This window comes from bacterium, assembly GCA_021372615.1.
Classification (GTDB): domain Bacteria; phylum Armatimonadota; class Zipacnadia; order Zipacnadales; family UBA11051; genus JAJFUB01.
This window is the reverse complement of sequence record JAJFUB010000125.1, coordinates 1-56,928: the sequence shown is the minus strand read 5'-3', so window position 1 is coordinate 56,928 and position 56,928 is coordinate 1. Positions and strand designations below refer to the sequence as shown.

The 56,928-nt window shown below is 68.7% G+C and carries 53 protein-coding genes and 1 tRNA gene; 47 read left to right on the top strand and 7 right to left on the bottom strand.

Annotated features, from left to right (window positions below; genetic code table 11):
• Positions 1-53 precede the first annotated feature (53 nt).
• The 40 genes from LLH23_18875 (at position 54) to murB (ending at position 38,844) form a co-directional block, all read left to right on the top strand.
• Positions 54-818, top strand: coding sequence for a hypothetical protein (locus tag LLH23_18875; GenBank protein ID MCE5240528.1), 765 nt, complete (start codon positions 54-56; stop codon positions 816-818).
• Between the two features lie 69 nt (positions 819-887).
• Positions 888-1,886 (top strand): AmmeMemoRadiSam system radical SAM enzyme, encoded by a 999-nt coding sequence (gene amrS / locus LLH23_18870; protein MCE5240527.1) that lies wholly within the window; start codon positions 888-890, stop codon positions 1,884-1,886.
• Positions 1,873-3,561 carry a hypothetical protein gene (locus LLH23_18865; protein ID MCE5240526.1) on the top strand — a complete coding sequence of 563 codons (1,689 nt, stop codon included), beginning with the start codon at positions 1,873-1,875 and terminating at the stop codon, positions 3,559-3,561. Before amrS ends, LLH23_18865 begins: the two co-directional genes overlap by 14 nt.
• Positions 3,558-4,154, top strand: coding sequence for a Maf family protein (locus LLH23_18860; GenBank protein ID MCE5240525.1), 597 nt, complete (start codon positions 3,558-3,560; stop codon positions 4,152-4,154). The genes LLH23_18865 and LLH23_18860 overlap by 4 nt, the downstream gene beginning before the upstream one ends.
• Before the next feature lie 68 nt (positions 4,155-4,222).
• Entirely contained in the window at positions 4,223-5,239 is a 1,017-nt protein-coding gene (locus LLH23_18855; protein MCE5240524.1) for a rod shape-determining protein, read from the top strand.
• A gap of 78 nt (positions 5,240-5,317) precedes the next feature.
• The gene (gene mreC / locus LLH23_18850; GenBank protein MCE5240523.1) at positions 5,318-6,175 is read left to right on the top strand and encodes a rod shape-determining protein MreC; all 858 of its coding nucleotides are present in this window, start codon (positions 5,318-5,320) and stop codon (positions 6,173-6,175) included.
• Positions 6,165-6,692 (top strand): hypothetical protein, encoded by a 528-nt coding sequence (locus tag LLH23_18845; GenBank protein MCE5240522.1) that lies wholly within the window; start codon positions 6,165-6,167, stop codon positions 6,690-6,692. Before mreC ends, LLH23_18845 begins: the two co-directional genes overlap by 11 nt.
• Positions 6,693-6,714: 22 nt before the next feature.
• Entirely contained in the window at positions 6,715-7,494 is a 780-nt protein-coding gene (gene kdsB, locus LLH23_18840) for a 3-deoxy-manno-octulosonate cytidylyltransferase (protein ID MCE5240521.1), read from the top strand.
• A 9-nt stretch (positions 7,495-7,503) separates the two neighbouring features.
• Entirely contained in the window at positions 7,504-7,851 is a 348-nt protein-coding gene (locus tag LLH23_18835) for a nucleotidyltransferase domain-containing protein (protein MCE5240520.1), read from the top strand.
• 86 nt (positions 7,852-7,937) lie between these two features.
• Positions 7,938-8,921 (top strand): toll/interleukin-1 receptor domain-containing protein, encoded by a 984-nt coding sequence (locus tag LLH23_18830; protein ID MCE5240519.1) that lies wholly within the window; start codon positions 7,938-7,940, stop codon positions 8,919-8,921.
• A 60-nt stretch (positions 8,922-8,981) separates the two neighbouring features.
• On the top strand, positions 8,982-9,812 hold the full coding sequence (gene kdsA / locus LLH23_18825) for a 3-deoxy-8-phosphooctulonate synthase (GenBank protein ID MCE5240518.1): 831 nt from the start codon (positions 8,982-8,984) through the stop codon (positions 9,810-9,812).
• Between the two features lie 11 nt (positions 9,813-9,823).
• Positions 9,824-10,807 (top strand): KpsF/GutQ family sugar-phosphate isomerase, encoded by a 984-nt coding sequence (locus LLH23_18820; GenBank protein ID MCE5240517.1) that lies wholly within the window; start codon positions 9,824-9,826, stop codon positions 10,805-10,807.
• A gap of 5 nt (positions 10,808-10,812) precedes the next feature.
• Positions 10,813-11,526, top strand: coding sequence for a metallophosphoesterase (locus LLH23_18815; protein ID MCE5240516.1), 714 nt, complete (start codon positions 10,813-10,815; stop codon positions 11,524-11,526).
• Complete coding sequence (locus tag LLH23_18810) at positions 11,523-12,350, top strand: type III pantothenate kinase (GenBank protein MCE5240515.1); 828 nt, start codon at positions 11,523-11,525, stop codon at positions 12,348-12,350. The genes LLH23_18815 and LLH23_18810 overlap by 4 nt, the downstream gene beginning before the upstream one ends.
• 38 nt (positions 12,351-12,388) lie before the next feature.
• The gene (gene dusB / locus LLH23_18805; protein MCE5240514.1) at positions 12,389-13,357 is read left to right on the top strand and encodes a tRNA dihydrouridine synthase DusB; all 969 of its coding nucleotides are present in this window, start codon (positions 12,389-12,391) and stop codon (positions 13,355-13,357) included.
• Positions 13,358-13,414: 57 nt separating this feature from the next.
• Complete coding sequence (locus tag LLH23_18800) at positions 13,415-14,491, top strand: shikimate dehydrogenase (GenBank protein MCE5240513.1); 1,077 nt, start codon at positions 13,415-13,417, stop codon at positions 14,489-14,491.
• Positions 14,492-14,503: 12 nt separating this feature from the next.
• On the top strand, positions 14,504-16,009 hold the full coding sequence (gene lysS / locus LLH23_18795; protein ID MCE5240512.1) for a lysine--tRNA ligase: 1,506 nt from the start codon (positions 14,504-14,506) through the stop codon (positions 16,007-16,009).
• Positions 16,010-16,891 carry a decaprenyl-phosphate phosphoribosyltransferase gene (locus LLH23_18790; GenBank protein MCE5240511.1) on the top strand — a complete coding sequence of 294 codons (882 nt, stop codon included), beginning with the start codon at positions 16,010-16,012 and terminating at the stop codon, positions 16,889-16,891.
• A gap of 42 nt (positions 16,892-16,933) precedes the next feature.
• Positions 16,934-17,947, top strand: a complete 1,014-nt coding sequence (locus LLH23_18785) for an NDP-sugar synthase (protein ID MCE5240510.1) — start codon at positions 16,934-16,936, stop codon at positions 17,945-17,947.
• Positions 17,947-19,083, top strand: coding sequence for an aminotransferase class V-fold PLP-dependent enzyme (locus LLH23_18780; GenBank protein MCE5240509.1), 1,137 nt, complete (start codon positions 17,947-17,949; stop codon positions 19,081-19,083). Before LLH23_18785 ends, LLH23_18780 begins: the two co-directional genes overlap by 1 nt.
• 20 nt (positions 19,084-19,103) lie before the next feature.
• Positions 19,104-20,705, top strand: coding sequence for a phosphoglycerate dehydrogenase (serA, locus tag LLH23_18775; GenBank protein ID MCE5240508.1), 1,602 nt, complete (start codon positions 19,104-19,106; stop codon positions 20,703-20,705).
• Positions 20,702-21,469 carry a 5'/3'-nucleotidase SurE gene (gene surE, locus LLH23_18770; GenBank protein ID MCE5240507.1) on the top strand — a complete coding sequence of 256 codons (768 nt, stop codon included), beginning with the start codon at positions 20,702-20,704 and terminating at the stop codon, positions 21,467-21,469. Before serA ends, surE begins: the two co-directional genes overlap by 4 nt.
• Positions 21,470-21,490: 21 nt before the next feature.
• Positions 21,491-22,396 (top strand): radical SAM protein, encoded by a 906-nt coding sequence (locus LLH23_18765; GenBank protein MCE5240506.1) that lies wholly within the window; start codon positions 21,491-21,493, stop codon positions 22,394-22,396.
• A 50-nt stretch (positions 22,397-22,446) separates the two neighbouring features.
• Positions 22,447-22,896, top strand: coding sequence for a hypothetical protein (locus tag LLH23_18760; GenBank protein ID MCE5240505.1), 450 nt, complete (start codon positions 22,447-22,449; stop codon positions 22,894-22,896).
• A 27-nt stretch (positions 22,897-22,923) separates the two neighbouring features.
• Positions 22,924-23,235, top strand: a complete 312-nt coding sequence (locus tag LLH23_18755; protein MCE5240504.1) for a nucleotidyltransferase family protein — start codon at positions 22,924-22,926, stop codon at positions 23,233-23,235.
• Positions 23,232-23,567, top strand: a complete 336-nt coding sequence (locus tag LLH23_18750; protein MCE5240503.1) for a DUF86 domain-containing protein — start codon at positions 23,232-23,234, stop codon at positions 23,565-23,567. Before LLH23_18755 ends, LLH23_18750 begins: the two co-directional genes overlap by 4 nt.
• 228 nt (positions 23,568-23,795) lie before the next feature.
• On the top strand, positions 23,796-25,448 hold the full coding sequence (locus LLH23_18745; protein ID MCE5240502.1) for a CTP synthase: 1,653 nt from the start codon (positions 23,796-23,798) through the stop codon (positions 25,446-25,448).
• A gap of 73 nt (positions 25,449-25,521) precedes the next feature.
• The gene (locus tag LLH23_18740; protein ID MCE5240501.1) at positions 25,522-25,767 is read left to right on the top strand and encodes a ribbon-helix-helix domain-containing protein; all 246 of its coding nucleotides are present in this window, start codon (positions 25,522-25,524) and stop codon (positions 25,765-25,767) included.
• Complete coding sequence (locus tag LLH23_18735; GenBank protein MCE5240500.1) at positions 25,764-26,024, top strand: type II toxin-antitoxin system RelE/ParE family toxin; 261 nt, start codon at positions 25,764-25,766, stop codon at positions 26,022-26,024. The genes LLH23_18740 and LLH23_18735 overlap by 4 nt, the downstream gene beginning before the upstream one ends.
• A gap of 77 nt (positions 26,025-26,101) precedes the next feature.
• Positions 26,102-28,480 carry a UvrD-helicase domain-containing protein gene (locus LLH23_18730; GenBank protein ID MCE5240499.1) on the top strand — a complete coding sequence of 793 codons (2,379 nt, stop codon included), beginning with the start codon at positions 26,102-26,104 and terminating at the stop codon, positions 28,478-28,480.
• A 115-nt stretch (positions 28,481-28,595) separates the two neighbouring features.
• Complete coding sequence (locus LLH23_18725) at positions 28,596-29,945, top strand: insulinase family protein (GenBank protein MCE5240498.1); 1,350 nt, start codon at positions 28,596-28,598, stop codon at positions 29,943-29,945.
• Positions 29,942-31,282: an insulinase family protein gene (locus LLH23_18720; protein ID MCE5240497.1), complete on the top strand. Its 1,341-nt coding sequence runs from the start codon at positions 29,942-29,944 to the stop codon at positions 31,280-31,282. Before LLH23_18725 ends, LLH23_18720 begins: the two co-directional genes overlap by 4 nt.
• Before the next feature lie 21 nt (positions 31,283-31,303).
• Positions 31,304-31,759 (top strand): dTDP-4-dehydrorhamnose 3,5-epimerase family protein, encoded by a 456-nt coding sequence (locus LLH23_18715; protein ID MCE5240496.1) that lies wholly within the window; start codon positions 31,304-31,306, stop codon positions 31,757-31,759.
• 299 nt (positions 31,760-32,058) lie between these two features.
• Entirely contained in the window at positions 32,059-33,210 is a 1,152-nt protein-coding gene (locus tag LLH23_18710; protein ID MCE5240495.1) for a 1-deoxy-D-xylulose-5-phosphate reductoisomerase, read from the top strand.
• A gap of 43 nt (positions 33,211-33,253) precedes the next feature.
• Entirely contained in the window at positions 33,254-34,657 is a 1,404-nt protein-coding gene (gene rseP / locus LLH23_18705; GenBank protein ID MCE5240494.1) for an RIP metalloprotease RseP, read from the top strand.
• A 237-nt stretch (positions 34,658-34,894) separates the two neighbouring features.
• Positions 34,895-35,746, top strand: coding sequence for a class II fructose-bisphosphate aldolase (locus tag LLH23_18700; GenBank protein MCE5240493.1), 852 nt, complete (start codon positions 34,895-34,897; stop codon positions 35,744-35,746).
• 153 nt (positions 35,747-35,899) lie between these two features.
• A tRNA-Thr gene (locus LLH23_18695) sits at positions 35,900-35,974 on the top strand.
• 112 nt (positions 35,975-36,086) lie between these two features.
• Entirely contained in the window at positions 36,087-36,878 is a 792-nt protein-coding gene (locus LLH23_18690; protein MCE5240492.1) for an NTP transferase domain-containing protein, read from the top strand.
• Positions 36,879-36,915: 37 nt separating this feature from the next.
• Positions 36,916-37,935 carry a PRC-barrel domain-containing protein gene (locus LLH23_18685; GenBank protein ID MCE5240491.1) on the top strand — a complete coding sequence of 340 codons (1,020 nt, stop codon included), beginning with the start codon at positions 36,916-36,918 and terminating at the stop codon, positions 37,933-37,935.
• Positions 37,936-38,844 carry a UDP-N-acetylmuramate dehydrogenase gene (gene murB, locus LLH23_18680; protein MCE5240490.1) on the top strand — a complete coding sequence of 303 codons (909 nt, stop codon included), beginning with the start codon at positions 37,936-37,938 and terminating at the stop codon, positions 38,842-38,844.
• On the opposite strand, the gene LLH23_18675 is transcribed toward murB, so the two are convergent.
• From LLH23_18675 to LLH23_18650, 6 genes are all read right to left on the bottom strand, one after another.
• Positions 38,841-40,268: a metallophosphoesterase gene (locus LLH23_18675; protein MCE5240489.1), complete on the bottom strand. Its 1,428-nt coding sequence runs from the start codon at positions 40,266-40,268 to the stop codon at positions 38,841-38,843. The two genes, murB and LLH23_18675, sit on opposite strands and share 4 nt — an antisense overlap.
• Entirely contained in the window at positions 40,246-41,691 is a 1,446-nt protein-coding gene (locus LLH23_18670; protein ID MCE5240488.1) for a metallophosphoesterase, read from the bottom strand. Before LLH23_18670 ends, LLH23_18675 begins: the two co-directional genes overlap by 23 nt.
• Positions 41,691-42,992, bottom strand: a complete 1,302-nt coding sequence (locus LLH23_18665; protein MCE5240487.1) for a hypothetical protein — start codon at positions 42,990-42,992, stop codon at positions 41,691-41,693. Before LLH23_18665 ends, LLH23_18670 begins: the two co-directional genes overlap by 1 nt.
• 270 nt (positions 42,993-43,262) lie before the next feature.
• Positions 43,263-44,132, bottom strand: a complete 870-nt coding sequence (locus LLH23_18660; GenBank protein MCE5240486.1) for a hypothetical protein — start codon at positions 44,130-44,132, stop codon at positions 43,263-43,265.
• The gene (locus LLH23_18655) at positions 44,129-45,049 is read right to left on the bottom strand and encodes a hypothetical protein (protein ID MCE5240485.1); all 921 of its coding nucleotides are present in this window, start codon (positions 45,047-45,049) and stop codon (positions 44,129-44,131) included. The genes LLH23_18660 and LLH23_18655 overlap by 4 nt, the downstream gene beginning before the upstream one ends.
• 95 nt (positions 45,050-45,144) lie before the next feature.
• Positions 45,145-45,894, bottom strand: a complete 750-nt coding sequence (locus LLH23_18650) for a hypothetical protein (protein MCE5240484.1) — start codon at positions 45,892-45,894, stop codon at positions 45,145-45,147.
• Positions 45,895-46,071: 177 nt separating this feature from the next.
• On the opposite strand from LLH23_18650, the gene LLH23_18645 reads away from it, so the two are divergent.
• From LLH23_18645 to LLH23_18615, 7 genes are all read left to right on the top strand, one after another.
• Positions 46,072-46,740, top strand: coding sequence for a transposase (locus LLH23_18645; protein MCE5240483.1), 669 nt, complete (start codon positions 46,072-46,074; stop codon positions 46,738-46,740).
• 43 nt (positions 46,741-46,783) lie between these two features.
• Positions 46,784-48,814 carry a hypothetical protein gene (locus LLH23_18640; GenBank protein ID MCE5240482.1) on the top strand — a complete coding sequence of 677 codons (2,031 nt, stop codon included), beginning with the start codon at positions 46,784-46,786 and terminating at the stop codon, positions 48,812-48,814.
• A 160-nt stretch (positions 48,815-48,974) separates the two neighbouring features.
• A complete protein-coding gene (locus tag LLH23_18635; protein ID MCE5240481.1) occupies positions 48,975-50,603 on the top strand; it encodes an NAD(P)/FAD-dependent oxidoreductase in 1,629 nt (542 codons plus the stop codon).
• Positions 50,604-50,764: 161 nt separating this feature from the next.
• Entirely contained in the window at positions 50,765-52,009 is a 1,245-nt protein-coding gene (locus LLH23_18630; GenBank protein MCE5240480.1) for a hypothetical protein, read from the top strand.
• 72 nt (positions 52,010-52,081) lie between these two features.
• Positions 52,082-54,457 (top strand): hypothetical protein, encoded by a 2,376-nt coding sequence (locus tag LLH23_18625; GenBank protein MCE5240479.1) that lies wholly within the window; start codon positions 52,082-52,084, stop codon positions 54,455-54,457.
• A 196-nt stretch (positions 54,458-54,653) separates the two neighbouring features.
• Complete coding sequence (locus LLH23_18620) at positions 54,654-54,947, top strand: type II toxin-antitoxin system RelE/ParE family toxin (protein MCE5240478.1); 294 nt, start codon at positions 54,654-54,656, stop codon at positions 54,945-54,947.
• Between the two features lie 21 nt (positions 54,948-54,968).
• On the top strand, positions 54,969-55,277 hold the full coding sequence (locus tag LLH23_18615) for a HigA family addiction module antitoxin (GenBank protein ID MCE5240477.1): 309 nt from the start codon (positions 54,969-54,971) through the stop codon (positions 55,275-55,277).
• 132 nt (positions 55,278-55,409) lie between these two features.
• Here LLH23_18615 and LLH23_18610 read toward each other — a convergent pair whose 3' ends face one another.
• On the bottom strand, positions 55,410-56,837 hold the full coding sequence (locus LLH23_18610) for a trimethylamine methyltransferase family protein (GenBank protein ID MCE5240476.1): 1,428 nt from the start codon (positions 56,835-56,837) through the stop codon (positions 55,410-55,412).
• Between the last annotated feature and the right edge of the window lie 91 nt (positions 56,838-56,928).

The following is a 56,928-nucleotide window of genomic DNA, read 5'->3' as shown; positions in this document are numbered from 1 at the left end:
TATACTCAGCCAACATCTCACCACGGCTTCCGGTTCCGTCTGGGAGGAAGAAGATGGCCGGTCTGCACACCCTCAGTTTGGTGCTCACAGTGTCGGAAGGCAAGCGCCTGATCGCCAAGGCGGTGGCGGCGCTCCCGGCCGTGCAGCAGGCCATGCAGGACGGCATCGTGGTCGTGACCAAGGGTACCACGAACGCCTACGTAGCCGAGGAGCTGCTGGGCGAGAAGATCGCGAAGGGCGCCTACGTGCTCGGCCGTACGCTCCCGGCCAAGGCCGACACCAGCGGCGTGTTCGCCGGGAGCATTCCGGAAGTCATCTTCGCCAATGGCCGGCGTAGCGACGTGACGCTCAAGGACGTCGTCTTGCAGATGAAGCGGGGCGATGTCGTCATCAAGGGCGCCAACGCGCTGAACTACGAGTCCGGCATGGTCGGGCTGCTGATCGGGCACCCGGAGGGCGGGACGCTGGGGACGATCATCGGGTCGGCCTACGGCAAGGGGCTGCACCTGGTCTGCCCCGTGGGGCTGGAGAAGGAGATCGCCGAGGACATCCAGGAGCTGGCTGACCTCATCAACACCGATCCGGAGTGCAGCCGCGAGGGCATGCCGGCACTGTGGCCCGTGCAGGCCGAGATTGTGACGGAGATCGAGGCGCTGGAGCTGCTGGTGGGCGTGGAGGCGCACCAGATCGGCGCCGGCGGCGTCTGTGGGGCCGAGGGCGGCATCTGGCTGGCGGTCTGGGGCGATGAGGACCAGATTGCGGCCACGCGGGCCCTGGTGGAGAGCATCCAGGGCGAGCCGGCGTTCGGGGCCGGCTAGGGAGCCAGGCGGCGAGGGCGGGGACAGACCCCTGCGGGGTCAGCCCCCTTCTGGGCAGAGGTGGTGGGCGTGCCGGAACGGGAAGCGTTGTTCTATGACATGGTGGGAGAGCGGGCCGATTGCCGGCTCTGCCCCTGGCATTGCCACATCGCGCCGGGCAAGTCCGGCCGCTGCACGGTGCGCCACAACGTCGGGGGACGCCTGGTGACGCGCAACTACGCCGAAGTCACCTCGATGGCGCTGGACCCGATTGAGAAGAAGCCGCTGTACCACTTCCGTCCCGGTTCGCTGATTCTGTCGGTGGGCACCTTCGGCTGCAACCTCAAGTGCGGGTTCTGCCAGAACTGGCAGATCTCCCAGGAGCGGCCGCCGACGCAGCAACTGCCGCCCCACGAGGCGTTGGCGCTGGCCCGCCGGTATGCCGATGAGGGCAACATCGGCCTGGCCTATACATACAATGAGCCGTTCATCTGGTACGAGTACGTTCGCGAGACGGCGCCGCTGATCCGGGACGCCGGGATGTGCAATGTGCTGGTGACCAACGGCCTCGTCGAGCAGGAGCCGCTGGAGGAGCTGCTGCCGTTCGTTGACGCCATGAATGTGGACATCAAGTCCATGAGCGAGCGGTTCTACCTGGAGCACTGCCAGGGGCAAGCCCTGCCGGCCCGGCAGACCGTCGAGCGGGCCTTTGGCCGGACGCATGTGGAGATCACCAATCTGATCATCCCGGGCGAGAACGACTCCGAGGCGGAGTTGCGGGCCCTGGTGGACTGGGCGGCCTCGGTGTCGCCGGAGCTGCCCATTCACTTCTCGGCGTACCATCCCGACTACCACTTTCAGGCGCCGGCGACGCCGGCCGCGACGCTGCAACGGGCGTACGACCTGGCGCGCGAGCAGCTCAAGTTCGTGTACGTGGGGAACTTGTGGCTGGCGGGTACGACTGATACAGTGTGCCCCCAGTGCGGCCGGACGCTGATTGTGCGCCGGGGCATGACAGGCACCGTCACGGGCCTGGATGAACGAGGCAGGTGCGCCGCCTGTGGATCGGGCGCCAATGTTCGACTCTAGCCGGCCCCGCTACGACACGTTCAGTGGGCGCATGGGCGCCGGCGTACGCCGGGCGAGCCATGTTGTCTCCGTGTTGGGGCGCTTCGGCTTGAGCTACCTGGTGCATCAGCTTGACCCGCGCCATCCCCGCCGGCCCAAGCCGGTGGACGAGGCCGTGGCCAAGCTGGACCTGCCGGTGCGGTTGCGCCTGGCGCTCGAAGAGCTGGGCCCGACGGCGATCAAGCTCGGGCAGGTGTTGTCCACGCGGGCGGATCTCGTGCCCGAGGCGTACGTGCGCGAGTTGTCGCGGTTGCAGGACCACGTGCCGCCCTCGCCCTTTGACGAGGTGCAGCAGGTCATCACCGAGGAGCTCGGAGCGCCCGTCGAGGAAGTGTTCCGGGAGTTTGATCCGGAGGCCCGGGCGTCGGCCTCCATCGCCCAGGTGCATTTCGCCCGTCTGGCGGATGGCTCGCCCGTGGCCGTCAAGGTGCAGCGCAAGGGTGTCAGCAGCTCGGTGGAGACGGACCTGGACATCCTGCTGCTGGCGGCGCGACAGGCTGAGCGCTCCATTCCCTGGGCCGCGGAGAACCGCGTTCTGCAGCTTACCCAGGACTTTGCGCACAACCTGCGTCAGGAGCTGAACTTCCTGATCGAGGCGCGTAACACCGACCGCCTCCGCGGCAGCCTCGAGAAGGACGAGGGGGTGCGGGTTCCCGTTGTGCACTGGGACCTGAGCACCCGACGGGTGCTGGTGGTGGAGTGGGTGGAGGGGGCCAAGGCGAACCGGCCGGACGAGCTGGAGGCCACGGGCGTGGACCGGCCGGCCGCGGCGCGCAACTTCGCCGCGCTGATGGCCCGGCAGATCCTGCGCGACGGCTATTTCCACAACGACCCGCACCCGGGCAATGTCCTGTTCACCGGCGGCGACCAGGTCGTGTTCCTGGACTGCGGCAACGCCGTGGCCCTGGATCGGACCACGCGCGACACGCTGCTGGCGCTGCTCATGGCGGCCCTGACCGACGAGCCCCAGGAGGTCACCGACCACCTGCTGGCCCTCGGGATCGCCAGTGACCGCACCGACCTGCAGCAGTTGACCGCCGATGTCGGCCGGATGATCGCGCAGTATTCGGGCTTTGCCAGCAGCGCCCAGGTGGGCCTGGGCCAACTGCTGGAGGAGCTGCTGTCGCTGGTGCTGCGGCACGGTGTGCGCACCCAGCCGGCCCTGGCTGCCATCGCCAAGTCACTGGTCGTCACCGAGGGCGTCTGCCTGGAGCTGGACCCGAACTTCGACTCCCAGGCCCTGATGCGCTCCGAAGCTCAGGCGCTCATGTGGCAGCGGCTGAACCCCCAGCGCCTCGGCGGCGATCTCGTCCGCGTGATCCGCAGTTCGTACCGCTACGCCATGCTCCTGCCGCGCCAGGTGAACCAGGTGCTGCAGAAGCTGGAAGGCGGTGCGGTGCGGCTGCGCATCTACCATGAGAACATTGACCGGCCGCTGCACCGCCTGGACCTGATGGTCAACCGCATCGCGTTCGCCATCGTGGTGGCCGCGATCATCGCCTCTTCGACAAACCTGGTCACCAGCGAGCGCCTGAGCGGCTCGCTGAGCTTCTGGCTGACCTATGCGTACTTGCTGGTGGGCATTGTGCTGGGGGCGTGGCTGCTGTTCTCGATCCTGCGGTCGGGGCGGTTATGACGACCGCGGCCCCGGAGGCGCCGCTGGTGCTGGCCTCGGCCTCACCGCGGCGGCAGGAAATGCTCTGCCTGGCGGGAATTGACTTCGAGGTCGCCGTGAGCGACGCCGAGGCCGACGTGAACGCGCAGGGCCGGCCGGAGACCGTGGCCCGGGCCGGCGCGCGGGCCAAGGCGCTGGACGCGGCGGCGCGCCTGCCGGGCCGACTGGTAGTGGGCGCCGACACGGTGGTGGCGGTCGGCAGGCACGTGCTGGGCAAGCCCGCCGATGCCGAGGAGGCGCGGCGGATGCTGGCGCGGCTGTCGGGGCGGCGGCACCAGGTGCACACGGCGTTTGTGCTGGCCCGCGACGGAGAGGTCGTGGCGGAGGGCTGTGACACGACCGCCGTCACTTTCCATGGGCTGGAGGCCGCGACCATCGCGGCCTATGTGGACTCCGGGGACCCGCTGGACAAGGCGGGGGCCTACGGTGTGCAGTCCGGCGGCGGAGCGCTGGTGGCCGAAGTGATCGGCTCGTATCTCAATGTGGTGGGGTTGCCCCTGGGACGACTACTCCGGGCCCTGGCCGAGTGCGGCCGGCCCCTCTGGTTGACATGAAAGCAAGACAACTCATCGGTGTCAGTCCCGACCGGCGTACGTTCCTCGAACGCGGCGTGCACCGTGTCATGCAGTGGTTCGCCCACTTCGCGCCCGACCTGGGCATCGACCTGGGCACCGCCAATACCCTCGTCCACGTGAACGGACGGGGCATTCTGCTGCGCGAGCCCTCGGTGGTGGCCGTGGACACGGTCACCAACCAGGTGCTGGCGGTGGGCGAGGATGCCAAGCGGATGGTGGGCCGGACGCCGGCGCGCATCGCTGCCGTGCGGCCGCTGCGCAACGGCGTCATCGCCGACTTCGACGTGACCGAGGCCATGCTGCGGCATTTCATCCGCAAGATCCAGCCCCAGCGCTGGTTCGCGCACCCGCGCATGGTGGTGGGGGTGCCCTCGGGCATCACGGAGGTCGAGCGGCGCGCGGTCGAGGACGCGGCGCGGCAGGCCGGGGCGTTCGAGTGCGAGATCATTGACGAGCCGATGGCCGCGGCCATCGGCGCCGGCTTGCCGGTGGCCGACCCGGTCGGCAACATGATCGTGGACATCGGCGGCGGCACCACCGAGATCGCCGTCATCTCCCTGGGCGGCATCTGCACCCAGCGGTCCATGCGCATCGCCGGCGAGGAGATTGACGAAGCCATCGCCCTGTACATCCGCCGCGAGTTCAACCTCTATGTGGGCGAGGCGACGGCCGAGTGGATCAAGATCCGCATCGGCTCGGCGTTCCCGCGCCAGGAGGAGGAGCAGGTCGAGGTGCGGGGTAAGGACCTGCTGAGCGGCCTGCCGCGCAGCGTGGTCATCAGCTCGGGGGAGATCCGTGAGGCCATCCACGCGACGGTCAACGCCATCGTGGAGATGGTCAAGGAGACGCTGGACGCTACCGCGCCGGAGCTGGCGGCTGACGTGATGAACCGCGGCATTGTCCTGGCCGGCGGCGGCGCCCTGCTCCAGGGCCTCGACCAGCTCATCAGCGCCGAGACCGACATCCCCGTCTACGTCGCCGAGGACCCCCTGACCTGCGTGGCCCTGGGCGCGGCGCACTACCTTGAGGAACTGCGGGATGTGAGCACCCGCGTGTCGCGCTAGGCGGCAGCGGCCCCGGGCCGGAACCGACCGGCCAGGGGTGGCGGCGCACACCCGATCAGGACCTCCGGCAACCTGCTCATGCTACGAAGACCACGCTCGGCCCCCGCGACACGCCAGCTGATCCTGTTCATCGCGCTGGCGCTCGTCCTGACCGTATGGCAGCATCGGGCCCGCAGCCACGCCGGCGGCGGCTCGTCGGCCAGCGCGCCCGAACGCCTCGTGGTAGCCCTCTCCTGGCCGCTGCAGCGGGGCCTCGCCTTCCTGGGGGCCAGGCTGCAGAGCTTCGGCTCGGGCCTGGGTCAGTACCGCCGACTGGCCGAGGAGAACCGCCGCCTGCGGGCCGAGAACGAGGAGCTGGCCGCCCAGAAGCTCCGGCTGGTAGATGCGGACATCGAGAACCGCCACCTGCGCAAGCTCCTGGGCCTCGCCGAGCAAAGCACTCCCAGCCCGTTCGTGGCCCGCGTCGTGACCGTCAACTACGGCTTGAGCCGCAAGCGCCTGACGATCCGCTCCGAGGATCGCCGGCCCATCGAGGTCGGCAACATCGTCCGCACTGAACTGGGGCTGGTGGGGCGCGTGACCGAGGTGGAGGGCGACCGCGCGTATGTCTTCCCGCTGATTGACGCCGAGCACGCGGTGGCGGCGGTCATCCAGCGCCCGCCGCGCGACCAGGGCATGGTGCACGTCGCTGCCCGGCCCGAGTACGTGCCCGACCTGCTCGTGATGGACAAGCTAATGGGCCGCGCCAACCTGCGCGAAGGGGACGTCGTGCTCACCTCCGGCATGGGCGAGGTCTACCCGCCGGGGATCCCCATCGGCACGATCGTGCGGCTGCGGCGTTCGTCGGCCGGCAGCATGGACGTGACGGCCATCATCCGCCCGTTCGTGGACTTCGATCACCTCTCGTACGTGCTGGTGGAACGCCATGGCGGTTAGCTATGTCCCGGTGGGGTCGCGCCGCTCGGCAGTGCTGGGCCACCTGCTGTCGTTCGTGCTGCTGCTCGTGCTGGCGGCCGCGCAGGTGACCTGGCCGACGTGGCTGCGACTGTACGGCCAGCCGCCCGACCTGGTCCTGGCGGCCGTCATCAGCCTGGGCCTGACCAGCAGTGGCCCCGGTGGCCTGACGGCGGGGTTCTTCGGCGCCCTGCTGTGGGCTTCCGTCGCCGACTTGCCGATGGGCAGCCTGTTCATCTCGCACATGGGCCTGGGGTTCCTGGCCGGGACGATGCGGGGGCGCATGTTCTCGGATCGCCTGCTGCTGGCCACGATCCTCGTCGCCGCCGGTGTGCTGGTGGCCGCCGTGGTCAACCTCGTCCTGGCGCCGCCGCCCAGCCCGCAGTCGTGGTTCGCCGCCGCCCTCGCCCGCGCGGTGTTCAGCGGCCTGCTCACGATCCCGATCTACCCCCTCGCGCGGCTGCTGTCGCAGTACCATCCACTGCCCGAAGAGCCCTGACGCGTTCGGAAAGGAAGACGACATGGCCGCACCCCGCATCGTCGGCATGATCCCGGCCCGCCTGGCCTCCACTCGTCTGCCCGGGAAGGTCCTGCTGGACATCGGCGGCAAGCCGATGGTCCAGCACGTGGTCGAGCGGGCCCGCCAGTCCCGACACCTGTCCGAGGTGCTCGTCGCCACGGACAGCGAACAGGTGCGGGCCGCCGTCGAGAGCTATGGCGGCCGCGCGGTGATGACCTCCGCCGACCACGCCTCCGGGACCGACCGGCTGGCCGAGGTCGCCCGGCAGACGGAGTGTGACCTGATCGTCAACCTGCAGGGCGACGAGCCCCTGCTGCGGCCGGACATCATTGACGCCGCCATCGAGCCGTTCCTGAGCGAGGCGGGCCTGCGGCTCGGCACGATCGCCACGCCGATCACTGCCCTGGAGGAACACCTCGAACCCTCGGCGGTCAAAGTAGTGGTAGACCAGCGGGGCTTCGCGCTATACTTCTCGCGGTGCCCGATTCCGTACTTCCGCCTCGACCCGGGCGTCACACTGGACGAGGCGGCGCCGCGCGTGCATCCCAAGTCGGGCCTGCACCCGCTCAAGCACATCGGGCTGTACGTGTACACCAAAGAGACGCTGCTGTGGATGGCGGCGCTGCCGCGGACGCCGCTGGAGATCACCGAGAGCCTCGAGCAGCTCCGGGCGCTGGAGAACGGCTGCCCGATCCGCGTGGTGCCGGTGGACTATTCGCCCATCGGCGTGGACACGCCGGAGGACCTGGAGCGGGTGCGGGGGATGATGGCCGGGGAGTAGGTGAGGCCGATGATTGACCTGATCCGAGACAACCTGGACCGGATACGCGAGCTGTGCGAGCAGCACCACGTGCAGCGCCTGGAGGTGTTCGGCTCGGCCGCTGACGGGCGCTTCCGGGAAGGCGAGAGCGATGTGGATTTCGTCGTGGAGTTCGAGAATGTCGCCCCGCTCGTGCGAGGCGAAGCCTATCTCGGCCTCCTGTTCGCGCTGGAGGGGCTGCTGGGTCTCAAAGTGGATCTGGTCAGCGCCAGGCCCCCCGGCGAGGGGAACCCGTACTTCTGGCGAAGCGTCGAGCGACATCGGGAGGTCATCTATGACCGAGCAGGTGAGAGACTACCTGTTGCCACTTGGCAGTAGCTTCACGATGCTGGGCTAGACGGGTGATGGCGTAAGGGGGTCACGCGGCAGTGCCTGAGGAAGAGAGGCAGTTCAGAGCACCGGCCATGGTCGGCAAGCTGCTCGGAGTCGTCGCGGCAGATGCTGACCGCAGGGGCGACGTCCAGGTACGCGATGTGCTCCTCAACTCGGAAGCCGAGGTGATGGCGGACACCGATTTCTACGAGGAGAACTGGGAGCAACACCACGGTCACTCTATCCGGCTCCTCGTCCCGCCAGGGATCTACATGGCTGTGGGCCTGGAGCAACTGGACAGTCTCGAGCAGACGATTCGCGAGAGGGTCAACCACGTTCTGCGCATCAGGGGCGAGTACATCGCCGCAGTCGAGTTGGAGATCACGGAATCGCCTCTTGCCGCCGGCGTACTCGCTCCCCGACCTCGCGATCAAGATGCGGATCTCTGGGGAGAAGAGCCGGAGTTTGTCAGGATGTTTGTCAGCCACAAGGCTGATGACAGAGCCGCCGTGACTGACCTAAAGGACTCCTGCGTGCGTCTGGGCATATACTGCTTCGTCGCGCATCGTGACATTGCGCCTACCGCGGAATGGCAAGGCGAGATTCTTCGAGCACTGCTTAGCATGGACATGCTTGCGGCATGGCTCACGCTGTCATTCCATGATAGCGATTGGACGGACCAGGAGGTGGGGGCTGCGATCGGCCGCAGAGTTCCGGTCGTCCCGCTGAAGGTGGGGCAGGACCCGTACGGTCTGATCGGCAAGTACCAAGCCTTGCCCGCGGGCAACAGGAGTGCCGCCGAGCTGTCCGCGGACATTGTGTCCTTGTCTCTCGGCAGGCTGACTCCTGTGTGCACGAAGATGCAAACGGCGCTCGTGCGGCGGTTTGAGAGTGCGGACGACTACTACCACGCCAACGAGTTGATCAAGATACTGGATACCATCCAGGCTGTGTCGCCCGACCTTGTTCAGCGTCTGGAGACGGCCCCAGCCGGGAATGCTGGAGTGGCTCGCGCGTTCGATGTGCAGAGGCGGCTACCCAGGCTTGTTGCCCGTCTTCGTGGCAAGCAGCCGTAGAAGATAGACGGAAGCGCAGCCGTGCCTAGAACGATAACCTTGGAGGCGTCTGGGTTCGCCATGACACCAGTTTCAGTCGGCCCCATCACCTTCGGCACTGGTGACCTGGTCCTCATCGCCGGGCCCTGCCTGATCGAGGACCTGGAGGCCACCTACGACATGGCCTGCCGGGTGCGCGACCTCGCGGCCGCGGCCGGGCTGCCGTATGTGTTCAAGGCCTCCTACGACAAGGCCAACCGGACCTCCGTGACCTCGGCCCGCGGGCCGGGCTGGCAGGCGGGGCTGGACCTGCTGGCGCAGGTCAAGGCGCGCGCCGGCGTGCTGCTGCTGTCCGATGTCCATGAGACCGGACAGGTCGCGGCGGCCGCGCAGGTGCTGGACATCATCCAGATCCCGGCCTTCCTGTCGCGCCAGACCGACCTGCTGGTCGCGTGCGGCGAGACCGGGCTGCCGGTCAACATCAAGAAGGGCCAGTTCCTGGCCCCCGACGACATGAGGCACTCGATCGGCAAGGTGCAGTCTACCGGCAACCGACGGGTCATGCTCACCGAGCGCGGGACGACCTTCGGCTACCACAACCTGGTGGTGGACATGCGCGGGCTGGCGATCATGCGCGGGCTGGGCGTGCCGGTGGTCTTCGATGCCACGCACAGCGTGCAGCTCCCCGGCGGAGCGGGCGGGGCCTCGGGCGGCCAGCGTGAGTTCGCCGCAGGCCTGGCGCGGGCGGCGGCGGCCATGGGCATTGACGGGCTGTTCCTGGAAGTGCACCCCGAGCCGGACCGGGCGCCGTGCGACGGCCCCAACATGATCCCCTTCGCCGACCTGCCGGCGCTGCTGGCGGCGGTGAAGGCGGTGCATGAGGTCGTGCAGGGGCTAGACACGACGAGTTAGTGAGCTACAGCATGTCAGACGACACCATTCTCAATCAGGCCGTGGAGACTCTGTCGGTCGAGCAAGCCGCCATCGCGGCCGCTGCCGCCCGTCTGGGCGACGATTTCCTCACCGCCTCCAAGCTACTCTTGGAGTGCGAGGGCCGCGCCATTGTCTGCGGCATCGGCAAGTCGGGCGCCGTGGGGCGCAAGATCGCCAGCACGCTGGCCTCGACCGGCACCCCCGCCTTCTTCGTGCACCCGGCGGAGGCCATGCACGGCGACCTGGGCATGATCTGCGACGGCGATGTCGTCATCATGCTCTCCAACTCCGGCGAGACCGAGGAGATCCTCGACATCCTGCCGGCCGTCAAGCGCCGCAAGGTGAAGCTCATCGCCATCTGCGGGGATGAGGAGTCGACGCTCGCCCACAGCGCCGATGCGGTGCTCGACGCCCGCTGCGAGCGCGAGGCCTGCCCGCTGGGTCTGGCCCCGACGGCTTCGGCCATCGTGGCGCTGGCGCTGGGCGATGCCCTGGCGATGTCGGTCATGGCCGCCCGGGGCTTCACGGCCGAGGACTACGCCTCGACCCACCCGGGCGGGCTACTGGGCCGCCGCCTGCTGCTGCGCCTGTCCAACGTGATGCGCACCGGCGAGGACAACCCGACCGTATCGCCCGAGGCGACCGTCATGGAGGCGCTGCTGACGATGAGCACCGCCCCGGTGCGCGGGGTCGTGACCATCGTGAACGGGGATGGGATGCTGCGCGGGCTCTTCACCGACGGCGATTTCCGCCAGCTCATGCGCAAGGCCGACAACCCGGGCCAGGTCATGGGCCGCCCGATCCGCGAGGTCATGACCACCCGGCCGACGGTGGCCCATCCGGACATGCTGGCCGCCGAGGCCCTGCGCCTGATGGAGGAACGCGAGTTTGATAACCTGCCGGTGGTGGACGAAGACGGGCGCGCCATCGGCATGGTGGACATCCAGGACCTCATGAAGCTAAGGGTCATCTAGCCGCCATGTCCCTGTGCCTGATCCACACGGCGGACCTGCATGGCCGCCTGCGAGCCGGTCAGGCGCAGCGGCTGCGCGACCTCAAGCGCGAGCGCGGCGCGCTGCTCGTGGATGCGGGCGACGCCCTCCTGGCCCCCAATCTCTTCGCCCTGCCCTGGCCCGAGCGCACTGTCCGCCTGATGAACGAGGCGGGCTATGATGCCCTGTGCGTGGGCAACCGCGAGTATGCCCTCACGGCCCGCGCCCTGGCGGCCAAGCTGGCCGGCTTCCGCTTCCCCGTCCTCTCGACGAACCTGCTCCCCCGGCGCGGCCCCTTGCCCTTCCTGCAGCGCTGGACGATCCTGCAGACAGGGGCCGGCCCTCGGGTCGGTCTGTTCGGGTTGAGCCAGCCGATCATCGAGCCGGGGAGCTGCTGGGAGCGTCTGGCGGCGGCTCGCTATATGCCGCCGCTGCAGGTGGTGTCCGAAGCCGTCGGGGCCCTGCGGGAGCAAGTGGATGTGCTGGTGGCGCTGACGCATTTCGGACACCGGCCCGAGGCTGAACTGGCCGCCACCTACCCGGAGATTGACCTGATCCTCGCCGGGCACTGGCACGCCCCCGCGCCCACGTTGGAGCGTGTCGGCCCCGTGACCGTCAGCCGCACCTTCCCCCACGCTCGCGGAGCGGCTATACTGACGCGAGACGGAGACCAGTGGCGACAGGAGCCAGTTGAGTTATGAGTTGGCGCCTCTACGTGGATATCGGCAATGCCGCCGTCAAGTACGGCGCCCGGCAGGACGGCGAGTGGGTGAGTGTGGACGCCATTGAGCACGCACTGGGCCACGACATGGCGGGCGATCCGCCGCTGGAGCCGGATGAAGAGGACGAGCTGCCGGTGTCCGGGCCCGAGGAGATCATTGAGGTCCTGGACGAGTACCTGAGCCAGGACGGCCTGGACCTCAAGGACTGCAGCGGCCTCGGCGTCTCCTCCACCTGTGACGCGGCGGGGGACCTCATCCGGCTCCTGGGCCGCCTGGCCCCGTGCCCGCTCAAGCTGGTGGGCAAGCACCTGAAGCCGGGCCTGAAGACGGAGTACCGCAAGCCGACGGAGATCGGCGCCGACCGCTGGGCGAATGTCGTCGGTGCGGTGAAGCTGCACGGCGCGCCGGTCGTCGTCATTGATGCGGGCACGTGTCTGACGAGCGAGGTCGTGAACGCCGACGGGGTGTTCGTCGGCGGCGCCATCGCGCTGGGCATGTTGCCGCTGTCAGCAGGCGTGATGGCCGTCTCCCAGCGGCTCGTCACCGCCATGCTGCGCGGTCTGCCCGAGGATCCGCCGCTCGTGGGTCGCTCGACCACCGAGGCCCTCCACGCGGGCCTGGCGTTGCAGGTGGCCGCTGCCGCCGACCGCTTCATCGAGGAGGGGCTGGCGGTCGTCGGGGAGGCGCCGGTGCTCATCACCGGCGGCAGTGCGGAGCTATGCCTGGCCCTGATGCACCGGCCCGCGATCCACGTGCCGCTGCTGACCCTCGAGGGCATTCGCCTCATGGACCACTACGACTGAGGCCGGCCCATTCCGGCCGCCCGGGCAGCGTCAACGCCATGCAGATCGGTCACGTTCAGATTGACCCGCCGCTGGTGCTCGGACCGATGGCGGGTTATACTACGCTTGCTTTCCGGGTGCTGTGCCACCGGGCCGGGGCCGGGCTGGTCACCAGCGAAATGATCTCGGCCAAGGCCCTCCAGTACGGCAGCACCAAGACGCCGCCGCTGATGCAGACCAGCCCGCACGAACACCCCGTGGCCCTGCAGATCTTCGGCGGCGAGCCGGAGTGCATGGCGGACGCGGCGCGCCTGTGCGTGGACTTCGGCGCCGACCTGGTGGACCTGAACATGGGGTGCACCGTGCCGAAGGTCCGCAAGGCGCAGGCCGGTGTCAGCCTCATGGCCGACCCGGACCGCGCTGTGGCGGTGGCCGCCGCAGTCGTGCAGGCCGTGCCGGTGCCGGTGACCGTGAAGTACCGGGCAGGCATGGCGGCCGGGGATGAGAGTTATCTGGAGCTGGGGCGGCGGCTGCAGGATGTCGGCGTCGCCGCGCTGACGCTCCACGCGCGCCCGGCCAGCGGGCACTTTCGCGGGCAGGCCGACTGGACGTGCATCGCGCGCCTGGTCGAGCAGGTCGCGATTCCGGTCATCGGCAACGGCGATGTGACCACAGCGCCGCAGGTGGCGGAGCGGCGGCGGCAGACCGGCTGCGCCGGGGTGATGATCGCGCGCGGGGCGCTGGGACGGCCCTGGCTGTTCAGCCAGGCCGCCGAGGCGCTGGCCGGGCGCGAGGTCTCGCCCGATCCCGCACCGGCAGACCGCCTGGCGGTGGCCTTGTGTCACGCCCAGATGCTGGCCCTGGATCAGGACGAGGCCCAGGCCGCCCACCAGATGCGCGGCCAGATCGGCTTCTACGCCCGGGGCGTGCCCCATGCCGCCTTGCTGCGGCAACGCTGCCAACAGGTGCGCTCGCTGGGGCAGTTCCGGGAGGTCGTGCTGGAACACATTGCCGAGCACTTGCCGTAGCGGCGCGATCCATCGTGCCCTCGCGAGGACGCCGGGACTGACGGGAAGAGGTCCGACTTGACGCGATTTGCCTTCATCCTCCATCCGCTCGACGTGAGCGATATTGCCCGCAAGTATGCCTTCACGCGCCGCCTCCCCACATCGTGGGTGGAGGCGGCCCTCAACGTGATGTCGCCGCAGGACTGCGGCCGCATCCTGGGCGTGCGCTCTCCCACCGGCGCGGAGACGGAGGGCTGGTTCGTTGGTTGCCCGCTCACCGCTCGACAACTCCTCAACGGCAACCCGAGGCGCTGCACGAGCAAGATCGTACAGGCCTGCAACGTCGCCGCCGACCTGGGGGCGGAGGTCGTCGGCCTGGGGGCCTTCACCTCCGTTGTGGGCGACAAGGGCTTCACCATCGCCGAGCGGGTGAAGATCGGCGTCACGACCGGCAACAGCTACACGACGGCCACCGGCCTGGAGGGCACGCTGCTGGCGGCCGAGCGCATGGGCCACGACCCGAAGCAGTCCACCGCAGCGATCCTCGGCGCGACGGGCTCCATCGGCAAGATCGCGGCGAAGCTGCTGGCCCCGCAGGTGGGGCGGCTGGTGCTGGTGGGGCGCAAGCGCGAGACGCTGGAGGCGGTGCTGGCCGACGTGAACGGCGCGGGCAATGTCGCTGTCGAGACCGACCTGGCGGCCGGGCTCCAAGAGGCCGACATGATCGTGGCCGTCACGTCCTCAATTGAGGCGATCGTGCAGCCCGAGCACCTCAAGCCCGGGGCGGTGGTGTGCGACATCGCCCGCCCGCGCGACGTGTCCAAGCGCGTGGCCGACGAGCGCGACGATGTGCTGGTGATCGAGGGCGGGGCCGTGGCGGTGCCGGGCGATGTGAACATCGAGTTCAACTTCGGCTTCCCACCGGGCATGGTCTATGCCTGCATGGCTGAGACGATGCTGCTGGCGCTGGAGGGCCGCACGGGCGACTACTCCCTCGGAGCGGACCTCCGGCAGGAGCAAGTCGAGGAGATGGCTGCGCTGGCCCGCAAGCACGGCTTCAAGCTCGGCGGCTTCCGGTCCTTCGAGCGGCAACTCACTGACGAAGACATAGACGCGATCAGGCAGCGGGCAGCGGCTCGCCAGACACGTAGATAGTCAGGTTCCACCATGTCCACCGACAACGAACAAGTCATCCTCCGCCGCGAGAAGCTCCTGGCCCTGCAGGCCGCCGGGCAGGATCCCTTCGGCGTCCATCGCTATGAGCGCAGCCACTGCGCCGCCTCCATCGTGGCCGAGGTCGAGCGGATCGAGGCCGCTGCGGGCGAGGAGCCGGCCAACTGGGAGCAGGCGGAGTTCCCCGTCCAGATCGCCGGCCGGCTCATGGCCATCCGGCGCCAGGGCAAGTCCATCTGGGCTGACCTGCACGACCTGTCGGGCAAGATCCAGGTGTGGGCCAAGCCCGATGTGCTCGCCGGCTTCGAGCAGTTCGGCGAGCTGGACCTGGGCGACATCATCGGCCTGACGGGGCGGGCCTTCCGCACGCGGCGGGGCGAGCCCACCGTCCGCATCGAGAGCTGGACGCTGCTGTCCAAGGCCCTGCGCCCGCTGCCGGACAAGTGGCACGGCCTGCAGGACGTCGAGACCCGCTACCGGCAGCGCTACTTGGACCTGATGGTCAACACCGAGGCGCGCGACCTGTTCGTCAAGCGCTCGCGGGCCATCAGCGCGCTGCGGCAGCACCTGGACAGCCAGGGCTTCCTCGAGGTCGAGACGCCGGTCATGCAGCCGATCTACGGCGGCGCGGCGGCCAAGCCGTTCGTGACCCACCACAACGCCCTGGACATGAAGCTGTACCTGCGCATCGCCCCGGAGTTGTACCTCAAGCGCCTGCTGGTGGGCGGCTTTGAGAAGGTCTATGAGATCGGCCGGTTGTTCCGTAATGAGGGGGTGGACACGCGGCACAACCCGGAGTTCACCACCATCGAGACGTACACGGCCTATGCCGACTTCGAGGATGTGATGCGCCAGGCCGAGGGCATGGTCTGCGCGCTGGCCCAGGCCGCCAATGGCTCCCTGCAGTTCACCTACCGGGGCCACGAGATAGACCTGACGCCGCCGTGGCGGCGGCTGTCGCTGCTGGGCAGCGTGCAGGAAGCCACCGGCGTGGACTTCGCCTGCCTGTCGGACGATGCCGCGGCGCGCGCGGCGTGCGCGCACCTGGAGCTGGAAGACATCGAGAAGGAGAACCTGGCGGGGCTGCTGGACAAGGCCTTCGAGAAGTTCGTCCAGCCCGACCTGATCCAGCCGACCTTTGTGACCGAGTATCCGGTCATCATCTCGCCGCTGGCCAAGCGCCTGCGCCCCGACTCGGAGCTGACGGCGCGGTTTGAGATCTTCATGGGCGGCGAGGAAGTTGGCAACGCCTTCAGCGAGCTGAACGACCCGCTGGACCAGCGCCGGCGCTTCGAGGGGCAGGTGGCCATGCGGGCCCAGGGCGACCAGGAAGCCCACCCGCTAGACGAGGACTACCTGCGCGCCATGGAATACGGCATGCCGCCGGCGGGCGGGCTGGGCATCGGCATTGATCGGCTCATCATGCTGCTGTGCGATCGGCAGAGCCTGCGGGAAGTGATCCTGTTTCCGCACATGCGTCCGGAGGCAAGCGAGGCCTAGATGCGCGTGCTGGCTGACCTCATCGTGGCGTTGCGGCCGCGCCAGTGGACCAAGAACCTCCTGGTCTTCGCCGCGCTGCTGTTCGCCCAGAAGGCCGCCGACCCAACGGCGGTCATCGAGGCCGTCGAGGCGTTCCTGGTGTTCTGCCTGCTCGCCGGCGGCGTCTACATCATCAACGACGCGCTGGACGTCGAGCAGGACCGTCTCGACCCCATCAAGCGCAACCGTCCGCTGGCCAGCGGACGGTTGAGCCTCCCCTGCGCCGTGAGCTTCGCCGTCGTGCTGGTGGTCCTGGGCCTGGTCGGGGCCTACCTGGCGGCGGGCACGCTGCTGCTCAAGGTCGCGTTGGCCTATGTCGGCATCAACCTGCTGTACAGCGGCTTCCTGAAGCATGTCGTCATCATTGACGTGTTCGCGGTGGCGTCGGGGTTCGTGTTGCGGGCGGTGGCGGGCGCGGCGGCCATCCATGCCGTGATCTCCCCCTGGCTCATCATCTGCACCCTCTTGCTGGCGCTGTTCCTGGCGCTGGCCAAGCGGCGCGGCGAGCTGATGACTCTGGGCGAGGAGGCCAGCAACCACCGCGCCAGCCTGGCGGAGTATTCGCCCGAGCTGCTCGACCAGATGATCTCGGTCATGACCGCCTCGACGCTCATGTCGTACGCGCTGTACACGATCTCCGACCGCACCGTCGCGCTGGTGGGCAGCACCAACCTGCTGTACACGGTCCCCTTCGTCATCTACGGCATCTTCCGCTACCTGTACCTGGTGCACCAGAAGGGCCTCGGCGGCCACCCGGACCGCGCCCTGCTGCGCGACTGGCCGCTGATGATCAACGTGCTGCTGTATGCGGCGACGGTCGGGATCATCATCTATCTGCGCTAGAGCGCGTGGATGCCGCGTGGGCGCGCCGGACACTGATACAGCATGGCTTCCGCTACCATCGAACAGGCCGTCCTGCTGGTAGGGGGGCTGGGCACGCGGCTGCGGCCGCTCACGTACCAGCTCCCCAAGGCGCTCATGCCGGTGGCCAACCTGCCCCTGATCGCCTACGAGATCGTGCCCCTGGCGCAGGCCGGCGTGAAGCAGATCATCCTGGCCATGGGCTACCGGGCCGAGCTGCTACAGTCCCACCTGGGCGATGGCAGCGCGTGGGGCGTCGAGCTGGTCTATGTGGAGGAGCCCGAGCTGCTGGGCACCGCCGGGGCGCTCGGTAACGTCCGGAAGCACATCAGCGGGCCGTTCTTCGCCTGCAATGGCGACATGATCTACGATGTGGACCTGCGGGCCTTCGCCGCCGATCACCTGCGGCGCGAGGCGCTCATCACCTTCTGCCTCCGGCGGACCGACGACATCGCCCACTTCGGGCTCATCCAGTGGGACGATGCGGGGCGGGTCACTGCCTTCAAGGAGAAGGTGCCGCTTGACGAGACGGGCCGCAACACGGTGAACTCCGGCTTCTACCTGATGTCGCCGGAGGTGCTGGACCACATCCCGTCGGGGCAGGTGTACTCCAGCGAGCACGACCTGTTCCCGGATCTGCTGAGCCAGGGCCGGGCGCTGTACGCCCATGTGCCCGCGCAGGACGGCTACTGGGCCGATGTCGGGCGGGTGGACACCTATCTGCAGGCCAGCCGGGATGTCATCGCCGGCAAGCTGAGCTGGCTCCGCCCGGCGGTCAAGAGCCCCGTCCCGGCGACGGTGACGCTGGCCGGGCCGGTGGACATCGCCGCCGACGTGACCCTCGGGGAGGGTGTGTGCCTCGGCGGGGAGACGGCGCTGGGCGCGGGGGTGGTGGTCGAGGCGGGGGCGGTCGTGACCGAGAGCGTCGTCTGGCCGGGCAGCCGCATCGGCCCCCAGGCGCGCGTGCATGGCAGCATCATAGCCGGGGCCACGGTGCCGGAGGGCGCCGAGGTGACAAACGAGGTGATCGTGCCGTGATGGACCCCCTCCTGATGATCCCGGGGCCGACGATACTGCCCCGTGAAGTGCGCGAGGCGCTGTCGCAGCCCAGCATGTACCATCGCGGTGAGGCCTTCGCGGAACTGCTGGAGGACTGCACCGTGGGCCTCCAGCGACTGTTCGGCTCGGAGCAGCCCGCGCTGATCCTGACCAGCTCGGGCACCGGCGCGGTCGAGGCCGTCATCGTCAACGCCCTGTCGCCCGGCGACCGTGTGCTGGCGATCAACGGGGGCAAGTTCGGCGAGCGCATGGGCCAGATCGCCGCGGCCTTCGGGGCCGAGGTGGACGTGCTGGAGGTCCCTCCGGGCCAGGCAGCGAATCCTGATGTGGTACGGGAGCGCATGAGCGAGGGCGGCTACCGAGCCCTGCTTTTCGTGCTCAATGAGACCTCGACCGGCGTGCAGCAGGATGCCGCGGCGCTGGCCGAGGCCGCCGGCCATGCCGGGGCCCTGTCCCTCGCCGACTGTGTCAGCGCCATCGCCGGCATGCCCATCGAGCTGGACGACGCGGGCCTGAGCGCCGCGGCGGCCGGCTCCCAGAAGGCCCTCATGCTCCCGCCCGGGCTGGCCTTCGTGTGCCTGAGCGAGGGGGGCTGGGCCGCCGCCGAACAGGCGCGCATGCCGCGCTTCTACACTGACCTGCCCAGGGCGCTGGCCTCGCTACGCAAGGGCCAGACGCCGTACACGCCCAATGTGAACATGATCGTGGCGCTGCAGGCCTCGCTGCGGCTGATCGAGAGCGAGGGCCTGGCCCACTTCCAGGAACGCCATCGCCGCCTGGCGCGGGCCTGTCGGGCCGCAGCCCGGGCGGCCGGGCTGCAGCTTCTTGCCGCCGATGACAGCGCCAGCGACCTCGTGACCGCGATCCAGTCGCCGCCGGACATGGATTCCGGGACGCTCGTCAAAGCCCTGCGCGAGAAGCACAACATCGTCATCTCCGGCGGGCAGGATGCCCTGAAGGGCAATATCTTCCGCATCGGGCACCTGGGCGCAGTGCAGGTCAGCGATCTGCTGCGCACCTGGGAGGCCGTGGGGAAGGAACTGGGCGAGTTGGGCCACGGCTGCGACGTGGAGGCGGTGCTGACGGAGCTGGAAGACGTGTATCACGGGCTGTAGAGGCTGGGTAGACGACCGACATGCCACGCATACTGGTTTGTGACAATCTGGCCGAGGAGGGCCTGGCGATCCTGCGCGAGGCCGGCGAGGTCGAGGTCCGCACCGGGCTGTCCGAGGCGGAACTGGTGGCGCTCGTGCCCGGCTTCGAGGCGATCGTTGTCCGCAGCGCGACCAAGATCACCGCTCCGGCCATCGAGGCCGCGACCGCCTGCCGGGTGATCGCCCGCGCCGGGGTCGGTGTGGACAACATTGATGTCCCGGCGGCGACACGCCGGGGCCTGCTGGTGGTCAACTCGCCGGCGGGGAACATCCTGGCGGCGGCCGAGCACGCCGTGGCGTTGATGCTGGCGGCGGCGCGGTGTCTGCCCCAGGCCAACGCCGCGCTCAAGGGCGGCGTGTGGGACCGCAAGTCCTTCGCCGGGCGGCAGATTCAGGGCAAGACGCTCGGGCTGGTGGGCCTGGGGAACGTGGGGGCCGAGGTGGCCAAGCGCGGCCGGGGCCTGGGCATGACCGTCCTGGCCTACGACCCGTACGTGACCGAGGAGCGGGCGGCGGCGGTCGGCGCGCGGCTGACTGATCTGCCGACGCTGCTGGGGGAGAGCGACTTCGTCAGCCTCCATGCCACCGCCAGCGCCGAGACGGAGCATCTCCTCGGCGCCGAGCAGTTGGCCCGGCTCAAGCCCGAGGCCATGCTCATCAACACCGCCCGGGGCTCGCTCATAGACGAAGCGGCCCTGGTGGCGGCGCTGCGGGCAGGCCAACTGGCCGGCGCGGCGCTCGACGTGTTTGCCGAGGAGCCAACAGACAACCGCGAGCTCGTCGAGCTGCCCAACGTCATCGCCACCCCGCACATGGGGGCCATGACGCAGGAGGCGCAGGTGAACGTGGCGATAGACGCTGCGCGGCAGGTGGCCGATGTGCTGGCCGGGCGGCCGCCGCGCTGGCCGGTCAATGCGCCTGCCCTGCCGCCGGAGGCGCTGCAGGCCGTGGCGCCGTTCCTGCCGCTAGCGCGGGCGCTGGGGCAACTGGCGCGGGGCCTGCAGCAGGGACCGCTGCGGCGGGTCGAGGTGCTCAGTTCGGCCGACCTGGCGCCCGAGTACCTGGCGTATGTCGGCGCGACGGCCCTGGCCCAACTACTGGGCGGGGTGGCCGATGAGCCGGTCAACGCCATCAACGCGCCCCTGCTGGCCCGCGAGCGCCGCATCGAGGTGGCGCAGACGCGCCTGGACAACGACCGGGGCTACACGGACGTACTGGAGCTGCGCGTGGCGGCGGATCAGCCCACCACTGTGGCGGGTGCCCTCCTGGAGCGCGGTCACCCGCGCATCATCGAACTGGACGGCTACGGCCTGGACCTGCCGCCCGAGGACATCGCCCTGCTCATTTGGCGACACGCGCCGTCGCGGCCGGGCTTCATCGGCATGGTCGGGACCGTGCTGGGCGAGGCCGGGGTGAACGTCTCGGCCATCCAGGTGAGCCACGAGGCGCCCGGCGAGGTGGGCCTAATGGCCCTGACGGTGCAGAGCGAGGTGCCCCTGGCGGCCCTGCGGCAGATTGCGCAACTGGATGGCGTGACCCGGACGCACACGATGGTCTTCACGTTCGACGGGGGGAACGCATGAGAGTTCTCGTCACCAATGACGATGGCGTGTTTGCCGAGGGGCTGCGGGTGCTCGTGGGCGAGCTGGCGCAGGTCGCCGAGGTGCTCGTAATCGCCCCGGAGCGGCAGCAGAGCGCCACCGGCCATGCCATCACGCTGCATAAGCCGCTGCGGCTGGAGCCGGTGCACCTGGAGCACACCATCGGCGCCTATGCCAGCAACGGCACCCCGGCCGACTGCGTCATCCTCGCCAGCCTGAGCGATCTGCCCCAGCCCGACATGGTCATCTCGGGGATCAACGCCGGTGCGAACCTGGGCGAGGAGGTGCTCTACTCGGGCACGGTCTCGGCGGCCATGGAGGGCGCGCTGCAGGAGATCCCCAGCGTCGCCGTCTCGGTCTGCTCGTATGACAACGTGCTCTATGAGGGCGCGGCGCGCTTTGTGCGGAGGCTGGTCACGGCCGTGCAGGACGAGTGGCCGCTGCCGCCGGACACCTTCTTCAACATCAACATCCCCAATGTGCCGCCCGCCGCACTGAAGCCCGCGCTACTAACGCGGCTGGGCCGCCGCAAGTACAGCAACGTGCTCAGCAAGCACACAGACCCGCGCGGGCGCCCCTACTACTGGTTCAGCGGCTCGCCGCTGGAGTCCGACGCCGCCGAGGGCACGGACATCCAGGCCGTCCAGGACGGCCACATCTCCATGACCCCGGTGCACTTCGACCTGACGGGGGACCTGGGGCACGACCAGTTGCCGGGCCTGATGGAGCGGCTGGCGGGCGCGTAGGCCGTGTCGGCGGGGGCACGCATGCAGCAGTACCCCTCCTACCTCAACCTCGCCCCCGACGACTGGGCTGAGCGCCTCGAGGCGGCGCGCCGCCTGCTGGCGCCCTGCACCCTCTGCCCGCGCCAGTGCCGCGTGGACCGTCGCGCCGGCGAGACCGGCTTCTGCGGGGGCGGAGCGCTGGCGCGGGTGGCCAGCGCTGGCCCGCATTTCGGGGAGGAGCGTCCGCTCGTGGGCCGGGGCGGCTCAGGCACCGTCTTTCTCTCCGGCTGCAACCTCGGCTGCCTGTTCTGCCAGAACTATGGCATCAGCCACCACCTCGGGGGCGAGGCAGTGACCGCCCAGGGCCTCGCCGGGATCATGCTGAGCCTGCAGCGCCAGGGCTGCCACAACATCAACCTCGTTACCCCCACGCACTTCCTGCCGCAAGTCCTCGAGGCCGTCCACGCCGCAATTCCCTTAGGTCTGCATCTGCCCATCGTGTATAATTGCGGGGGTTACGAGGCGCTGGCGGCGCTCCGACTGCTGGAGGGCGTGGTGGACATCTACATGCCCGACGCCAAGTTCCTGGACGCCGGGGTCGCCCAGCGCCTGTGTGATGCGCCGGACTACCCCGAGCGCATGCAGGCAGCCGTGCGCGAGATGCACCGGCAGGTGGGGCCGCTGCAGGTGGATGCCGAGGGGATCGCCCGGCGGGGGCTGCTCGTGCGGCACCTGGTGATGCCCGCGGGCTGGTCCACGAGCCCGGAGGTCATGCGGTTCCTGGCCTCGGTGGACGCCGACATCTACGTCAATGTGATGGATCAGTACCGCCCGTGCTACCGGGCCGCCGAGGTCGCCGAGATCGCGCGCCGCGTGACCGTCGAGGAGGTCCAGCAGGCGCGACAGGCGGCGCGGGCAGCGGGGCTGAGACGCCTGGATCGCGGCTGAAGAGCCGGAATTCTGAGGAGGTATCTGCCGTGGGTGACATGATGAGCCGGATGCGTGACCTGGGTCGCCTCTTCCTGCGCAGCGCCAAGGAGACCGGGGAGTCGGCGGCTGAGATGATCGAGCAGCGGACGCAGATCCAGCGGCTGGCCGGGCAGGTGCGGCGGCTGGACAAGGAGCGCAACGGCCTGATCCGGCAGATCGGGGCCAAGGTGTACGGCCTGCACGGGCAGGGCAAGGTGCGCAACCAGGACGTGCTGGTGGACTGCCAGCGGATTGACGCCATCATCGCCGAGATCGCCAAGGTCAAGCATGAGATCGAGTTGGTCCGGGCTGCCAGCCTGGAGAAGGGCGTCGAGATCCCGGTACTCGAGGACGAGGCGCCGCTGACCGAGGAGGAAGCCGCGCCCGAGGCGGGAGCGGCGGCTGGAGCCGAGGAGGCCAAGGAAGAGGCGCCTGCTCCGAGCCCCGAGCCCGAGGCGTCTGCCGACGAGACGGCATAGACTGAGGCGCCGGAGGAGCCCCCTCTCATGGCTCAGACAACAGGCTGTCCCCCGACGCTCGCGCAGATCCGCGCCCGGCGGGAGGAAATACTGCGGCTGGCCGAGGAGTACAAGGTGAGCAACGTGCGGCTCTTTGGCTCGGTCGCGCGCGGGGAGGCGGCTGCGGGCAGTGACGTGGATTTCCTCGTTGACGCCCGCAAGGGCTGCTCTCTGTTTGACCTCGGCGGTCTACTCATGGACCTGCAAGACCTGCTGGGCTGCGAGGTGGATGTCGTCACGACCGGGGGGCTGAGGGAGCGCATCCGCGACCGCGTGCTGCAAGAGGCGGTCGCCCTATGAGGTCCGACCGCGAGCGTCTCCTCGACATCATCGAGGCTGCGGACCACATCGGCCGGTATGCGCGGCTGGGCGAAGAGCGTTTCCGGCGGGACGAACTGGTGCAGACGTGGATGCGGCACCATCTGCAGATTCTGGGCGAGGCGGCCGCCGCCCTGAGCGAGGGGGCCCGCCAGCGCATGCCGGACATCCCGTGGCGCCAGATCATCGGCATGCGCAATATCCTCGTGCATCAGTACTTCGCCGTGGACCTTGATGTAGTCTGGCAAGCTGCCTCCCACGACGCTCCGGAGTTGCGGGTGGCGGCCGAGGCGCTGGCTGACCAGGTCACGTAGCTGCGTGGCCTGCCGCCGTCTGCCAGCCGCCGGGGATTCGCATGATTGTCACGCTTTTGGGGGCTGGTGCTATTCCTCGATTTGGTGTAAGATACAGTCCAACGTAGTCGCGGACGGCCTCGGCCGTCCTCCCCTCGTTTTTTTTTTCTCAACACGTGTCGCAGCACGGATCGCGTTCTTAGGCGGACTTCGTAAGGTCCGCATTGATCCCATTTGGGCAGGTGCATCATGGCCAAGTACGTTTTCGTGACCGGTGGCGTGGTTTCCGCAATCGGCAAGGGCATCACCACTGCTTCGCTCGGACGCCTTCTCAAAGACCGGGGCTACCGCGTAGGGCTCATCAAGGTGGACCCGTACATCAACGTGGATGCCGGACTGATGAACCCCTTCCAACATGGCGAGGTGTATGTCACCGATGACGGGGCCGAAACCGACCTGGACCTGGGGCACTACGAGCGCTTCGTAGATGAGCCCCTGTGCGACCTGTCCAACATCACCACCGGCAAGATCTACGGCTCGGTCATTGACAAGGAGCGGCAGGGCGACTACTACCTGGGTAAGACCGTGCAGGTCATCCCGCACATCACCGATGAGATCAAGGAACGCATTCGCCAGTACGCCAACGGCAAGGACGTGTGCCTGGTGGAGATCGGCGGCACGGTCGGCGACATCGAGGGCCTGCCCTTCTTGGAGTCCATCCGTCAGATGCGCCGCGATGTGGGCCCCGAGAATGTGTGCTACGTTCATGTCACGCTGATCCCGTACCTGGGCACGGTGGGCGAACTGAAGACCAAGCCGACGCAGCACTCGGTCCAGGAGCTGCGACGGGTCGGTATCTCGCCCGACATCCTGGTCGCCCGCACGGCCTACCCGCTGGACAAGAGCATCCGCGCCAAGTTGGCGCTGTTCTGCGACCTGCCCATCGAGAACATCATCGAGGCCGTGGACCTGACCAGCTCGCTGTATGAGATCCCGATGGCGATGGAGCGTCAGGGCATCGCGGACCTGGCCACCGATACGCTGCACCTGCCGCGCCGCCCCCTGAGCATGACCGAGTGGCAGGACATGCTCGGCCGGCTGAACCACCCCAGCGGCACGGTGCGCATCGCCATGGTCGGCAAGTACATGGACCTGCACGATGCCTACCTGTCGGTGACCGAGGCCATCCGCCACGGCGGCATCCACAACCGGGTCAATGTCGAGATCAAGTATGTGGACTCCGAGAAGGTCACCGATGAGACGGTAGACGAACTGCTGGGCGATGTCTGCGGCATCCTGGTGCCCGGCGGCTTCGGCGACCGCGGCATCGAGGGCAAGATCCGCGCCGCGCAGTACGCGCGCGAGAACGGCATCCCGTACCTGGGCCTGTGCCTGGGGCTGCAGATCGCCGTGATCGAGTTCGCCCGCCACGCCTGCGGCCTGGAGGGCGCCCACAGCCGGGAGTTCGACGAGGGCTCCCCGCACCCGGTGGTCATCTACCTCAAGGAGCAGGAGTACATCACGCGGCTGGGCGGGACGATGCGCCTGGGCGCGTACCCGTGCGTGCTCAAGGAGGGTTCGCTGGCCGAGAAGCTGTACGGCAGCCGCGAGATCTCGGAGCGCCATCGCCACCGTCTGGAGGTCAGCAACGCCTACCGCGAGCAGCTGGCGGAGCAGGGCATGGTCTTCTGCGGCACCTCGCCCGAGGGCGACCTGGTGGAGATGATCGAGCTGCCGGACCACCCGTTCTTTTTGGCGAGCCAGTTCCACCCGGAGTTCAAGTCGCGCCCGAACCGCGCGCACCCGATGTTCCGGGGCTTCATCGCGGCTGGGGTCAAGTACTGCCAGGCGCACGGGATCGCGATGGAGTGCGCGGGCGAGGGGACGGAGGCAGGGCTGTAGGGCGTCCGGGCGACTTGACGGGCGGTCGGGCGGCTTGTATGATGATATGTACATACATACAGGGAGTTGCGCTATGCCCCGCTTGGCCGATCCTCAGGCCCGTAGAGTAGCCGTCAACATCAACCTATCGGTCGGTCTGTTGCAACAGATAGACCAACTGGCCGAAGCACTGGGTACCAGCCGTTCGGCGCTGATACGAAGCGCCATCGAGCAGGTGCTGGAGGACGCCTCCGATATCGCCGTCGCCGACGCCAGGATGGCCGACCCGAACGACCCCGTCATTCCGTGGGAGCAGGTCAAGGCGGAGATGGGGCTTTGAGGTACACGATATCCTTCAAGGGCAGCGCGCGGAAGGAAGCTGTCGGCCTGCCCCAGGATGTCAGGACGAGTGTCGGGGACTTCATCGAAGGTCTCCGTGACGACCCCCGTCCGCTTGGCTGCACGATGTTGCAGGGCAAGTTGCGTGGCTACTACCGTGGTCGGGTCGGGGCGTACCGCATTGTCTACGCCGTTGACGACGCGGCCCACGAGGTCACCATCGTCCGCGTGGCCCCGCGCGGCCGCGTGTACCGCTAGCCGGGCCGAGAACGCCTGGCGACTACCGTACGCACCCCGCGCCGGGGTGCGTACCTTGTTCCTACCTGGTGATCCATTTGGCATCTCTGCTCGACAAGCTCAATCCCGAACAACGCAAGGCCGCCGCCATCATTGACGGGCCGGTGCTCATCTTCGCCGGGGCCGGCAGCGGCAAGACCCGCACGCTCACCTACCGCATCGCCCACATGGTCGAGGAGTGCGGCATTGACCCCGGCAACATCCTCGCCGTCACCTTCACCAACAAGGCCGCCGGGGAGTTGAAGGAGCGCATCAAGGGGCTCATCGGCGCCCGGGCCAAGGGCCTGTGGGCGGGGACCTTCCACTCCATCTGCGCCCGCATCCTGCGCGCCGAGGGGGAGGCCATCGGCATCCCCCACAATTTCTCCATCTACGACGACTCCGACCAGCTCGCCATCGTCAAGGAAGCCCTCTCGCTGCTGGACGGCGACTCCGACGGCGAGGAGAAGTACTCCCCCACCGAGATCCTCAGCCGCATCAGCAACGCCAAGAACGAGCTGGTCGGGGTGCAGGAGTACCGGCGCACCAAGAAGGGCAGCCTCGACGACATGGCCCAGCGGGTGTACGCCCACTACCAGCGCCGCCTGGCCGCCAATCAGGCGCTGGACTTCGACGACCTGCTGATGCGCGCGGTGGAGCTGCTGGACACCAAGCCCTCGGTGCTGCGCCGCCTCCAGGACCGCTTCGACTATGTGCTGGTGGATGAGTACCAGGACATCAACCACGCGCAGTACCGGCTGGTGCAGCTTCTGGGCGGCAAGCGCAACAACATCTGCGTGGTGGGCGACGACGACCAGAGCATCTACGGCTGGCGCGGGGCCAATGTGGGGATCATCCTGGCCTTCGAGCAAGACTACCCGCAGGCGCAGGTCATCAAGCTCGAGCAGAACTACCGCAGCACCCAGAAGATTCTCGAATGCGCCTATGAGGTCATCAAGCAGAACGAGGCGCGGGCCGACAAGCGCCTGTGGACCGAGAACCAGCCCGGCGACGACATCGTCATCTACAACGCCATCAACGAGGAAGAGGAGGCGGAGTGGGTCGTCAACATGATCCGGGCCCAGACCCAGTGCGGCAATGCCCGGCCCGGCGACTACGCCATCCTCTACCGCACCAATGCGATGTCCCGCGTCTTTGAGCAATATCTGCTGGAGGCGGGCGTGCCGTACGAGATCGTGGGCGGGCTCAGGTTCTACGACCGCGCCATCATCAAGGACGCGCTGGCCTTCCTGCGGGCGTTGAACAACACCGCCGACGGCATCTCGCTGCGCCGCATCATCAATGTGCCGACCCGCGGCATCGGCGACAAGACCGTGTCGGCGCTGGATCGGCTGGCCCACCGGGAGGAGATCTCGCTGGAGGAGGCGTGCCGGCGGGTGCACGAGATCGAGGAGCTGGCCCCCCGCGCCGTTGCCGCAGTCGCCGACTTCATGGACATCATGCGCCGGCTGCGCGACCTGGTCGAGCACATGCCGCTGCCCGAGCTGGTCCGCCAGACGTTCGAGCAGACCGGCCTGCTGCCGCACTACGTCAACTCCGAGAAGGCCGAGGACAAGTACAAGGCCGACAACCTCATGGAGCTGGTCACGGTCGCCGCGCGCTTCACCGAGCGCAATGAGGAGCCGACGCTGACGGGCTTCCTGGAGCACGTGGCCCTGATCGCCGACATTGACCAGGCCGAGAAGATGGACAGCCAGGTGTCGCTGCTGACGCTGCACAGCGCCAAGGGCCTCGAGTTCCCCATCGTGTTCATGGTCGGGATGGAGGAGGGCGTGTTCCCCCACGAGCGCTCCATGGGCGACGCTTTCCAGATCGAGGAGGAGCGCCGGCTGTGTTATGTGGGAATAACCCGGGCGCGGCGGATGTTATACATTACACATGCCCGCTCGCGCATGATCTTCGGCAGCCGCCGCCCGCAGCGGCCCTCGCGGTTTCTGGAGGACCTGCCGGGGCACTGCATCGAGCGGCGGGGCGAACTGAACAGCTTGCTGTCGCCCCAGCCGCCCGCGGATGAGGATGACGCCACGGGCCGCCAGCCGGGCCAGCGGCAGATTGACATCGTGGCCCTGATCAACAGAGCCAAGCACAACGGGCGGCTGCTGGCCGAGCGCGAGGCCGCCGAAGCGGCCGACGCCAAGCCGGCGCCCGCAGCGCCCGAGCCGCCCGCGGAGCGTGGTCGCCGCCGGGCTCGCCCGGAGCCCAACCAGCCGATCCCGGTCAAGCCCAAGAAGAAAGCGGACGGGGCCGAGAAGCCGGCCGCCGCGTGTCCGTACCGGGCGGGCAGTCGCATCGTGCACAAGAAGTTCGGCGGGGGCGTGGTGGTCTCGGTGGGTGAGGGCGAAGACCCGGAACTAGTCATCGCTTTCCCCAAGCAGGGCGTCAAGAAGATCCTGGCGAGCTACGTGGCGCCGGGGTAGGCCGTCGGGGCGGCAGGTGCGCCGGCGGCGGGGGGCGAAGACGTTGGTGGCTCATCAGCACGGGGACGCAGGGCGAGGCGGCGTCCCCGAGCATCATCTATGGCAGAGGTCGAACATGCGACGGTTCATCTGTCTGGCAGCAGCCTTGCTGCTGGTGGCGGGGGCCCTGGCGGCCCCCCGCGCGCCGATCCTCGATGCCAGCAAGGTCACCGAGAAGACGCTGCCCAACGGCCTGAAGCTCGTGGTCAAGGAGGAGCGGCAGTGGCCGGTCGCGGCCCTGGGGCTGTATGTCCGGGCTGGTAGCCGCCACGAGACCGCTGCGACCGCCGGGGCCGCCCACCTCGTCGAGCACCTCCTCTTTGAGACCACCGGCGATGATGAGCAGATGCTCGCGCCGTTCATCGAGTCGCTGGGCGGGCGGATTGACGCCGTCACGCTGCGCGACTTCACCCATGTGGACGTGGTCGTCGCCAGCCGCTACCTCGAGCGCGTGCTGCCGGTGCTGCTCAAGGCGGTCTTCGAGGCCGGCTTCACCGAGCAGCAGATGATGCGCGAGGTGTCGGTGGTGAAACGCGAGATCGTGGACCGCCGCGACCGCGTGGACCTGTACCTGGACGAGATGCTCTGGCAGTTGGCGTTCGACAAGCATCCGTACGGCCGGCCCATCGGCGGCCTGATCGCCGATGTGGACAAGCTGACCTACGACACCGCCAACCAGTTCTACCGGCGCTTCTATGTGCCGGGTAATGCGACGCTGCTGGCGGCGGGGGATGTGGACCCGACGTGGCTGGAGGGGCGGGTGAAGCAGCTCACGGCCGCTCTGCCGGCGCGGGACACGGGCTGGCAGGAGCCGCCTGTGGACCCGCCGCTGACGCAGACGCGCGTCAAGGCCGAGCCGGTCTCGCGCGACATCAGCCTGCTGTCGTTCGGCTGGCGCGCCCCGGCGATTGACGACAAGCCGGCGGTGTGTGCCACCGATCTGATCTATACGCTGCTGGGACAGAGCGGTGTGGGGCGGCTGAACACCCGGCTCATCAATGAACAGAAGGTGCTGCTCACCGCCGATGTGGAGTTCCTGACCCAGAAGCAGCCCGGCTTGCTGACCGTTACCGCCGTGGTGCGGCCCGGGCGGGAAGAGGAGGCGCAGGTGGCGATCGTCAAGGAGATGCAGCGCCTGGCCGAGGAGCCGGTGAGCGACCAGGAACTGGACCGGGCCAAGCGGCTGCTATACGCCGAGTACGCCTTCAGCAACGAGGCGCTGGACGACCAGGTCGGCTCCATGGGCTTCTACGCCAGCATTGACACCTACCGCTTCGCGATTGACTACATCGAGCAGGTGATGCAGATCACCCCGGCACAGCTCCAGCAGGTTGCGGCGCGTTACTACAAGCCGGACAACTATGCTCTCGCGATCATGCGCGGGACCAAGGGCAGCCAGCCCGATGCAGCGGCGATGCTGCCATGAGACACCTGCTCCCGATTGGCCTGTCCATTCTCGTCCTCACCTCGGCGCAGGCGGCGCCCAACTTCAAGCGTGTGGTCCTGCCTAACGGCCTAACGGTGCTGGCCGTCGAGGACCGGGGCTCGGCGGTCGCCGGCCTGCACCTGGCCGTGCGCTACGACCCGGCGGGCATCGCCCCCACGCGGGCTGGAGTGGCGGCACTGAGCCAGCAGGTCCTGCAGGTGCAACTGCGTGAGCTGCTCAAGCAGGAGCCGTGGGAGCAGTTGGGGCAGCAGTTGCGCGGGACCCGCGCCGGCCTCGTCGCCAACACCGAGTGTGACTACTGCGAGATCCGCGGTCACGTGACCGATGACATGCTGCCGCAGGCGGTGCAGTTGGCCGGCCGGATGCTGCTGGGCCAGCAGCCAGTGAAGCCGGAGGACCTGCAGGCCGCCCGCGAGCTGCTCCTGGCCAACGAGCGCGACGACACCAACACCGTGGTCGAGCAGACCTACTACAGCCTCCTCAAGGCCTGTTTCGGGCGCCGGGCGCCGCTGGCGCAGCCGGTGCAGGGCACGGCGGAGACGCTCAAGGCCCTGACGGCTACCGATGTCGCCGCCTTTCGCGCGACCTACATGACGCCGGGCAACGCGGTGCTGACGCTGATCGGCCCGCGCGCGACGGGCGACCTGGTGGACCTGGCGGCGCTGGCGACCTCGGCCTGCCCGGCCGGCCGGACGAGGGTCCCGACGCAGACCGCAAGCCTCGGCGCGGCGCCCCGCATCTACGTGGCGCAGGCCCCGGGCTGGCGCGGCGTTTCGGTGATGGTCGGAGTCCCCGCTCCAGGCTACGGGACGCCCGATTTCCTGAAGGCCCAACTGGTGTATACGCTGCTGGAGGGCAAGGGGGGACGGCTGGAGCGGGATCCGGCGCTGCGCGCCGGACTGGGCCTCAACCGCATCGCCAGCCGTGGCGACGAGCCCGCGGCCGTGACGGCCATCGCCCCCATGGCGCAGCCCCGACCGCTGCTCATCCTGCACATGGTCATGGCGCCTCGGCAGATGGAGCAGGCGCGGATGGCGCTGCTCCGGCAGTTCGTCGTCCTGCAGTCCGAGCCGCCCACAGCCGCCGAGATGGAGCGCGCCAAGAGCCGCCTCATCAACTCCTATGCCCGGCTGCGCCTGGACTACGCCGGCCTGGCCAAGGCCATCTCGTGCTACGAGCTGTACGGCGGCGACGTCAACCTGGCGTGGCAGGCCGAGAGCCGCATTGAAGCGATCACCGGCCAGGACCTGGTGGCCCTGGCCCAGCAGTGGTTCACGACTCACGCCATCGGCGTCCTGATGCCCGGTGATGAGTGACAGCGGCGGGAGGGTTGGCCCATGATTGAGGGTGTGGTCATCAAGCAGCTGACCCGGCATGTGGATGAGCGCGGCTACCTGATGGAGATCCTCCGCAGCGACGACGAGCTCTTCCAGCAGTTCGGGCAGGCCTACGTGTCCGCCTGCTTCCCCGGTATCGTCAAGGCCTGGCACTGCCATCGCCTGCAGGTTGACTACTTCTGCTGCCTGGCGGGCAACCTGAAGGTCGGCCTGTATGACGACCGGCCCGACAGCAGCACCCGCGGGCAGACACAGAGCGTCGTCATCGGCGCCCTGAGCCCGGCCCTGGTGTGCATCCCGCCGCTGGTCTGGCATGGTTTCATGGCCGTGGGCGGCGAGACCGCGGTGGTGCTGAACCTACCCACCGAGCTATACAACTACGCCGCCCCGGACGAACTGCGCCGCGACCCGTTCGACCCGGAGATCCCGTTCCAGTGGAAGTCGGAGGGCTGGTGAGGCGAGAGCGCGGGATGGTCGGATGAGGGGATGAGGGGATGGGGAGATGGGTTCTTCCTGGGTGTAGTGCGGGCTTCCAGCCGGCCCAGAGTCAGACGACCCGACCAAGGGCGGGCTGGAAGCCCGCACTACGGCTTGTCGCGTGGGCGCGCGTGTCCTCACGCGCGCAGATGGGACTGCGGCTTGTCGCGTGGGCGCGCGTGTCCTCACGCGCGCAGATGGGACTGCGGCTCTGGAGAGCCGCGCTCCAGGGATGAGCGCCCTGCGCGCTGCAGACGCAGCATTTCGTCAGAGGTAACATGGTCCGCAAACGTGTCGTCATTCTCGGTTCGACCGGGTCCATTGGCAAGCAGACGCTGGAGATCGTGGCGGCGCACCCGGAGCGGCTGGAGGTCGTGGGCCTCGTCGCCGGGCGCAGCACCGACCTGATCGCTGCCCAGGCGCGTACGTTCGATGTTTCCCGGCTGTGCCTGACGGACGAGGCCGCCGCACACGCCGTGGCCGAGCAGTTGCCCCATGCGCAGGTGCTGGCCGGCGAGGCCGGGCTGGAGCGGCTGCTGGACCAGACGCAGCCGGACCTGGTGGTGGGGGCCATCTCGGGGGCGGCGGGGCTGCTGCCGCTGGCGGCGGCCCTGCGCCAGGGCGTGGACGTAGCCCTGGCCAACAAAGAGCCGCTGGTCATGGCCGGCGCGGTCGTGACGGCGCTGGCCGAGCGCTCCGGGGCGCGGCTGCTGCCCGTGGACAGCGAGCTCTCGGCCATCTTCCAGTGTCTGCAGGGCCAGCCGCGTGAGGCCGTGGAGCGCATCCTGCTCACGGCATCAGGCGGGCCGTTCGCCAAGCTCAGCCGTGAGGAGCTGGCGCAGGTCACGCCGGACCAGGCTCTGCGCCACCCCAACTGGCGCATGGGCCGCAAGGTGACGATTGATTCGGCGACTCTGGCCAACAAGGGCTTCGAGGTCTTTGAGGTCAAGTGGCTGTTCGGGGTGGAGTTCAGCCAGATCGAGGTCGTGGTGCACCACCAGAGCATCATTCACTCGCTGGTGGAGTTCGCCGATAGCAGCGTGCTGGCGCAGCTCGGATGGCCGGACATGCGCACCCCGATTCAGGTGGCGCTCTTCCACCCGGAGCGCGTGCGCAACGAGCTGCCCCGGCTGGACCTGGCGCAGGCCTCGCCGCTGACGTTCGCGGAGCCGGATGTCGCCAAGTTCCCATGCCTGCGGCTGGCGCGGCAGGCCGCGGAGGCCGGCGGCGGCTACCCGGCGGCGCTCAATGGCGCTGACGAGGCGGCCGTCGAGCTGTTCCTGCAGGGCCGTCTGGGCTTCATGGGCATCCCCGATGCCATCGAGCGGGCCCTGAACGCCTATCCAGGCGGTGACGTCCGCAGCATCGAGGAGGCCGTGGCGGCCGATCGCTGGGCGGGCGAGTACGTACGGGCGTGGGCGGCGCAGTAGCGCCGGCAGAGCCCGCACACACACTGAACGCAAAGAGAGCGCGATGCTCAATTCCGTCCTGACCTATCTGAATAGCGGCGCCGCGATCGTCGTGGTGCTGGGCCTGTGCCTGCTGTGCCATGAGGCAGGGCACTTCCTGCTCGCCAAGCTCTCCGGGATGCATGTCGAGGAGTTCGCCCTGGGCTTCGGGCGGGCGCTCCTGCAGCGGCGGCGAGGCGAGACGTTGTACCGTCTGAACATCTTCCCGGTCGGCGGGTACGTCAGGATCGCCGGGATGGAGCCGGGCGCCGAGTATGTGGTGCGCGGCTTCCACACCCGCCCGCGTTGGCAGGGGGCGCTGGTCATTGTCGCCGGCAGCGTGGCCAACATCCTCCTGGCCATCGTGCTGTTCACCGCCGTCACGGCGTGGCAGGGTGTGCCGAACCCGGACGACCAGGGCATCTACATCTCCAAGGTCGCGGCCAGCTCCCCGGCCCAGCGGGCCGGTCTGCGCGGGGGCGACTGCATTGTCGGCGTGGATGGGCAGACCTACTCACTGGAGCTGAGCGCGGTGCAGAGCGGCGCGGGCCAGAAGGCCGGCCTGAAGAAGGACTACATCATCGAGCGCGTGGACGGCGCCGAAGTCAACACCCCGGTCGAGATGCTGGCGGCCCTCCGCCGGGCCAAGGGTGGCAAGGCGGCCGTGATGGTGCTGGATCTGAACGCCACGAGCATCCGGGACCAGGAGAAGGTGCTCTCGCTCCCGGTACCCGCGGGGCTGGGCCGGGTCGCCGACCAGGACGCGCAGCAGGCGCTGCAGCGCAGCTACGGGGTGCAGTTCGCCCCGCTGACCCAGACGGCGCTGGTCGGCTACATTGCCGCGCGGCCCAACCAGCAGGTCACGGTGAACGTGAGACGCGAGGGAGCGCTGCTGGCGCTGCCGGCGCTGACCGAAGTGGGGCACGGGCGGTACACGGCCCGGGATGCCCAGGGGACGCTCTATTCGCGCATCCGCGAGATCGGCCGCATCGGGGTCGTGCTGCGGGGGGCGACGCAGCCGGTCGGCCCGGTGCAGGCGCTCAAGCTCGGGGTGCTCAGCACGGTCGGGTCGGCGGCCACGGTCATCGTCTCGGTACAGGCCATGCTGCGCCATGAGGTCGAGGCGGAACTGGCCGGGCCGGTGGCCATCATGGCCATCAGCGCCGAACGCGCGCGCATCGGCTGGGACGCCGTGCTCAGTTGGGGCGGCATCATCAGCTCCATCCTGGCCGTCATGAACCTCTTCCCCTTCCCCCCGTTCGACGGCTTCCGCATCGTGCTACTGGGCTTCGAGGCGATCATCCGCCGGCGGGTCAGCCCCCGGCTCGAGTTGGCCGTCAGCATCCTCGGCTTCGCCTTCGTGATGCTCCTGTTCGTGGCGCTGACGTACAAGGACGTCAGCAACCTCGTGCGCTATGGCACACCATAGCGAACGCTAGGGCACGCCGTAGCGGCTACCGCGCTGGCCACCGCCCTGTCCTGACTGCAGGTGTCCGCACCTCCGCTCCCGAAACTCTCCGTCGGAATCCAGCCATGTTGCTGCAGGGCTGCGTTCGTCGGGCGGCCCCGCCGGGGCCCGCAACCCCCGGCACGACCGCCTCCGCCGAGCCGGTGGGCGTCTCCCCCACCCACGCCGCCGCCTGAGACCGAGGTACCGGGAGCACTCATGCCTTTGTTGCCCATGTCCGATCTGTTATCCGAAGCCTATGCCGCCGGCTATGCCGTGCCGGCCTTCTGTGTATGGTGCGCCGAGGCGGTACAGACCGTCCTGCGCGTGGCGGAGCGACTGCGTGCGCCCGTCATTCTCATGACTGCTCCCGCGGATTACCCGATGCTGGCGCCGGCCGCGATCGGCGCCGTCGTCCGCGCGCTGCTCCCGGCCTATGAGGTTCGCGCCGCGCTGCTGCTCGACCATGGCGACTCGCTGGAGCGCGTGCGGGAGTGCATGGATGCGGGCCACACGTCCGTGATGCTGGACTACTCGACCCGGCCCCTGCCAGAGAATGTCGCGGCCCTGCGCGAGGTTGTCGGCCTGGCACATCCGCGTGGGGTGAGCGTGGAGGGGGAGCTGGGGGTCGTCGGCAAGGCCAGCGTAACGGCGGTCGAGGGTGGTGAGGGCGCCGCGCTGACCGATCCGGAGGAGGCCGCCGACTACGTGGCCGCGACCGGCGTGGACTGCCTCGCCGTGGCCGTCGGCAATGCCCACGGGCACTACGCAACGCTGCCGCAGCTGGACTTCGGCCGCCTGGCGCGCATCCGCGAGGCGGTCCAGGTGCCCCTGGCGCTGCACGGCGGCAGCGGCACCCCCGACGAGGACCTGCGCCGCGCGATCTCGCTGGGCATCGCCAAGGTGAATGTCGCCACCGATCTGATCACGACGGTGCGCCAGTCACTCCTGGACCAGTGGCAGGCAGGGCGCAACCTGTGGATTCCGCAGGCCATGGCAGTGGCCACGGGGGAGATGGCGGCAGTCGTGGAGCGCTGGATCGAGCGCACGGGCGCGGCGGGCCGGGCGTGACTTGACCAGGATCAGTGGCGCGGGCAGGTCGGCCGACGCCTGCCCGGAGCTTGACTTGGCGGGGGGCAGCGGGTATACTTCAGGTCCGCTGCCAGAAGCCTCAACGGCGGCCCGCGGCGACGATCTGCCGTGGGGTTGTGGCAGTTCTGTCGGGCCAGCGTAGCTCAATGGCAGAGCAGCGCATTCGTAATGCGCAGGTTAGCAGTTCAAGTCTGCTCGCTGGCTCCATTCGTTCTCTCCGGCCTGGTCTCCAGCGCCGCCATAGGCGGGCGGAATCCAGGCTTTTGTTTGCCCGCCTGACTGTGATGAGCCGCGGCGGGAGCTACCGAGGTATGCTGTGATGGCTGCTGTCACTGCCGTGATTCCGGCCGCCGGTCGAGGAACGCGGCTGTTTCCCCTGACGTACTCGATCCCCAAGGAGATGCTGCCGCTGGGGCCCAAGCCGGCCATTCAGCTCGTGGTGGAAGAGCTGGAGGCTGCCGGCTTGCAGGATTTCGTCATCGTCATCGGGAACAACAAGGAGGCCATCGTCGAGCACTTCGCCGCCTTGCGCGAAGCCGATGAGGCGTGGGCCCGGTTGAGCCTGCGCTACGCGGCGCAGGAGGAGCCGCGAGGGCTGGGCGATGCCGTCCTGGCGGCCGCTGACGAGGTCCCCGGGGACGTGTTCGTGGCCCTCGGCGATGCGGTGATCTGGGGCAATGAGTTCGGCGGACTGGCCCGGCGGATGCTGCAGGTGTACGCCGAAGCGGGCGCCGCGGCAGTCATCGCCGCACAGACGGTGGCGCTGGCGGATACGTCCCGGTACGGCATCATCAAGCCCGGCCCGGACGGACCGGGGGGTAGCGTACGCGCCCTGGACCTGGTGGAGAAGCCCGGCCCGGACGCGGCGCCCAGCCGGCTCGCGGTATGCGCGCGGTATGTCCTGACGCACGACGTGTTCGACGCCCTGCGCGAGGTGAAGCCGGGCCATGGCGGCGAGGTCCAGTTGACGGACGCGTTGCGTGCCCTGGCCCAGGAGCGCCTCGCCTTCGCCATGCCGCTACAGCCCGATGAGGAGCGCTGGGACGTGGGCAGTCTCCAGGGCTATGGACGCACCTCGCAGAAGGCCTGGCAGGCTCTGGGCGACGCCTGAATCGCAACCACTCAGCCGTACGAAGCGAGGGGTTATCATGCGTGAGATCAGATCCATTGTCGGTCTGCGCGTCCTCTCCGTTGAGGAAGGCGCCAATGTCGGCACCGTCAGCCAGGTGGTGGTGGACCTGGCCACTGGCGCCGTGCTGGGATTGATCGTGAGCGACGGGGCGGGCGACCGCGGTGTGCTGGCGGCCGACATCAAGACCATCGGCAGCGATGTCATCATGGTCTCGAGCAAGACCGTGGCGACCGTGCTGTCCGCGACCCCCGACCTCGAGAGCCGCAAGCAGCTTTCGCCTGAGCCGCTGGCCGTCTTCACCGCCTCGGGCAAGCGTCTGGGCACTGTGTCCTCCGTCTTCATTGACCCCTACGACAAGGTCGTCACGCGGTACGAGGTCTCCAGCGGCCCGCTGAAGGACCTCGCTGACGGTGTGCTGATCCTGCCGGTGCTGCCCGGAACGATCCACGGGCGTGACGCAGTGATCCTGCCCGACGAGCAAGTGCAGCAACTGGGCCGCGAGGCCGGCGGCTGGCGCAGCCGCTTCGGGCAGTGGAGCGAGGGCGCCCGCAAGCAGGTCCAGCAGGTCTCCGAGCAGGCCGAGAAGCTGTACGAGACCGGCAGCGAGACCGTCAAGAAGGAGGCCGAGGTCGTCCGCGCCCGGGCGACCAAGCTCTCCGAGACGGCCGGCGAGACAGTGAAGAAGGAAGCCAAGGTCGTCCGTGCGAAGGCCGCCAAGTTCACCGAGACCGCCGGGGAGACCGTCAAGAAGGAAGCCAAGGTGGCCCGCGAGCGAGCCTCGAAGCTGGTGGAAGCCGGCAGCGAGGCCGTCAAGAAGGAGGCGGGGGCTGTCCGTGAGAAGGCCGCCGACCTAACCGCCAAGACGCGCGAGGCCGTGGCCAACCTGGGCGACAAGGAAGAGGCGGCGCCGATCACCGACGAAGATGTGGCAGGCAAGCCGGCCGAGGAGGCCGTGCCCGCGGACCAGGCGGCTGCGCCGGCCGAACCCGCCGCGCAGGCCGAGACGGGCGACGAAGCCCAGCCGACGGAGCAGTAGATGTCAGCAACTGTCACGCACGCACTGGCCGGGCTGGCCGGGGTGGAGCTCTTCGAGCACGAGCCGATGTCACGGCACACCTCGTTCGGCATCGGCGGCCCGGCAGACATTCTCGCCGTACCCACCGACACCTCAGCCCTGGCGGCGCTCCTGCAGACCTGCCGGCAGGCCGGTCTGCCGACCCTCGTCATCGGCAACGGCACCAACATCGTCGTCCGCGACGGGGGCTTCCGCGGGGTGGTCATCAAGCTGGGTGAGGCCCTCGGCGCCATCCGCCGCCAGGGCCGCCGTCTGATCGCCCAGAGTGGCGCCGGCCTCGACCGCCTCTGTGTCCAGGCCGCGGAGGGCGGATTGGACGGACTGGCCTGGGCCGCCGGCATCCCCGGCACCGTCGGCGGCGCCGTATGGATGAACGCCGGCGCCAACGGGGGCGAGGTCGGCCAGACCGTCAGGCGTGTCACCGTCCTCAACACCGAGGGCGGGCACCTGGACCTGACGCCCGCCGACCTGGACTTCTCGTACCGCCATAGCGCCTTGCAGCAGCAGCCCCTGGTCGTCCTCGAGGTCGAGTTCGAACTGGTCGAGGGGCTCCCGGCGGACATCCGCCGGGCGATGTACGAGACGATCGAGAAGCGCCTGTCGCGACAGCCGCTCAAGGAGCGGAGCGCAGGCAGCATCTTCAAGCGTCCGCCGGGGGACTTCGCCGGGCGGCTCATCGACTGCAGCGGCTGCAAGGGCCTGACCATCGGCGGGGCGCAGATCTCGGCCAAGCACGCCGGCTTCATCGTCAATGTCGGGGGCGCCACCGCCAGCGATGTCCTGCAACTGATCGAGCAGGTGCGCAACCGCGTTCACGACGAGCACGGCGTCTGGCTGGAACAAGAGGTCTGCGTCGTCGGGGAAGACTAGGGGGCCGGGGCGGTGGCGCGCAACGTGTAGGTGTGCGCCACCTGGGCGTTCCGGCGCCCGTTGGTCTCCTGGGGGGCCAGATATGAGCGCACGTAGGATACCGTGGCTTCCCCCGGTCTGACCTTCACGCGCAGGTGACCCGAACTGGCCATGATCTCTCCGGTGGCGTAGCCGTAGCTCGCCGCCTCGACCACCCGCTCACCGCCGACCCAGCCTGGCTGTGGCACCTCCTGGTAGACAACCCCGCCGAGTTCCTGTCGCGCGTAGAAGTGGTCGTGGCCGTGGAAGACGGCGCTGACTCCGTGCTTGACCAGCAACTGATGGATCGGCAGGCCCCATCCGGGGCGCCGGCGGGCGAACTCATCCGTGCCGTCCAGACTGCGTCCCCCCCACTCGAAGTAGCGCGCCGCCTCGGCCCCACCCCGCCCGTTCCGGTCCAGACCGCCGACCAGGTGGTGGATGAAGACGAACCTGAGGGAGGCCCGAGTCTCCTCCAGCGTGCGCTGCAGCCAGCGGTACTGCGCCTCCCCGAGTGTGCGGTTCCAGTTGTCGTCTGCGGTCCGGACGCGGGCGGTCGTGTAGGTGAACGGGTCGAGCACAATGAACAGCGCGTCGCCCCAGGTCCACGCATAGTAGTTCGCCTGCGCGTCGTCCTCGTTGCCGGTGTAGAAGCCGTCCGGGCGCGGGCCGGGCAGCATCTGCCGGCGCAGCGCCACGGCCTCCGGGTCCTCGTTCCCGGTCTCGCCGTCATGGTTGCCCGTCGCGAAGAACAGCGGGGCGGACGGGCACAGCAACCCGAAGTAGTAGCGCTGCGCCAGATACATCGGCAGGATCGGCTGGCCCAGGGGGCGGACCTTGTCGCACATGAACGTGTCACCGAGATCGAGGTGGAAGTCCGGGTTGTCCGCCAGTGCGTTGCGCAGCGTCGTCGCGTACAGGCCGATGTCGGTGCGCTCGTCCAGGTGCGGGTCGGCAGTGATGGTGAAGGTGAAGGGGCTGCCGGATGGACGGGCGGTGTGGAAGTGGTACTTGTCGCTCACGCCGACGTCGCCCGAGGTCGCGCGGGTGCGTAGGCGGTACCAATACGCCGTGTCCGGTGCGAGCGGCCGCAATAGCATCTCCACCGGCTGCCCGGCGGGGAGCTTGACTGCCGCTGTCTGGCTCACATACTGCCCCGGCTGTGTGCCCCACTCGACGTAGCCTTCCGCCGCCGTGTAGGACAGCACGCTGACCGTGACTGAGGCATCCGTCGGTCGGCCCAGGATGACGTCGAACGGGTGCGCCGGCACTTCGGCATGGAAGCAAGGCGACAGGTCCTGCGGTGGACGCTGGCCCCGCGGAGCCTGCGGCTCGGCCTGCACCAGCAGCACCAGCGCCACCGCGCCGGCTGCTGCTACCCACCTACTGACGGGCGGCAACTGCATAGCTATATCCAATCTCGCCGTCCTGGTGGTCGGCACTCCCGTCCTTGGGCAGGAACGAGCGGATGTAGTCAACTGTCAGCTTGTCGGGCGCCACCGTCACCCGCACCCGTCCTGACCCCGGCAAGGCGTCGCCCGTGCGGTAGGCATCGCGGTTGTAGAGCGCATAGTACGGGTCTGCCGGCAGTGGCAGCGACTGGTAGATGACACCGTCGAGTTGCTGCCTGGCGAAGATGTGGTCGTGGCCCTGGAAGAACACCGTGACCCCGTTGCGAGCCATGAGTTGGTGGATGGGTAGCTCCCAGCCCGGCCGCCTCTGGGCGAACTCAGACACCCCCCGTCGGTCCTGGCCGCCCCACTCGTACCAGCCGGCCTCCTCGATGCCGCCGCGCCCCGTGCCCAGCACGTGGTGGGCAAAGACGAACTTGTACTTCGCGCTGCTCGCCTCCAGCGTCTGCTGGAGCCACCGGTACTGCTCGTCGCCTAGCGTTACCTCCCACAGGTCCCGTGTCCCCTTGTCGCGGCCGCCCCGGACGTTGTCCACCGGCTGCGGCGAATGCCAGTACGGGTCTATGACGGCAAAGAGCGCGTCACCCCACGTCCAGGCGTAGTAGTCGCGCAGCAACCCGATGTGCTCGACGGGTCGGGCGTCGGCGGTGTAGAAACCGTCCGGCGCTGGTAGGGGGAAGTAGCGGTTGCGGGCGTTGCCGGCCCAGACCGCGACGTTGTCGGGCGTGCCGTCGAGGTTGCACAGGGCGGCCTGCTCGTGGTTGCCGTTGACGAGGAACAGCGGGGCGCCGACGAGACTGAGGAACAGACGCTGGGTGCGGTAGATCTGGTCCACTGCCTCCGCCGTGGGGGTCTGGAGCGTGTCCACGCTGAAGTCATCGCCGAGGGTCAGGTAGAAGTCCGGGCGGTCGGCCGCAGCGGCACGGAGGGTCTGCGCATAGAGTCCGGCGTCAAACATCTGTGGGCGTTCGGGGTGCGAATCGCCCTGGACCTCAAAGGTGAAGGCGCTGCCGGGGGCGCGGGCGGTGTGGAAGCCCTGCTCGGGCGTCTGCTGTTCGCCGACGCGGACGCGATACGAGTAAGCAGTGTCGGGCTGCAGGCCGGTGAGGGCGATCTCCACGGGCACGTTGGCCGAGCACACTACGGGTGCGGAGTGCTGACCGGTTTGCCCTGTCGCGGTACTGTAGTCCACCCGGGCCGAGCCGGCCGTGGCGGACAGGACATTGATGGCTACAGCGCGGTCGGTAGGCCGGCCGGCGACGGCCGAGAGCGCCAGGAGGGGCTGCATGTCAGCGGGCAGCGCCACCTCACGAGGGCGGCCGCCACCCCGGCCGCCGCCCTGCGGCCAGCCCGGATAGGCCAGCAGCAGAGCGGCCGCGATCAGCAGACACCGGCGGAAGGGCGGGCGGTGTACCATCACTTCACTCCGAACAGGAAGTCGGTGTTCGCGATGTCGGGCATCTGCACAGGCGTGGAGTAGATGAAGGCGCCCTGCGGCACGCCCACCCCGATCTGCCGCCGCAGCGCAGCCAGGTCGGCCTGCTGCTGGGCGCTGAGGCTCTGGCCGACCTGAGCGAAGGCCATGGCATCACCGTAGATGATCTCACCGTCCAGCCGGCCATACTTTTCCGACAGGGCCAGCACCTCAGCCTGGTCGGCAGCGTCGCCCGCGATGGTGCGGCGCAGTTGCGTGGCGATGGCGCGGCGGGTGTTCACGATCTCCTGTAGCAGCGGCGCCTGCGCCGGCACGAGGCCGGTGATGGCCTGGGCCTGCTCGGGGCTGAGTTTGGACAGCATGACCGCCCCGACATCACCGGTGAGGTGGTCGCTGATGGTGTAGTTGGGGTTGCCCATCGCCGGCGCGTCCTTGAGGTAGAACCCGCCGAAGTACGTCCCCTGACGCTCGGGGCAGAAGTACACGTCCGCCTCGAGGCTGCCCATGTACCAACTGAACATGTCGCCGGCATAGGTCATGACGGCGACATGCACGTCATGGGGCATGGTGCGGCGGTCCATCGGCTCGGGAATGCTGGGCCAGGTCGCCATGCCCGTGCCCTTGAGCTTGTCGAGGTAAGCGCGCTGCTGAGCGGTCAAACCGTGGAGAATGCCGCCCATGACTTCTGCCCGCTGCAGGCTCATCTCGCCGTCGCGGCGGTACAGGTCGGCGGAGTAGGCGAGCACGGCTGGCTTGTTCAGGCCTGCCGAGCCCTGTGGGAGGTCCCGGGTGAGCTGGCGCCGGAAGGCCTGCATGAGCGGGAAGCGGGCGAGGGCGTAGTCGTTGATCGGTCTGACCTGCTGCTGCGCCAGGGCCACGAGCTGCGCCCGTTGCTCGCTCGTCAGCACATATAGCATGTTGTAGGCGGCTTTGGTGAGGAAGTCCGTGTTGTGCCCCAGGTGGCTGGGGTCGTTGTCCCGCAGGTACTGGAAGCCCCACCAGTCGGCGACCTTGCCGGGCGGGAAGAAGGAGTCGGCACCGAGGTTGCCGGTCAGAAAGGCGAAGCCGCTGAAGGCGACGGTGTGCAGTTGGCCCTGTTCGGACAGCGTCTGGGCCAGGCCGTAGGTCCGGTTGGGTGGGGGCTGGTTGCCGCCATCGCGAGGGCCACCCCGGCCCTGGCCCGGAGCGGCGAGGCAGCCGTTCGCCACCAGAGAGAGCGCCATGGCGAGGACGCCGGTGAGATACGGGACGGCGGGCATGCGGCGGGCATGCGGGTCTGTCATCTGAGTGCCTCCTCGGGGAGCGGTGAGGGTGTCCGGCTCACGTTCGCCGCGATCCGTGCCGGCGTCCCTGGAGACGCGAATGGCCCGCGCGGTGCGGGCCAGGCCGGGCGACTGCAACGTGTTCACTGTCGGACTACCCTCCGTCAGGTCTGCGATTGTGGTCAGACTGACGTTGGCTGCCCTCTGGACATTCCCACCGCCCATCTCCCGATGGGGGCGCGAGGTGGCTACTCCTCCTGTTGTCACGGGGTCGTGCGCGGTCTCCCAGCCCTACCAGTCCGACAGGTTGTCCGCGAAGGCCAGCCCGAAGGTGGCGTCCCCGTCCGGGCGCTCCAGACCGTGGTAGATCATGGCCCACTGCCCGCAGATGTCGCGCCAGTCGTCCACAAAGAGTGCGGACTGGCTGTGGACGCACCAGGGCGCGAGCGGCAGCGTGATCTCCTGCGCCGGGGTCAGGGGCGGCCAGTCCCACGGCGAGGGCCCCGACGTGTGTGCCAGGTGCTGGGGGTTCATGCCCACGCTGGCGAAGAAGTGCCAGACCTCGCCCTCGCGCACGATGGCGCAGTTCTCGACCCCGCCGTTGTGGTTGTACGCCGAGCCGTCAATGAACGGCGCCTCCGGGCTGAGGTTCTCCCAGGTCGTCATGTCCGCCGAGGCGTGGCAGCCGAAGGCGCGGTGGTCGGTCCCCTTCAGGAAGTTCACCCACGCGCACAGCCACTGTCCCTCATACTGGTACAGCCAGCCGTCAATGGGGCCATGCTCCGCGCCCCAGCCCGGCCCGGTGTCCGCGGGGATGATGTGCCGGGGGGCCGACCAGTGGACCAGATCGTCCGAGAACAGGAGGGCGATCTCGCTGGGCCAGGGGTACGACTGCACCACGAGCACCCAGCGGTCCTGCCAGCGGACGATGTTGCCGGGCGAGGCATAGCCCGGCGGAGAGATGGTCGTCTCGGGGGAGAAGGTGCGGAAGTCGCGGGTCGTCACCAGGCCGACATGCCAGCACATCGGCCCGCCCCAGCCGCCGGCCTGGTGGGTGTAGACGAGATAGCAGAGGCCCTCGTGCCAGAGGGCCGCGGGGTCGCGCACGCTGACTCCGGGGAGACCGAAGACGGGGTTGGGCAGGTCCTGCAAGCGTATCACAAGCCGTCACCTCTGGGAGGGCCGACGGTGGGGCGCGCGCTGTGCCACATCGCGGCCAGCAGCAGAGCCTCGATGAGGCCGCCGAGGGCCACGACCAGCGCAGCGAAGGGCACCACGGCCAGGCCCTGCCACACACTCCCCCAGGTCAGGGCGCCGGCCACCACGCTGTGCAGGGCCGCCACGAGCAGAGACGCCAGGACCACCGGCCGGACGGGCGTAAGGCGCGCCGCGATGAGGGCGAAGCCGCCGAGCAGGAGGAGTGCCAGCAGCAGGCTGAGCAGAATGCCCGCCTGCATGGTGACCGTCAGGGCCGGGGGCAGGCCCTCCGGCAGGCTCAGCAGGCGCGGCAGCTGCGACAGGCGCAGACCCATCTGCAGGCCGTGGCGGGCCAGAAGCAACAGCAGCGTGACCAAGCCGAGGGCCGGGGGGCTGACCTCCAGGGCGCCGCGCGGCCGGACGGCTCCCGGCGCGGTTGTCAGGGGATGATACAGCAGCCACAGCACAGACACCCCGAGCAGCAGGCCGGGCAGGGCGCCGGCCAGGGAGAGCGACAGGGAGGCCTGTCGCGCGGGGGCGTTCAGCGCGTGTGTGTCCAGCGACAGCAGCCGGCCGAGCACCGCCGCGAGGGCCAGTAGGCCGGCACCCAGAGCCGCGATCAGCAACACCCGCGCCGGCCGCACGCAGGCGGGACGGCGACTCAGCACCAGCGCCGCCGCGAGCAGCGTCAGGAGGGCGACGACCGGCCCGTGCAGGGCCGACAGGGCCAGGGACGGCGCACCCGGCGGCAGGGGGCGCGTCAGATGCCCCCACGTGGCCCTGAGCCCCGGCAGACGGAGCAACCCGTCGGTCAGGAGCAACAGACCAGGCCACAGCAGGCTAACTCGCAGCGGGCGGGGGGGGGCGGCCAGGTCATCCATGGTTGTGCCTCAAACACACCGGAGACAACCCGGAAGCAACAGGGCCGTCTCCGGCAGGTGCATGCAGATCGGGTTAGCGCGTCCGGCGGGCGCGCTCAGGGCTCGTAGCCGACAGTCGTGGAGGTCAACTGGTACAGCAGATCCATGGTGCTGCCGTCGGCCTCCTCCCACTGCTCGCGCATCTGCACGAACATGCCCACCTGCGGGTTCAGCCACGTAGTGAGCGTGACGGGGAAGTCGTCGAGGGTGTAGGTGCCCTTCACCCGGTTGGTCTGGAACTTGCCCAGCGGGGTGCTGACGGTCTCGGCAGCCTCGAAGTCGCTGTCCACCGAGAAGTCGCCGTACGTGGGCAGCGTGCCGCTGCCGGTCCAACTGGTGGTGGGGAAGCCGGCGAAGTCCAGGCCGGCGATTGGGGTCGAGAGCGCTTCCATGTCGGAGGCGGTCGTCAGGTGCGGGGTGAGACCCACCAGTTGAATGACGCCGCTGCGGTCCTGGGTGATCGCGAAGGCATGCCGGAACTGCTCGTCATGGTGCGTGCCGACCGCGAAGTCTGCCTGAAGCTTGATAAACTGCGTGTCCACCGCTGCCAGCCCGAGCGCCACGACGGTGGCGTCATAGGTCAGGGTGGCTGCCGCCGGGCCGAAGGCGATGGCCGCCCCGCCCGACGGTGTGTACGTGCCGGTCAGGCGGTAGCCCCAGCTATCGCCCGCCGCATAGACATGGTTGTCGCCCAGTGCCACGCCCTCGTCCCCGCCCTCGCTGTCGTCGTCGCCACAGCCGCACAGACAGAGCCCGCACACAGCCGCGAGCACAGCCGGAATGAGCAGCCATCGAGCCGTCGCCATCTGAACGTAACCTCCTGGGAGTACTCCGACGCCCCGGGACTGCGCCGTGGCCCGCACGCTTCGCTGCACCATCGCACCACACCTCCCCTATTTTGGGGACACCATACTTCCCTATTTTGGGGACACCATACTTAATTCCGCTTGACCCCTTTCCCACGCCTGGCGTATCCTCAGCCCATGCCCCGCCTCGCGCGTGTCATCGTGCCCGGCATCCCCCACCATGTCACCCAACGCGGCAACCGCCGCCAGCAGACGTTCTTCACCGAGACGGACTACGCCCTCTACCGCGAACTCATGGCGCAGTGGTGCGCCGAGAGACAGGTGCAGATCTGGGCCTACTGCCTGATGCCCAACCATGTGCACCTGATCGCCGTGCCGGCCGGCGGGGACGGCCTGCGTCGGGCCATCGGCGAGGCCCACCGGCGCTACACCTGTCACGTCAACGCGCGCGAGGGCTGGCGCGGGCACCTGTGGCAGGGCCGGTTCGCCTCGTACCCGATGGACGACGGTCACCTGCTCGCCGCGGCGCGCTACATCGAACTGAACCCGGTGCGCGCGGGGTTGACGGCCACGGCGGAGGACTACCCGTGGAGCAGCGCGGCAGCGCACGTGGCCGGGCGGGATGACGAGCTGGTACAGACCGAGCCGCTGCTGGCGCTGCGGCGGAACTGGCACGACTACCTGACGCAACCGTTCCCGACGGAGCAATGGGAGGCGTTCCGCAAGCACGAGCGTACGGGGCGGCCGCTGGGCTCCGACGCCTTTGTGGCGGACCTGGAGCGGCAAACGGAGCGGGTGCTGCGACCGCAGCGGCGGGGCCCAAAGCCGCGGCGAGCTGCGGGCTGAGTTAAGTATGGTGTCCCCATAATAGGTAGGAGGGGTATTTAGTATGGTGTCCCCGAAATACTGGCTGGGGTGTTTGCTGTGTGGCGTCTCGTTCGCGGCCGGGCATGAGGCGGTTATCACTGTCAATCCTGCCCAGATCGTCGGCAAGGTCAACCCCCTCATCCTCGGCAACAACCAGCTCGCCTACCCGGGGCGGCCGGAGTATGCCAAGCATGGCTCCGGCCTGTGGGACCCGGACAAGCGGGCGCCGGTGCCTGAGTATGTCGCGCTCTCCAGGGAAGCGGGCATCACCATCCAGCGCTGGCCCGGTGGCTGTATCGCCCACAACTACAACTGGAAGAAGACCGTGGGGCCGCTGTCTGAGCGGCCTGACATGCTCTGGGGCCTGCCGGAGTTCATGACCTTCTGCGAGGCCTCCGGCTCCATCCCGCTCATCACGCTGGCGGTGTACTGGGGCGATCAGAACGATGCGGCGGACATCGTGGAGTACCTCAACAGCCCCGTCGGCAAGAACCCCAATGGCGGGAAGGACTGGGCCGCCGTGAGGGCTGCCGACGGCCACCCGCAGCCCTATGGGGTCGTGTACTTCGAGTACGGCAACGAAGACTACCACGGCGAGCACAAGACCGCCGACAACCCCAACCCGCGCAAGATCACCCCTGAGGACTATGCGAAGCAGTACCTGGCCTACCAGAAAGCCATGAAGGCCGTGGACTCCAAGATCCGGCTGGCGGGGCTGCTGCAGTATGGCCTGTGGGACTGGAACAAGGCGGTGCTCGTCGGCTGCGGCAAGCAGATGGACTACGCCATCGACCATACCTACACGCCCGGCTTCAGCGGCGACACCGACGAGGAGAAGGGCCACAAGTACATGCTGGCGTGCCTGGCGGCCGATGCGCACATCCAGGACGTCTACGACAGGCTCCACGCGCAAATCAAGGAAGTGTGCGGGCGCACCAACATGCAACTGGCCATCACCGAGTACAACGGCTGGTTCGTGCAGGAGAAGCCGGTGCCGTATCGGCAGGCCTTCGGCAACGCGCTGCGCAATGCCGAGCACCTGCGGGTGATGATGCGCCCGCAGAACCGCATTCTGATGGGCAACTTCTGGCAGTTCGCCAATGAGTACTGGGGCATGGTGAAGGGCTATGTCCACAAGGGCGAGACGCCGGTGAAGCAGGCGAACTTCTTCCCCTACCAGATGTACCACGAGCGCTTCGGCGACACGCTGATCGGGGTGCAGGTGCAGTGCGGCAACTGGGACTTCATGGGCGGGCCGCTGCCCGCCCGCAAGGGCAAGCCCACCGAGTTCAAGCTCTTCGAGGAGAACCTGCTGCCCAAGGACTACACCTGGGAAGAGCGCGGGCCGGAAGCGGGCATCACGCAGACCTTCGAGGGGCAGGTCGTGCACGCGACCTTCAGCGGCAATGACCCGAACTACTATGCGCCGAAGCTCAACGTCCCGGCCGACCCGGACACGGGCTACCGCGTCACGGGCCTCGTCAGGACCGACGGCATAGACAACACGCGGGGCGTGGGCTTCCAGGTCGGCGATGCGCGCGGCTGGACGGAGACGAAGTCCTGCAGCCTCGGCGGCAGCGTGACCGGCACCAGCGACTGGACGCAGGTGGAGGTGGAGTACACGACGCTGCCGGAGACGACGGCGATCGAGATCATCGCGCGGCGGCTGGGCGGCGGGGGCAACATCAGCGGCCAGGCCTGGTTCAAGCTCGTGAGCGTGCAGAAGTTCATCCCCAAGAACGCCGGCGCGGTGCCGGACCTGGGCGTGAACGCAGCCAAGCGGGCTGACGGGACGGTCACGCTGATGATCGTGAACAAGAACCCGGAGCAGGCAGTGCCGGCGACGATCCGCGTGGGCGCCGCCGGCCGCGTGGGCGCGCGTGTCCCCACGCGCGCGGGGGCCTGGATCCTCACCGCCCCCTCCCTGGAGGCCAACAACCTCAAGGACCCCAACACGGTGAAGATCACGCCGCTGGAGGTCCTCAAGACGGCTGAGGGGCTGCAGGTAACGCTGCCGCCGTTCAGCATGGCGGCAGTGGAGATCGAGCCGTAGCGAACGGCGGGCCGTCGGAGGGGCCGGATACCATCCGGCCCGCCGTGCGAAGCGAATACGGGTACCATGCAGGGCGGCAACGGACGCGGCCAACGGCGGGCCGGCTAATAGCCGGCCCCTCCAACGACACGCTGCCCGAACTCCGGTACTGGAGAACTGCATGCCTCAACACGACGCCATCATCATCGGCGGCGGCCACAATGGCCTTGCCTGCGGAGCGTATCTTGCGAAGGCGGGGCTGAGTGTGCTCGTGCTGGAGCGCCGCGAGGTGCTTGGCGGGTGTTGCCCCACCGAGGACTTCCCCGGCCTGCCCGGCTTCCGCATCAACCGCGGCGGCGTGGACCACCAGCATATCTGCTCGGGGCCGGTGCCCAGGGAGCTGGCGCTGGACAAGCACGGGCTGGAGTACCTGTGGCACGAGCCACTGTGGTTCTTTCCCTACCCGGACGGGACAAGCTGGCTGGTGTGGCGGGATGTGGACCGGACGTGCGAGGAGCTGGCGACCTTCGCGCCCGCGGAGGTGGAGAGCTACCGGCGCTGGCATGGGTGGTGGGAGCAGGCACTGCACATGCTCGAACCGTTCGACCTCGTCCCCCCGCCCTCGCTGGCCGACATGATGCTCTCGACCGAGACGGCCGAGATGCAGGAGCTGTGGCGGGCGCTGCTGACGCCCCCTACTGTCTTCATTGAGCGCTTCTTTGTCGACGAGCGGCTCAAGGGCGCGATGGCGTGGTGGGCGGTGCAGACGGGGACGCCGCCGACCAAGCCCGGCTCGACGCTCGCGATGAGTCTGCAGTCCGGCAGCCACCTGTCAGGCAGCGCGCGGCCAAAGGGCGGCTCGGGGGCGCTCAGCCAGGCCCTGGCCCATGTCATCACCTCGGCGGGCGGGCAGGTGCTCACCGGGCAGCACGTCGAGCGGATCGTGGTGCAGGGCAACCGGGCGCAGGCGGTCGTCACTGCCACGGGCGAGACGTTCGCGGCCCGCCGGTGCATCGTCTCCTCGCTGGATGCCCGGCGGGTGTTCCTGAAGCTGGTTCCCGAAGAGCACGTGCCCTCAGGTCTCCTCGGGCGGGTGCGGCAGGTCAGCGTCGCCAGTGCCTCGCTGTTCAAGGTGGACCTGGCGCTGTCGGAGCGGCCGGAGTTCACCGGCTACGGCGCGCGCCCCGAGCAGACCCTCGCCTCGCCCATCATCGCCCCCTCGCTGCAGTACGTGTACGACGGCTGGCTAGACATACAGGCAGGCAGGCCGTCGCGCGAGCCGGGGCTGTGGTGCGCCTGCACCACGGCGCTGGACCCGTCGCTGGCCCCCGAGGGCCAGCATACGCTGTGGCTGTCGCAGTTCGCGCCGTACGAGCTGGCGGGCGGGCAGAGCTGGGACGACGTGCGAGAGCGCGTCGCCGACCAGGTGGTGGACACGTTCTGCCGGTACGCGCCCAACGTGCGGGACGCGATCCTGGGGCGGCTGGTGACGACGCCGCTGGACTGGGAGCGGCTGACGGACAACCCGCGCGGCTGCGCGTGGCATGTGGACATGGAGATTCACCAGGCCTGGGGCCTGCGACCGCTCCCGGAGCTGTCGCAGTACCGCACGCCGGTGCAGGGCCTGTACCTGACCGGCAGCGGCGTCCATCCGGGCGGGGGCATCACCGGCATGCCGGGGCGCAACGCGGCTCACCAAGTGCTGCGCGACCTGGGCCACCGGGTGCGTGGACAAAGCCTGGTGGCGCTGGTGCGGGGCTACTGGAAGCTGTGGCAGTCGTTCCAGCGCTTCCGCAAGATGACGGAGTAGGCGGGGCAGGCAGAGGGGGGTCGGGGAGGAACGAGCGGAACTTCCGGCGAATATGCAGGTCCTACCATGGGGGTTGCTTGACGGCGCCAGTTCAAGACACCTATCATGCAACTCTAGCCCCCGCGACACGGCGCCTCGCCGCGCGGCACAGGAGGCCCAAGATGCGACCCATGACTCTTCCCCTGCTGGCGGCCCTGCTCGCGCTGGCGCTCGTTCTGCCGGTCTTCGCCCAGGAGACGGCCGATGTGTGCGTCGGCGGCGGCCTGGTGGCCCGGCTGCGCGACCGCGGCGCCTTCGCCACCGTGGCCGAGCGCGTGGCGAATGTGGACCAGAAGATCGTCGAGGTCGTGTCCTCCAAGGACACCCAGCATCCGCAGGTCACCGTCAAGCAGAAGGGCAGCCTGTGGACGGTCTACGCCTGGGATATCCCCGTCGTGGCCGTGTACCCGGCGGAAGCCAAGACGAACAAGATGACCGAGAAGCAACTGGCGCAACTGTGGGCCAAGAACCTGACCCAGCAGTTGCCCAAGGCCACGCCGTGCAGCAAGCTGCCGCCCTCGCAGCTCGGCTATGGCGCCAAGCCCGGCACGACAGTGACGGCGAGCACCAAGCCCGGCACAGCGGCCGTGGCCAAGCCCGCCGCCGCCAAGCCACCCGCCGGCGCGGCCAAGCCCGCGATCACCAACCCCGCCGCGAAGCCGCCGACGACCGTGGTCGTCAAGCCGGCCACGACCACTCCGAAGCCGGCGGCCGTCAAGCCCAAGCCGGCTGCCGCCAAGCCGGTGGCGTTCGTCGGCAATGAGAACGGCGCCGAGTTGCTGATCGTGGACGCCATGCGGACGGTGCGGGAGATGAACGCCGAGGACTGGACGGCGCGCAAGGAGTCGGCGGCGCGCGAGCTGTACTCGAACTTGCTGTACTACCTCACCGGCCAGGGCACCCCGCCCAGGGTCGGCGCGGCCACCGCCCCGGTTACGGCTACGACGAAGCCGGCCACGGTCACCAAGCCCGCAGTCACCAAGCCGGCGACCAAGCCCGCCGCGGCCACCACCAAGCCTCCGACAACCAAGCCCGCGACGACGGCCGCCAAGCCGGCGACGAAACCGGCCACGACGACGGCGACAACCAAGCCCGCCACGACCCCGAAGCCGGCGGCGACAGCCGCCGCGACGCCCACCACCGATCCCTCGATGGCCAAGGTGCCGCAGAAGAACCGCTGGCGGGCGAAGTTCGCCGCCGCCAAGCCAGCGTATGACAAGCTGGCGGCCAGCGACCCCGAGGCGGCCAAGCCAATCAACGCGATGCTCGCGGCCTCCCGCCAGGCCTTTGCCTACGGGAAGTTCGACGAGGCCGAGCAGCAGGTGGACGCCGCTCTCGCGGCGCTGGGGGTCACGTTCAAGGAGTGAGCGCGTACCACCAGCCTACCCAGAGCCACCGGGCCCGCCCGGTGGCTCTCTGTGTACTCAGGAGGACGACTCATGCGCTCATGGCTGCTGCTGGTGCTGTGTACGCCCCTCATGGCGACCGGGGCGTGCGCTGACTACGAGTACCGCTACCTGGAGGGCGAGGCCTTCAGCCGCGGGGAGACCGAGGGCCTGCGGGCCGAGGGCTTCACGTCGTGGATGGGCCATCCGTCCGGCGGCCAGGTGGCGGTGTTTGGGCGTCCCGCCGGGGGCTTCCTGGAATACGACGTGGAGGGGCTGCAGGAGGGCGAGTACACGATCCGGGTGCGGTGCCTGGCTCTCCCGACGACGAAGACGCATGTGCTGTGGGACGGGCGCGACTTGGGGCTGATCGCCCACGACCAGGCGAGCACCTCGCTGTGCTGGAGCAAGCCGCTCGGCCCGGTCGCCATCCCGGCCAGCCCGGTCGCTACCGGCGTCGGCCCCGCCACTACCCGGGTCGGCTCCGCCACCATCCCGACCAGTGCCGGCGTCTCGCCGGCCCAGGGCAAGCACGTCTTGCGCCTGCAAGGCTCGGACGACACGACCCAGTGGCCGTACATCGACGTGATCCTGCTGACGAACGTGAAGGAGTACGTGCCGCCCTCCGAGGACCAAGACTTCGTCAGCTACAAGACGGCCTGGCCCCTGCTGGAGATCAAGGCGGAAGCGGGCTCGCAGTTCGTCGCGCCGCTACCACCCGCCCAGCCGCTGGAGGGGCCGGCTACCAGCCGGCCCACCGTGCCGAACGTCACCGTGACTGCGCTCTCGATGCGGCCGCCCGTCCTGGGCCGGAATGACCTGCAGGTGACGCTCAGCGCCGCCCAGCCCACGGGCACCAGCCTCGCTGCAGCCATTCGGCCTGCCGGCACGCCCCACATGACTCAGCCAGAGCGTGACATCTATCGCCTCGCCGCCGACAAGCCGGCGACGATCACCATACCGGTAGCGATCAGCGCGGCCGGACCCTCGACGCTGTATGTTTGTGTGGGCGCCGGCGCGCACCCGAGGGAAGCAGCCTATCGCCTGACCGTGCCCCAGATTGTCTCGGTGTCGCTCGATGAGTATGCCTACCCCTCGACCCAGCGCGCCGGGCGCTGGTCGGCGGCCTTCACCTGCGCCCCCGAACTGCTGCCGAAGCTGAGCGTGGGCCTGGCCCTCAGGGACCTGCAGAGCGGCAAGACAGTGCTGCACAAGACGTTGCCGGTCAAGGGTCCGCAGCTTGAAGTCCCCTTCGACCTCGTCGGCCTGCCCGTCGGGCGCTTCCGGGCAGACGCCACCTTCACCCTCAACGGCGGGTCCGCGCAGACCGACAGCCGCGAGTTCATCAAGTTCGACCCCGTCGCGTGGCCGCAGTGGGAGCCCATCCGCACGGCCAGGGCCGTGGGCGACACCATCACGGTCAACGGCAAGCCGTTCCTGGCGCGGATGCTCTACCACGCGCCGATGAACGAGGAGATCGTCAGTCACGGCTTCAACGTCGTACAGTGCTACGGCAGCGACCCCGACCCGCTCCCGAGCATCCAGAAGCACCTGGACGCGTGCGCGCAGGTGGGGCTGTACGGTACGGTCGCGCTGTTCAACAACCAGTACTTCAACAAGGGGCCGGAGTTCGACCTGGGGCACATCGAGCAGGCGGTGCTGAGGTTCAAGGAGCACCCGGCGGTGCTGTGTTGGGACCTGATTGACGAGCCGGAGGGCACGATGGAGCCCGAGGCGGTGCAGGCCGCCGCGGAGCTGATCCGGCGTCTGGACCCGAACCACTTCGTGTGGGTCAACCTGTGCCAGTACCCGCGCGCCAGCGACTACCTGGCCAGCCAGGACCTGTGGAGCTACGACAGCTACCCCTTCCCGCAGATGACGCCCTTCGACTACAAGCGGCGCTGGCTGGACATCACCGACCGCGACCTGCTGGGCAAGAAGCCCCTGGGCACGTGCCTGCAGACCTACAACTCGAACCGCCATACCCAGCGGATGCCCACGCCGGACGAGCTACGCACCAGCCTGTGGCTGCACGTGATCCACGGCTACAAGTGGTTCGGGTACTACTCGTACTACGACGGCGAGCCGGCGGGCTGCCTGTCCCGCGACCCGGCGCTGCTCTCGTACACGCGGGCGCTGAACACCGAGATGGCGCAGCTCCAGGACGTCATTCTCGCGCCCGGGCAGTGGAGAGATGTGCCCCTCACGCCAACGACGGAGAAGCTCGAGGCGCGGGAGAAGGCAGTGGGCGGGAAGCTGTATGTGGTGGTCGTGAGCGATAGCCGCGAGCCGGTAACGGCGACGCTCAAGCCCTCCTGGGAGGGCGCGAAGCGGCGGCGGCTGATCGAGAGCGAGGCGAAGGCAGTGGGCGGGACGTTCACAGTGACGCTCAGGCCGGAGGCGACGCAGGTGTGGGAGCTGGGGAGGTAGATTCGCAGGATGGAGAGGATGACGGCAACGGCGAACAGGATGGAAGGATAGAAGGATGGGGAGGATGGGGTCGGGAGAGGCCGGAGGGGTCGCGGTCGGTGACCGCTCGTAGAGGTGGGCAGAAGTACGGGCTGTCGGGGACAGCGTGCTGTGCTTGGCGCTTGTCATAGCATGAGTACCGTGCTATCATGCTATCATGATCTTGTCCTTCAGGACGGCGGGGACTGAGGACGTCTTCAACGGCAGGGACACCCGTGAGGCCCGCCGGACGTGCCCGGTGACGTTGTGGCGAGGCGCTGCCCGCAAGCTCGACCAGATCGATTCCGCCGTTGTGCTGAACGATCTCCGGGTGCCTCCGGGCAATCACCTGGAGGCCCTCGCCGGCGACCGCGCAGGACAACACAGCATCCGCATCAATGAGCGGTACCGGATCTGCTTCACATGGACCGCGGCGGGGGCTGCCCTGGTCGAGATCGTGGACTACCACTAGGTCCATCGCAGGAGATGCACCATGATCCGCGTACCGACGCACCGACGACCGACACATCCCGGTGAGATGCTGCGGGAGGAGTTTCTTGAGCCGATGGGGCTGACCCAGCGGGAACTGGCGGACAGCATTCATGTGCCGTATCAGCGCGTCAACGACATCGTCAATGGTCGCCGGGGCGTCACGCCCAGCACGGCGCTGCGCCTGGCCAAGTTCTTCGGCATGTCCGCGGACTTCTGGATGAACGTACAGATGCGCTGGGACCTGTACTTCGCCCAACGCGAGGAGCGCGCGGTCCTGCGGGGCATCCGTCCGCACGCCGGCACCGCCTGAGCGCGCGACTGGTCGCGGTCGGTGACCGCCCGTACACCGAAGCGATCTATGCCGTTGCCGTATCCTCCCTATCCTTGCATCCTTGCATCCTGTTCATCCTTTGCCTTTGCCCGCGCCATCCTGTGAATGCCGTCACTCCGTCAGCTCTCGCCTCGCCGCGGCCACGATCTCCGTCAGTGCCTGCTCCAGCTCCTCGCTGACCGGCTCGACCTCGTGGGTGGCCAGTAGGTCCCGGCGCTTCGCCACCACACGCTCCTCGGCGCTCGCCGCGCCCTCGTCCAGCCACGCCTGGTAGTACTGGCGGTCCAGCAGCGTGGGCTGCCACATCTCGCGGCGGAAGTGGCGCGCGGTGTGCTCCCCGCCGATGAAGCTGCCGCCCGGACCGACGGACAGGCTGGTGTCGAAGCCGAGGGCCTCGTTGCTGAAGTCCAGCTCGCGCAGCGCGCTTTCCACAAAGCCAATGACCTCATCCTGCCACACGAGCATGTCCGCGGAGGAGGCCTGGTCCACGCCGCTGATGCCCATGTGGCCGAAGATGTCGGCCCCCGCCGCCGCGCCGAACGCCAGGGTGATCCCCGCCTCCAGCCCCGACTGCGCGTCCACTCGCTTGCTGTCCGTCAGGCCCACGTTGATATACACGGGCAGACCGTAATGCTTGCCCAGTTGCGTCATGGCGACGCCGAAGATGGCCTGTTCGGGGCCGGAGAAGATGAGCTGTGTCGTGCGCATGTCGAAGGCATGGCAGATGCCTCCATAGCATACCGGCATGCCCGGACGAATGAGCTGCGTGACGCAGACGCCGGCGAGGATCTCCGCGTTCTCCTGGGCCATCGTCGCGGCCAGCGTGCAGGGCGCCGAGAGGCCCGTCTGCGCCATCGGCCCGATGGGCACCGGGAGGTTCAGCCGCGCGGTCTCGTACAGCAGGTCGATCCCGTGGAAGGGGAAGCGCAGCGGGCTGATGGGTTCGAGGAAGGGGTAGGTGTAGGGGAACTCGGCGGCGGCCTGCTCGCTGCCGCGGAGGGCAATCATCATCTCGTTCAGATAGCGCGCCGAGGGGCGGTCGTGGTACCACAGTGTGGGCGGCTTGGTGGTGTGGCGGATGAGTTGCGCCAGCACCTCGACACACCGCACCGGGGGCGGCACGTCGGCCGGGTCGGTCATGGCGCCGACGATGTTGATATGCGGCAGGGCGTCGCCCAGCCGCGCGGCGATGGCGACATCGGACAACCGCGCGTAGCGGCGCTTGCCGCCCAGCTCCTCGATCCAACTGGCCTCGCCGGCGATGCTGTTGAAGTTGCGCGCGCCCTGGCCGAAGCGCGCCGTCTGCGCCATGTCGCGCCCGTAGAGCGTGTACTGCTTGCCGCACTGCTGCAGGGACAGCTCGACCAGTTCGGTCGGGATACGGACGCGCTGGGTGGCGAGGTCCACCTGCGCCCCGGCGTCCGCGAAGCGCGCCAGCATGTCGGCGTGTGGGACCTCGACCCCGATCTCCCACAGGAGGCGCAGGGAGTGCTCGTGGAGGCGGGCGATCTGGTCAGGCGAGAGGACGGTGGCGAACATGTGTGGGCTCCTGTGGTGCAAAGGCGTGGGGAGGGCCTGTAGGGCGGGGGCTTGTACCCCGCCCAGTGCAGCATTGCCCCAACGACTGGGC

What these genes read in the sequence shown, in the direction of transcription:
- LLH23_18875 (MCE5240528.1), top strand. Translation starts at nt 54, where the DNA reads ATGGCCGGTCTGCACACCCTCAGTTTGGTGCTCACAGTGTCGGAAGGC.
- LLH23_18865 (MCE5240526.1), top strand. Translation starts at nt 1,873, where the DNA reads ATGTTCGACTCTAGCCGGCCCCGCTACGACACGTTCAGTGGGCGCATG.
- LLH23_18860 (MCE5240525.1), top strand. Translation starts at nt 3,558, where the DNA reads ATGACGACCGCGGCCCCGGAGGCGCCGCTGGTGCTGGCCTCGGCCTCA.
- LLH23_18855 (MCE5240524.1), top strand. Translation starts at nt 4,223, where the DNA reads ATGCAGTGGTTCGCCCACTTCGCGCCCGACCTGGGCATCGACCTGGGC.
- mreC (MCE5240523.1), top strand. Translation starts at nt 5,318, where the DNA reads ATGCTACGAAGACCACGCTCGGCCCCCGCGACACGCCAGCTGATCCTG.
- LLH23_18845 (MCE5240522.1), top strand. Translation starts at nt 6,165, where the DNA reads ATGGCGGTTAGCTATGTCCCGGTGGGGTCGCGCCGCTCGGCAGTGCTG.
- kdsB (MCE5240521.1), top strand. Translation starts at nt 6,715, where the DNA reads ATGGCCGCACCCCGCATCGTCGGCATGATCCCGGCCCGCCTGGCCTCC.
- LLH23_18835 (MCE5240520.1), top strand. Translation starts at nt 7,504, where the DNA reads ATGATTGACCTGATCCGAGACAACCTGGACCGGATACGCGAGCTGTGC.
- LLH23_18830 (MCE5240519.1), top strand. Translation starts at nt 7,938, where the DNA reads ATGGTCGGCAAGCTGCTCGGAGTCGTCGCGGCAGATGCTGACCGCAGG.
- kdsA (MCE5240518.1), top strand. Translation starts at nt 8,982, where the DNA reads ATGACACCAGTTTCAGTCGGCCCCATCACCTTCGGCACTGGTGACCTG.
- LLH23_18820 (MCE5240517.1), top strand. Translation starts at nt 9,824, where the DNA reads ATGTCAGACGACACCATTCTCAATCAGGCCGTGGAGACTCTGTCGGTC.
- LLH23_18815 (MCE5240516.1), top strand. Translation starts at nt 10,813, where the DNA reads ATGTCCCTGTGCCTGATCCACACGGCGGACCTGCATGGCCGCCTGCGA.
- LLH23_18810 (MCE5240515.1), top strand. Translation starts at nt 11,523, where the DNA reads ATGAGTTGGCGCCTCTACGTGGATATCGGCAATGCCGCCGTCAAGTAC.
- dusB (MCE5240514.1), top strand. Translation starts at nt 12,389, where the DNA reads ATGCAGATCGGTCACGTTCAGATTGACCCGCCGCTGGTGCTCGGACCG.
- lysS (MCE5240512.1), top strand. Translation starts at nt 14,504, where the DNA reads ATGTCCACCGACAACGAACAAGTCATCCTCCGCCGCGAGAAGCTCCTG.
- LLH23_18790 (MCE5240511.1), top strand. Translation starts at nt 16,010, where the DNA reads ATGCGCGTGCTGGCTGACCTCATCGTGGCGTTGCGGCCGCGCCAGTGG.
- LLH23_18785 (MCE5240510.1), top strand. Translation starts at nt 16,934, where the DNA reads ATGGCTTCCGCTACCATCGAACAGGCCGTCCTGCTGGTAGGGGGGCTG.
- LLH23_18780 (MCE5240509.1), top strand. Translation starts at nt 17,947, where the DNA reads ATGGACCCCCTCCTGATGATCCCGGGGCCGACGATACTGCCCCGTGAA.
- serA (MCE5240508.1), top strand. Translation starts at nt 19,104, where the DNA reads ATGCCACGCATACTGGTTTGTGACAATCTGGCCGAGGAGGGCCTGGCG.
- surE (MCE5240507.1), top strand. Translation starts at nt 20,702, where the DNA reads ATGAGAGTTCTCGTCACCAATGACGATGGCGTGTTTGCCGAGGGGCTG.
- LLH23_18765 (MCE5240506.1), top strand. Translation starts at nt 21,491, where the DNA reads ATGCAGCAGTACCCCTCCTACCTCAACCTCGCCCCCGACGACTGGGCT.
- LLH23_18760 (MCE5240505.1), top strand. Translation starts at nt 22,447, where the DNA reads ATGCGTGACCTGGGTCGCCTCTTCCTGCGCAGCGCCAAGGAGACCGGG.
- LLH23_18755 (MCE5240504.1), top strand. Translation starts at nt 22,924, where the DNA reads ATGGCTCAGACAACAGGCTGTCCCCCGACGCTCGCGCAGATCCGCGCC.
- LLH23_18750 (MCE5240503.1), top strand. Translation starts at nt 23,232, where the DNA reads ATGAGGTCCGACCGCGAGCGTCTCCTCGACATCATCGAGGCTGCGGAC.
- LLH23_18745 (MCE5240502.1), top strand. Translation starts at nt 23,796, where the DNA reads ATGGCCAAGTACGTTTTCGTGACCGGTGGCGTGGTTTCCGCAATCGGC.
- LLH23_18740 (MCE5240501.1), top strand. Translation starts at nt 25,522, where the DNA reads ATGCCCCGCTTGGCCGATCCTCAGGCCCGTAGAGTAGCCGTCAACATC.
- LLH23_18725 (MCE5240498.1), top strand. Translation starts at nt 28,596, where the DNA reads ATGCGACGGTTCATCTGTCTGGCAGCAGCCTTGCTGCTGGTGGCGGGG.
- LLH23_18720 (MCE5240497.1), top strand. Translation starts at nt 29,942, where the DNA reads ATGAGACACCTGCTCCCGATTGGCCTGTCCATTCTCGTCCTCACCTCG.
- LLH23_18715 (MCE5240496.1), top strand. Translation starts at nt 31,304, where the DNA reads ATGATTGAGGGTGTGGTCATCAAGCAGCTGACCCGGCATGTGGATGAG.
- LLH23_18710 (MCE5240495.1), top strand. Translation starts at nt 32,059, where the DNA reads ATGGTCCGCAAACGTGTCGTCATTCTCGGTTCGACCGGGTCCATTGGC.
- rseP (MCE5240494.1), top strand. Translation starts at nt 33,254, where the DNA reads ATGCTCAATTCCGTCCTGACCTATCTGAATAGCGGCGCCGCGATCGTC.
- LLH23_18700 (MCE5240493.1), top strand. Translation starts at nt 34,895, where the DNA reads ATGCCTTTGTTGCCCATGTCCGATCTGTTATCCGAAGCCTATGCCGCC.
- LLH23_18690 (MCE5240492.1), top strand. Translation starts at nt 36,087, where the DNA reads ATGGCTGCTGTCACTGCCGTGATTCCGGCCGCCGGTCGAGGAACGCGG.
- LLH23_18685 (MCE5240491.1), top strand. Translation starts at nt 36,916, where the DNA reads ATGCGTGAGATCAGATCCATTGTCGGTCTGCGCGTCCTCTCCGTTGAG.
- murB (MCE5240490.1), top strand. Translation starts at nt 37,936, where the DNA reads ATGTCAGCAACTGTCACGCACGCACTGGCCGGGCTGGCCGGGGTGGAG.
- LLH23_18675 (MCE5240489.1), bottom strand. Translation starts at nt 40,268, where the DNA reads ATGCAGTTGCCGCCCGTCAGTAGGTGGGTAGCAGCAGCCGGCGCGGTG.
- LLH23_18670 (MCE5240488.1), bottom strand. Translation starts at nt 41,691, where the DNA reads ATGGTACACCGCCCGCCCTTCCGCCGGTGTCTGCTGATCGCGGCCGCT.
- LLH23_18665 (MCE5240487.1), bottom strand. Translation starts at nt 42,992, where the DNA reads ATGACAGACCCGCATGCCCGCCGCATGCCCGCCGTCCCGTATCTCACC.
- LLH23_18655 (MCE5240485.1), bottom strand. Translation starts at nt 45,049, where the DNA reads ATGGATGACCTGGCCGCCCCCCCCCGCCCGCTGCGAGTTAGCCTGCTG.
- LLH23_18650 (MCE5240484.1), bottom strand. Translation starts at nt 45,894, where the DNA reads ATGGCGACGGCTCGATGGCTGCTCATTCCGGCTGTGCTCGCGGCTGTG.
- LLH23_18645 (MCE5240483.1), top strand. Translation starts at nt 46,072, where the DNA reads ATGCCCCGCCTCGCGCGTGTCATCGTGCCCGGCATCCCCCACCATGTC.
- LLH23_18640 (MCE5240482.1), top strand. Translation starts at nt 46,784, where the DNA reads ATGGTGTCCCCGAAATACTGGCTGGGGTGTTTGCTGTGTGGCGTCTCG.
- LLH23_18635 (MCE5240481.1), top strand. Translation starts at nt 48,975, where the DNA reads ATGCCTCAACACGACGCCATCATCATCGGCGGCGGCCACAATGGCCTT.
- LLH23_18630 (MCE5240480.1), top strand. Translation starts at nt 50,765, where the DNA reads ATGCGACCCATGACTCTTCCCCTGCTGGCGGCCCTGCTCGCGCTGGCG.
- LLH23_18625 (MCE5240479.1), top strand. Translation starts at nt 52,082, where the DNA reads ATGCGCTCATGGCTGCTGCTGGTGCTGTGTACGCCCCTCATGGCGACC.
- LLH23_18620 (MCE5240478.1), top strand. Translation starts at nt 54,654, where the DNA reads ATGATCTTGTCCTTCAGGACGGCGGGGACTGAGGACGTCTTCAACGGC.
- LLH23_18615 (MCE5240477.1), top strand. Translation starts at nt 54,969, where the DNA reads ATGATCCGCGTACCGACGCACCGACGACCGACACATCCCGGTGAGATG.
- LLH23_18610 (MCE5240476.1), bottom strand. Translation starts at nt 56,837, where the DNA reads ATGTTCGCCACCGTCCTCTCGCCTGACCAGATCGCCCGCCTCCACGAG.